Origin of the sequence: Blautia caccae, assembly GCF_040095955.1 — a bacterium.
Lineage (GTDB): Bacteria > Bacillota > Clostridia > Lachnospirales > Lachnospiraceae > Blautia > Blautia celeris.
The window spans coordinates 115,344-173,014 of sequence record NZ_JBBMFP010000009.1 but is presented as its reverse complement, the minus strand read 5'-3'; the positions used below and the strand labels follow the sequence as shown (position 1 = coordinate 173,014).

Here is a 57,671-nt window from a genome sequence, read left to right as displayed (position 1 = left end):
GGAGGATATGCAGCAGGCAGCCAAGAACCAAGAGAAACTGGTATCCCTTATACAGGAAGGGGAACAGGAGTATTATGTGACACAGACACCCTTCGGATATAACGGATGGACACTTTTATCTGCCATGAAGCGGGGGGAGGTGGATTCCTCCTATGCCTTTGTCAGAACTTATGCAGCGAGGCTCAATATTGCCTTCGCAGTCTCTTTTCTGCTTGGTTTTCTGCTGATCTTTTATCTCTTCAGAACAGAGCGGAAGGCTTTGCGGGCACAGACACAGAAGCTTCTGGAGGAGAAGGAAAAGCTGGAAGTCTCGGAGGAGAGATTCCGGCTTTTGGCCAGGGATTCCGATGTGCTGGTATTTGAACTCAACAATTTGGACCATACACTGGAGTTCAACGAAAATTTTGAGAAGATACTCGGCATAAAGCCGGATTACCAGTCATTTCTGGACGGGAAATGGGTGTATCCGGATGATGTCACCGCCTTTTCCAGGATACTGCCTCAGTTCAGCAGCAAAAAAGGGGTTATGACGCGGAACATTCGTTTCTGTAACTTTGCAGGCGTCTATATCTGGTTTTCAGTGCTCACCAGTATCTTTGCGGATGACAGAGGAAGAGTTGTGCGCATTCTGGGCAAAATGATGAACATAGATGAAAATATGAGGGAAAAAGAGGCACTCAGGCTGCGTGCCGAGACAGATTCCATGACAGGACTTTATAACAAAATGGCCACAGAGGAACTTGTCACCCATGCCCTCAGAAAATACAAAGGCAGTGTCTGTGCGCTCCTTATTGTGGATATGGACAACTTAAAACGTATCAATGACACGCTGGGGCATACCCAGGGGGACAGGGCGATCGTCCGCTTTGCGGATGCTCTGCAGAGGACATTCCGTTCCACGGATATTGTGGGCAGAATCGGCGGAGATGAATTTATGGTCTTTCTCATCAATGTGCAGAGCAGCCATCAGCTCATCCTCATCCTGGATGCCATTGTAAAGAAGTGGGATTCCCTCTATACAGGGGAAAAGGATGACTATCCGGTACACGGCAGCATCGGAGCTGTTATGACTAATGGCAGCGAGAATTTCCACGAGCTGTACCGCAGGGCGGATACGGCTCTCTACAAAGCAAAACGGAGCGGAAAGGGCGGATATGCCCTCTATGCCCCTGAAACAGAAGAGAAAGAATAATACAGGCGCCGCAGATTCACATCCTATCTGCGGCGCCTGTGTTTTAACTTTCCTGCTTTTTCCTGCTGTCAAAATAGATAAAATGGTCGACAGCATCCAGGATATCCCTGAAGTCCTCCCTGGGAGCCAGATCTATATAGCGTTTCAGAAGTTCCTGTTCCTTCTCTTTGTAAGGTCCGTAGAAGATGTCAAAGAGATTATGGCCCCGCATATAGATCTTAAATTCCTCCATATGGTTTTTCAGGTCTTCTTCTGTCTGTATCTCAAATCCGAGCTCCTCTGTCAGATGGCGCCCGCTCTTTATTTTATAGAGATAGGCTTTCCATTTTTCCAGGAGGATTCTGTAAAAATCTTCTTCCTTTTCCAGCACGCCGATCTGAACCATGACAGCGGGGTTGAGAAAATAGTTCTCAAAAGAATAGTATTTGAGGATCAGCACATTTTTCGGGGTGACTCTCGGGAGATGGTCCACATCCTCCAGATTCCTGGCCTCATAGTAGCGGCAGAGCTGTGCAGCCAGCTCTGTCCTGTTTTTGCCGTCTCCGTCGCGTATCATGAGGAACTGGTCACGGAGATAGATCTGGTTCATATATTTCAGGTTGGCATATGTCTTGATGTTGGTGCAGCTATTGGTGGTGATGATGGCGATTCTGGACAGTCTGCCGTCCGGGGCGGTGATCTCCGAGTAATATTTCCGGAGAAGCAGGGGGAGTCGGCTTTTATCCTGTTTGCCTTCCACAATGAAGACAAAGCTGACATTCATAAGGTCGCTGGCATTGAAACCCAGATCATCCAGTATCCGGTTCATATCAGTCCGCTCCCGTAAAATGGTATAATACTGTTCGTCCAGCACAACCTGCCGTATCTGGTGGCTGCTGAAGTTAAAGATCATGTCCGGCGAGTGGGTGGAGAACAGGATCTGATTCTTTTTGGACAGACGGTACAAAATTTCCCCGGCTTTTTTCTGCAGTTCCGGGTGAAGGAACGTCTCAGGGTCCTTGACCAGGATCACACTGGGAATCCTGTTGTTGTCCTGGGTGTAAGCCTCCAGAAGAGAGAGCATATAGATGCTGCGCATACCTTCTCCCATATGTTCCACCGGGGTGTATGTGCTGCGCTTGGTGTTGTAGGCTTCTGCCGTAACGGAGCACATTTCGTCGATGTTGCAGCGCATGGTGTAGCGAATCTCATCAAATCCGCCGTTTCTGTGGAAACTGGTATTGACACGCCTTGCAAAGTCCGTCAGATTCATCTGACAGAGTTTGTATTCCAGAAGCTTTGCGGTCTCAAAGGCGGTCAGATCCTCCGGGCGTTTCTGGTTGATCAGGCCGATGCACTGGAAACAGCGGCTGCAGTGCTTGCTGCTCTCGAACAGGCAGACATCAAGGCGCATTCTCTTTAACTGTTCATCCTCCTCAAAGGCCAGCAGATCTTTCTGAAGCTGCTCCAGCCGTCTGTCGGTTCCGATGTAGTAAATCTGGGGCAGTACCTGACGGATATATTTGTTGTGCTTTTCGCGGCCGTCGCTCAGGCGTTCCTGTCCCAGCACATTGACTGTGTAGGTAAAGGTCAGACTTCCGTTTTGGTAGGAGGGGAGCTTTTTGCAGAAATCCTCATACCAGGCAGTATATCTGCGGTACACGCTCACGCGTCCGTGGTGGTGCAGCATCTGCAGGTCTTCCCTGGAGATGGACAGAGTCATGGTAATCTCTATCCTCTGCTTTTTTTCATTAAAGTCACATTCACGTATCCGGTAAGAGCCGCTCACCGCCCGGACAGCATCCAGAACGGAGGTTTTTCCCGTATTGTTCTTCCCCACCAGAATCAGGGCGTTTTCAATGTTCCGAATCTCCATATCCCGTATGTATTTAAAATTCCTGATGTGAAGGCTGCTGATCTGCATAATAAAGTCTCCTTTTGGTTACTGTTCACGGCCAATGTCACGGGAGATGTTTTCCCCAAGGGGATGCTGCGCGATGCGAAGCAAAATCCCGAGTTAGCCAGCGCCAAAATGCAATTTATTGCATTTTGTGTGCGTCTGCCCGTCTCTCTATTGCTATAAATCCATTCTATCACGGGAGGAGGGGTTCTGAAAGAGGTTTTCTTTTATTTTCTTTACGCATTTGCCGGACTCTGCTAGAATAAAAAAGACAGATAGAGGAAAGCACGAGCATGCACAGGGATGAGCAAATGGAAAAGATATGGAGTAAAACGGCAGAGAGAGACTGCAGTCTGTCAGACTTTCTGCTTCACGATATGGAACTTACAAAGCGGCAGATAAAACAGGCAAAGTTCAGGAAGGACGGAATCCGGGTAAACAGTAACAGGGCGAGAGTTACCCATGAACTGAAAGCCGGGGATAAAGTGGAAGTAAAGTTGGAGGAGGCGCACACAGGCTCCTCCCAACTGGTGCCGGGAAAGGGAGTACCGGATATTTTGTATGAGGATGAGGATCTGCTCTGTGTGAACAAACCGGCAGGTCTTGTGGTGCACCCCTCCCATGGGCATTACGCGGATTCCCTTTCCAATATGCTGGCCTTTTATTTCCGGGAAAAAGGAGTGCAGGCCAGGGTCAGAAGCGTGGGGCGGCTTGACAAGGACACCTCAGGCATTGTGGTGTTTGCCTTAAACCAGGCGGCTGCAGGGAGACTGGCAAAGCAGAAACAGCAGGGGGCATTTGAAAAAAAGTATCTGGCCCTTGTGGAGGGCGTTCCCAAAATGGATGAGGGGATCATTACGGAGAAGATAGACAAAGCGGAGGGAGAACTGATGCGCATGTGTGTCTCCCCTCAGGGAAAGACCGCGGTGACCAGATACCGCGTTGTGGAAAAAATGAGGGACTGTGCTCTGGTACATCTCTGCCTTGCAACAGGGCGCACGCACCAGATCCGGGTGCATATGGCCTGGATAGGGCATCCCCTTTTGGGGGACCGTCTGTACGGAGGAAATACGGAGCACATGAAGCGGGCTGCCCTGCATGCCTTCCGGGTGACACTTATCCAGCCCTTTACCAAAGAGGAGATACGGATACAGGCTGCCTTTCCCGACGATATGCAGAAGTGCCTTGAGGCAAAGAGGAGTGAGATAAAATGAGTGTTACGGTGGAAGACCTGTTAAAGCTGCCCTCCCTTGGAGGTGCCAAAGTGGCAGCGGGGAAGTCAGGACTTAAAAAAGTGGTCACATCCATTTCTGTCCTGGAATACGCCAATCCCCAGATGCTGAATGATGACCTGTTCCCCGGCGATTTTTACGGCGGTGAGATTGCCATTACGGGATTTATCAACGCAAGGGAGGATGTCCCGCTGCAGCTTGCCACCATACGGAGGCTATATGAGGGCGGGGAAGTGGGGCTGATCTTATACTATGTGGGAATTTTCTTAAAGGACATTGCTCCTGAGGTTGCGGCCCTTGCGGACGAACTGGGCTTTGTCCTTATCTGTATGCCGAAAAACCGCATGGACCTGCGCTACAGTGAGGTGATCACAGAGGTTATGCATGCCATAATCAGTGAGCAGAAGCGGGATACCTATCTTGTGGGGGAGATGTTAGAGCGGTTCGGTTATCTTCCCGAGAGCCAGAGAACCGTGGAATCTGTGGTCAGGATGCTGAGTGACAGGCTGCGCTGTTCCCTCTTTTTAGTTGACAGCCGCTTCCGCCCTGTGAATCTGGCTGTGTGGCCTCAGGCGGGAGAATCCTCTATGGAGGAGCTGGAGCAGTTTTACGGCGGGGAGGCACCGGGCGCGTCAAAGGAGATGGAGCGGCTTCCCTCCGGGCGCTGGGTGTTCTGCGCGCCGGTGAAAGACGCTGACAATGCGGGGCTTACTCTTTTCCTTGTCCGTGAGGACAAAAAACTGCATGCCCAGCTCTGCCTGCAGGCCGCTGAGGCGGTAAGGCTGTTCATCGGTGTCTGGAGCAGAGGATACGGCAATGTGGGAACCGGAGAGCTTTTGAAAGCCATCTTAAATGATGAACCGGTGAAAATGCGCAGGCTTGCGGAAATATTCCGGATCGATGTGAAATCCATTCACCACATGCTCCTCCTTCTGCCCAGGAAAAAGAAGGAAGAGCGGAATCTGGAAAGGAAGGTGAGGCATGCAAGCACATTTCTGGAACAGTATTATGATATCTGCATAGCGGGCATCCATCAGGGAAAGGGCGTTGTCTTTACCGGACAGGAGCGCACCAGAATGGAGCAGGAACAGATTCTGGAGGTTTTCTATGAGGAGGGGGACAAAGAGATGCGCCTCATAAGCTGCCCCGGGCTTGAAAATACGGCACAGGTGCGCAGCGCTTTTCTTCTTTGCACAGAATACGCGGAGGAGGCGGGCTGCATCTTTCCCTGCCGCCATATTCTGACGGGGAGTGAGCTGGAGTTTGCAGGCGCCTGCAGGCAGATTCTGGACGCAGGGGAGAAAGCAATACTGGAGAAGACCGCCTGTCTGAAAGGGCTGGAAGAGCAGGACGAGGAGCTTTATAAGACACTGGAAACTTTTCTTCTGGATGCAGACAGCAATATTGCCCGCACGGCTGACCTGTTATATGTACATAAAAATACCATCAAATACCGGGTGGGAAAGCTCCACGAGTTCTTCCGCTTCAGAATACAGAAAATGCCGGAAGCGGGGCGTCTCTATGAGGCGGCAGCAGTTCTGCGCCTGCTCCGGGACTCTTCTTTGTCCAAAAGGACAAAAGAGAGCGGGGAAGTTTAACCCAATCCATAATTACAACGGCAGAAAAAGCGTTTATAATAGAAAAAAACAAAACGCGCGGCAGGAGATACCTGTGCCGCTGGATTGGAGATGGGATTTTGAGAAAAATAGGATTGGAAGAGATTGAGGATATCGCCATGGGTGCTGCCCTTTTAGGCGCGGGCGGCGGCGGAGACCCCTACATAGGAAAGCTGGTGGCTATGGGAGCGGTGAGGGAATGCGGCCCGGTCACACTGTTAGACCCCGGGGAGGTGCCGGATGACGCGCTGGTCGTGCCCATTGCCATGATGGGAGCCCCCACCATACTGGGAGAAAAGGGGATCGGCGGCAAAGAGTACCGGGTGCTCTATGATATGGTTTCCAAGTTTTTCGGAAAAGAAGTCTATGCTTTTATGCCCATTGAGGCAGGTGGGGTGAACAGTATGCTTCCCATCGCGGCCTCCGCCAGAATGGGGCTTCCCATGGTGGACGCGGACGGTATGGGACGGGCTTTTCCGGAACTGCAGATGGTGACATTTACCATGGGCGGCATGAGCGCCAGCCCTATGGCTCTCACAGATGAGAAAGGAAATTCCGCCATTTTCAATACGATCACCAACAAATGGACAGAAGAACTGGCCCGGTCCGTGACCATGAGCTGCGGCGGTTCTGTTTCTGTGGCCCTGTACTGTATGAGCGGCGCGGAGCTTAAAAAATATGCTGTGAAGCATATCGTCACCAGAAGCCAGAGGCTGGGGGAGGCGATCCGCTGCGTAAAAGATATGGAGCAGGGGAGTCCGGAGGAAAATTTCCTGCGGTTTTCAGAGGGCTTCAAACTCTTTAAAGGAAAGATCGGCGATGTGCTCCGGGAGACCAGGGGGGCATTCAACTTCGGAAAGGTGTGCCTGGAAGGGATTGGGGAATACAGAGGCAGACAGGCCTATGTGGAATTCCAGAATGAGAACCTGACAGCAGTGGTGGACGGGGAAATCCTGGCTACCGTGCCGGACCTTATCTGCCTTGTGGACACGGAAACTTTTGCTCCGGTCACCACAGATGCGCTGAAATACGGCAAGAGAGTCATGCTGGTGGGGCTGAAATGCTTTGAAATGTGGAGAAGCCAGGCCGGACTGGAGCTGGTGGGACCGCGGTATTTCGGCTGCGATACGGATTATATTCCACTGGAAGAACGCTGCAAAGGAGGACGCACAGATGTATAAGCTGGGAATAGATGTGGGCGGAACCAATACGGATGCGGTTCTGATCAATGAGGATTTACAGGTAAAGGCAGAAATCAAGCATCCCACTTCGGAGGATATCTACGACGGCATTGTGTGTGCCGTGCGTGAGATCTTACAGGTCTCCGGTGTGAATAAAGAAGAGATATCCATGGCTATGCTGGGAACTACCCAGTGTACCAATGCCATTGTGGAGAGAAAGCATCTGGCGCCTATCGGCATTCTGCGCATCGGAGCGCCGGCCACACTGGGGATTCCCCCTATGGTGGACTGGGCAGAGGATATCAGGGCCATTGCTAAGTCCGTGGCAGTCATAGGCGGCGGATTTGAGTATGACGGAAAGGAACTGGCTCCTTTTGATGAGGAGGCAGCAGCAGAATTTTTCCGAAAGATAAAGGGAAAAGTGGAGTCTGTAGCCATTTCCTGCGTGTTTTCCACTGTGCGCAATGACCATGAACTGCGGGCGGCGCAGATCTGCAGGGAGATCATGGGGCCTGATGTCCGCATTTCCATATCCAGCGAGATTGGTTCCATGGGTCTTATTGAGAGGGAAAATGCCACGATCTTAAACGCGGCGCTCTGCAGAGTGGCGGAGCGGTTTACCGATGGGTTTGCCAGAAGCCTGAAGGAGGAGGGCGTGACTGGCGCAGCACTCTATTTGTCCCAGAACGACGGTACCCTGATGACCATGGATTACGCCAAAAGGTATCCGATCCTCACAGTGGCCTGCGGACCCACCAACTCCATCCGTGGTGCCAGTTATTTGAGCCGGATCCAGAATGCGGTGGTGATCGATGTGGGCGGTACGACCACGGATTTAGGCGTTATCCAGAACGGATTTCCGCGGGAATCCAGTGTTGCCGTGACCATCGGAGGCGTGCGGACCAACTTCCGTATGCCGGATGTATTTTCCATCGGCCTTGGCGGCGGTTCTGTCGTACATGAGAAAGAGGACGGCACGGTGACGGTAGGGCCTGACAGTGTGGGGTACCGCATTACGGAAAAGGCCCTTGTGTTCGGCGGTGATGTGATGACAGCCACGGATATTGCCGTGCGGCTTGGAATGGCCGAGATCGGAGACAGGGAGAAGGTATCCCATATTGACCCGGATTTTGCGAAAAAAGCTATGGATGTCATCAAAGAAATGGTGGAGGAAGGCATTGATGCCATGAAGGTATCCAGTCAGGATGTGGAGGTCATCATGGTTGGCGGCGGCTCCATCATTCTTCCAAAGGAGCTGGAGGGAACCAGCCGCAGTGTAAACCCGGAACATGCCCAGACAGCCAATGCCATCGGCTCTGCCATCTCTAAAGTGAGCGGAACCTATGAAAAGCTTCTGGACTTTGATGTGGTTCCCAGAGAGGAGGCGCTTGCACAGGCCAGGAAAGAGGCCATAGCCATGGCTGTGGATGCGGGCGCCGTAAAGGAGACTGTGGAGATCATTGATGTGGAGGATGTCCCTCTTGCCTACTATCCGGGAAATACCAACCGGGTGAAAATAAAGGCGGCAGGAGATCTGGGTTAGAGCTTCTGTACCTGTGAGCATTCTTTCATAATGCGTATAAAACTGCGCAGCACCGGATTATTCTGGAGGGTTTTGTAATAAAGTCCAAAGGAGGCCGGTGCTGCATTTTTTACGGGAATATAACAGAGTTCCCCGCTTCTCATGAGAGGCATGTCCGGCAGAATGGTAAAGCCCAGGCCGGCCTTTACAAAAGCCAGAGCACACTCTATATTTTCACAGAAAAACATCTGGGAGGGAGGCCGTGTGCTGATGAGGCTTCCCTGCATTTCCGTGATCACGGGGGAGGATTTGTGAGGATCGCAGAGAACCAGGCGGCCTTCGTGCAGTTCATCCATGGAGACGGTATCTTTTTTGGCCAGGGCGTGGTCATCTGCTGTCACGCACACTACAGGCGCTTTGATCAGTTCCACATAAGTGCCTGTTTTTTTCTTTTCTTTATCCTCCCCGAAGCCCAGCATCACATCCAGGGTTTCCTCCTGCAGCAGGTTTCGCAGGGCCTGAGAGGGGACCATCTTAATGTCAGGATGCACCTGGGGATATGCCTTGGTCAGCCGCCGCAGCGCCTCCGGGAGCATAGTCAGTTCAAAAGAGCTGTGGCATCCTATGATAAAAGGCTGTATCTGATCTTCAAAATGTCCGGCAAGTCTGTTTTTGGCCTGGGCTGTCTTTGCCAGGATATCCCTGGCGTATCCGAGAAAAACCCATCCCGGGGACGTGAGCTCCACTGTCCTGGTGGTCCGCTTGAACAGTTTGACATCCAGTTCGGTTTCCAAAGAATTGATCTGATGGGTTACGGCGGGCTGTGTTATATGAAGCTGTTCGGCGGCTCTGGCAAAGTTCAGATTCTCCGCCACTGCCATATAGCATTCTAATTGTACGGTATTCATAAAATTCCTTTCTCTGCAGACATTTCCCGTGTTACAGACCGGACAGATGTGTCTGCGTGTACCGGTCCGGCGGGCTGTGCTTCTTATAATAAAAAGAATCCAGATATATTAATTAATATACTTTATTAATGATAACATTTTTCTAATTCACATACAAGGAAAAATGGTGTAAAACTAGTTTGTAAGGAAACAGTCAGCAAGCGAACTTGTTTCAGATAAGGAGACAAAATATGCAGAAGGTAAAGGACGAAAATGTGATGCGTCTGCTGAAAAAGCTGAATCTGACTATGGAGTCCATAGGTAATTCCATGATGGTCAGGCACGGGATGTCTGCGGCTCAGTGCAATGTGCTGTGCTACCTGACAGACCATGCGGACCAGGATATCTGCGCCAGGGATCTTCATATCTCCCTGGGGCTGTCAAAAGCCAGCGTGTCATCTCTCCTGAAAAAGCTGAAAAATGCCGGATACATAGGTTTTGTGCCGGACCCTGCGGATGAGAGACTGAAACATATCCGTCTTACAGAGAGGGCAGATGAACTGAAAGGAGAGATCGATCAGGGGTTTCGTGACCTGGAGGAATGTATGTACCGGGGTTTTACAGAGGGAGAAAAACAGCTTTTGACGGAACTGCTGGGACGAATGCTGAGTAATTTAAAGCAATAAGGAGGCTTACAACATGATCAAGACATTACTTGCGCAGGTGAAGCAGTATAAGAAGGCTTCCCTGCTGACACCGCTTTATGCCGCCCTGGAAGTGGTGATGGAGGTTCTGATACCATTTATCACAGCGGCAATCATTGATAAGGGGATTGAGGCCGGCAGCATTGCCAAGGTGTATCAGTACGGTGCACTCATGCTGGTGTTTGCCATGCTCAGTCTGCTCTTCGGAGTTCTGGCAGGTCGCTATGCGGCAAGCGCTTCCTCAGGTCTGGCCTGTAATCTGAGAGAAGCCATGTATGACAATATACAGACCTTTTCTTTTTCCAATATTGACAAATACAGTACAGCAGGTCTGGTCACCCGTATGACAACAGACGTGACTAATGTGCAGAACGCGTACCAGATGATCCTGAGAATCGCGGTGCGTGCTCCCTTTACCCTGATCTGCAGTATGTTCATGTGTTTTTTCATTAATGTAAGGCTGAGCCTGATCTTTGTGGTGGCTATTGTGATTCTGGCTGCAGTCCTTATCTTTGTCATGAGCAGGACAACAAAGATATTTGATGTGGTATTTAAAAAATACGATGCATTAAATGCCAGTGTACAGGAAAATGTCTCCGCGATCCGTGTGGTGAAAGCCTATGTGCGGGAAGAATATGAGAATGAAAAATTTACAAAAGCTGCAGACAATCTGTACCGTCTCTTTGTAAAAGCTGAGAAATTCCTTTCTCTGAATGGCCCGGTGATGATGTTTGTCATCTGTTTCTGTATCATTGCGCTTTCCTGGTTCGGAGCAAAATTCATTGTTGTGGGGGATCTGACAACAGGTGAGCTGACTTCCATGTTCAGTTATATTATGGGAATCCTCATGTCCCTTATGATGCTCTCCATGATATTCGTCATGGTGACTATGAGTGCGGCAAGCGGCAGACGTATCGCCGAAGTCCTGAATGATCAGGCGGATCTGGTCAATCCGGAGAATCCCGATCCTGTGATACCGGACGGAAGAATTGATTTTGACCATGTGAATTTTTCCTACAAACACGGCAGCGGCAAAGAGACACTGACAGACATTGACCTGCATATCAAAGCAGGGGAGACCGTGGGAATCATCGGCGGAACCGGATGCGGAAAATCAAGTCTTGTGAATCTCATAAGCCGTCTCTACGACGTGACGGGAGGGACTGTATCCGTAGGCGGCAAGGATGTGAGGAGCTATGACATGGAGGAGCTGAGAAATCAGGTGGCTGTGGTGCTTCAGAAAAATGTCCTCTTCTCAGGCACCATACTGGATAACCTGAGATGGGGAAATGAACAGGCCACTGAGGAGGAATGCGTGGAAGCATGCCGCCAGGCCTGTGCAGATGAATTTATTGAGCAGTTCCCTGACAAATACGAGACCTACATCGAACAGGGAGGGACCAACGTGTCCGGCGGCCAGAAACAGAGGCTCTGTATTGCCAGGGCGCTGCTGAAAAAACCAAAGGTACTGATCCTGGATGATTCCACCAGCGCCGTGGACACTGCCACAGACGCGAAGATCAGAGATGCTTTTGCCAAGGCAATTCCGGGAACCACCAAGCTGATCATTGCCCAGAGGATTTCCAGTGTGCAGGACGCGGACAGAATCCTGGTCCTGGATGACGGAAGGGTAAACGGATTCGATACACACGAGAATCTGCTGGCCAATAACAATATTTATAAGGAGATTTATGAGACACAGATCAAAGGCGGCGGAGACTTTGACCAGGCCGGAAAGAAGACAGGAGGTGCAGCATAATGGCAGAAAATGTAAAGGCAGTAAAAGGCCCGGGCATGAACGTCCGCGGTCCCAGACCCAAGGTGGACAATGCGGGAAAGATCCTGAAGCGGACGCTGGGATATATGATGAAAAATTATAAATGGCTTTTCGCTGTGGTAGTGGTCTGTATTGTAGCTACAGCGCTGGCTACCCTGAGCGGAACCCTGTTTATGCAGAAATTGATCGATGAATATATCATTCCCATGACCAAAGCATCGAATCCTGATTTCGGGCCGCTGAAAAAGGCGCTTCTTACGCTGATCGGGATCTACGCGGTGGGGGTGCTGTGTGCATTTGCCTACAACCGGATCATGGTATACATCAGCCAGGGTACTTTGAGACACCTGCGTGTGGATCTGTTTACACATATGGAGTCTCTGCCCATCAAGTTTTTTGATACCCATGCCCACGGGGATATTATGTCTGTCTATACCAATGACGTGGATACCCTCCGCCAGCTGATCAGCCAGAGTATTCCCCAGGTGGTCAACTCAGCGGTGACGATCGTGATCACATTTACCAGCATGATCGTGTTGGATATCCCCATGACCCTCTTGACACTGGTGATGGTCGGGATCATGATGGTCACCACGAAAAAGTTAAGCGGCAAATCCGGCAAATATTTCGGTGAGCAGCAGAGGAACCTGGGCCGGGTAAATGGTTATATTGAGGAAATGATGGAGGGCCAGAAGGTAGTAAAAGTATTCTGCCATGAGGAGAAGAGTGTAAAGGACTTCAGAAAGCTGAACGAGGAGCTTCGTGACAGTGCAGATAAGGCCAACACATTTGCCAATATCATGATGCCGGTGAACAGCAACCTGGGCAACATCAGCTATGTGCTCTGTGCCGTACTGGGCGCGGTCCTGGCCCTGAAGGGATTTACCGGGCTGACGCTTGGAACCCTGGTATCCTTCCTGTCACTGAATAAGAACTTTACACAGCCTGTCACACAGATCAGCCAGCAGATGAACAGCATCGTTATGGCCATGGCAGGCGCGGACCGTGTCTTCAGGCTTTTAGACGCAGAGCCGGAGGTGGATAACGGTTATGTGGAGCTGGTCAACGCAGAAGAACAGCCGGACGGCAGCCTTACAGAGAGCGAAAAGCGGACCGGTATATGGGCATGGAGGCATCCGCACAAGGCGGAGGGGACCGTGACCTATCAGAGGCTTGAGGGGGATGTCACCTTCAACGATGTGGATTTCGGATATAATGACGATAAGATCGTGCTGCACAATATCAAACTCTTTGCCACACCGGGACAGAAGATCGCATTTGTGGGAAGCACCGGTGCCGGTAAGACGACGATCACCAACCTGATCAACCGTTTCTATGATATACAGGATGGAAAGATAAGATATGACAATATCAATATCAATAAGATCAGAAAATCCGACCTGCGGCGTTCTCTCGGCATGGTGCTTCAGGATACCCACCTGTTCACAGGAACCGTGATGGAAAACATCCGCTATGGCCGCCTGAAGGCTTCGGATGAGGAGTGCAGGGCAGCGGCAAAACTGGCAAACGCAGATGGTTTCATCCGACGTCTGCCGGATGGATATGACACCATGCTCACCGGGGACGGCTCCAATTTAAGCCAGGGCCAGAGGCAGCTTCTGGCAATCGCGCGGGCCGCTGTGGCTGACCCGCCTGTGCTTATACTGGATGAGGCAACTTCCTCCATTGATACCAGGACGGAGACACTGGTGCAGCAGGGTATGGACCGGCTGATGAAAGGCAGAACTACCTTTGTCATCGCCCACAGGCTGTCAACGGTGCGGAATTCTGACTGTATTATGGTCCTGGAACAGGGAAGGATCATCGAGAGAGGAACCCATGACCAGCTCATGGAGGAGAAAGGGAAGTATTATCAGTTGTACACGGGGAATTTTGCGGAGGAGACGGCATAAAGAATAGATAGAAGGGGCAGCATTTGACGTATCTGTCTTTGCTGACAGCCGGATAGGGGATGTGCGGTGCACATCCCCTTTTGTAAGAAAGTCAGATAAGATGACTGCGGACTTCATCGAGCATTGTTGTCATCCGGCGAATATCATCCTCCTGTAACTGCAGTTCCAGGGCTTTGGCATTATCAAGAATCTGTTCCGGTTTCCGGGCGCCGCACAGGATGTTCAGGTTATTTATAGCAGAAGCGGTATAACGAATGACCAGGTTTGCCGGGGAACAGCCGTATTTTTCCGTAAGGGGCGTCCATTTCTCCATCATATCAAGAATGAGCTTTCTGTTTTCAGGTTTCCAGAAACGGTTTTTATTTCTCACATCCGTGGAAGAGAGCACTGTATCCATAGTCACCTTACCGGTCAGCAGTCCCTGTTCCAGAGGAGAGTAGGCCTGTATGGACACCTGGTTTTCTTCACATACAGGGACCAGTTCTGAGGCAATTCGGGTATCCACAATGCTGTATTTTTCCTGAATCACATCAAGCTGCCCAAAACGGCAGTATTGGCGGATGATATCCGCGTTTACATTGGAAGCTCCGATGGCACGGATTTTCCCTTCTTTTTTCAAATCCATCAGTACGCCTACGGTCTCTTCCAGAGGATAGAGGGCGAAGTCCGGAGACTGCCAGTGGGTGTAGTAGATATCAATATAATCTGTCTGCAGGCGGCGCAGGCTGTCCTCCAGATTTTTGCGGATGCCTTTGGGGGACAGGTCCCGGTATACCTTACGGCCTTCCATGACTTTGTGGAAACAGGGTGTTTCATAATCCCATTCCAGTCCGCATTTGGTAGAGAGCAGAACTTTGTCACGTTTTCCCTTCAGGGCTTTTCCCACAACCTCCTCGCTGTGGCCGATGCCGTAGACCGGAGCTGTATCAAACCAGAGAATCCCATGATCCATGGCCTCGGAAATGGTACGAATGGAGAGGGCATCATCGTTTTCACCCCACCAGGTACCGCCGCCGATGGCCCAGGTTCCCATGGCGATGTATGGAGAGCATATATCTGATTTTCCAATAGAGAGTGTCTTCATATTTTCCTTCTTTCCCGCTGTGTGAAGCAGCGTATTGTTATATCTGTGCATCGGGGAGCGTATTGCCGGGCACAGTGTAAACAGTAACGTTATTATAAAAATTTCCTGAAGTCCTGTCAATGGGTATGGCTTTTCCGGTGAAAGAAAAGTATAATGGAGATAGTCAGCTGCAGGGCTGTTTTACGGAAATCCTGCGTACAGGTGATAAAAAGTTTCAGTGATGATTGGGAGGAAAAAACATGTATAAAGCATTTAAAATGAAATTATATCCCGGCTTTGAGGAGGAATATGAGAGACGCCATAACGAACTCTGGCCTGAAATGAGAGAGATGATCCACACCCATGGAGGTAAGAATTACTCTATTTTTCTGGACCGTGAGACCCTTACCTTATTTGGGTACATAGAAATTGATAATGAAGAACTATGGGCAAAAGGGGCAGACACTGTGATCAATCGGAAATGGTGGGATTTTATGGCGGATATTATGGAGACAAATCCTGACAACAGCCCGGTTTCCGTGGACTTAAAACCTCTGTTCCATCTGGACTGATACAGCCTGCCGAAAGCGATTTTTTAAACACGCTCCGGAAGAAGCAGAAAATCCTGAAATCAGGGAATCATAAATGCGGAGGACACGCCAATGAATAACGATAAAGTATATCAGATGAGTTTTTCAAAGATTTATCCGCTTCTGGTCAATAAAGCACTGAAAAAAGGACGGCAGAAAGAAGAAGTGGATGAAATCATCTGCTGGCTCACAGGATACAGTCATGACGAAATCGATGCGATGACTGAGAATCCCATAACTTATGCCGCCTTTTTTGAAAATGCGCCGAATATGAATCCAAACAGAAAATTGATCAAAGGAACCGTATGCGGTATCAGAGTGGAGGAGATTGAGGAACCCCTTATGCAGGAAATCAGATACCTTGATAAACTGATCGATGAACTTGCAAGAGGAAAGGCAATGGATAAAATATTAAGAACATGAGGGGTTCTGCTGATTCCAAATGCCATACGGGAACTTTTAAGGTACAATTAGATATAATTTAAGGAGTTCCAGTACCCGCACATCAAATTTAACAAAAGGAGAAAACAGATCATGGCTTTTATCCAAATGAATTTATTATCACAAAATTTAATGCGTACAGTTCCGGTGAATGTGATCCTGCCGGTAGACAAGCAGCAGATGCCGGGAATGCCGGCCAGAGAGGAGAAACCATACAAAACGCTTTACCTGCTCCACGGAATCTTCGGAAACTATATGGATTGGGTGACAGGGACTAAGATCATGCGGTATGCGGAAGAGCACGATCTGGCGGTTGTCATGCCTTCAGGAGATAATTCTTTTTATGTGGATCACCCGGAAGCCATGAACAATTACGGGAAGTTTGTGGGAAAAGAGTTAGTGGAGTTGACCCGGAAAATGTTTCCTCTTTCAAGAAAAAAGGAAGATACCTTTATCGGCGGCCTGTCAATGGGCGGAGCCGGAGCTTTGCTAAACGGGCTGAAGTATCATGAGACATTCGGATATATTGTGTCTCTTTCCGGAGCGTTCCTGATAGAGGAGCTGCCCCACAGGACAAACGATACCGTAAATGTGCTTGAAAGAAGGGATTACGCGGAGAGCATCTGGGGAAATCTTGATCAAGTGGCTGAAAGTGAGAATAACCCCAAATATCTCGTCAGACGAATAAAAGAAGAGCATGCAGAATTTCCTGAAGTGTACATAGCATGCGGAGAACAGGACGGCCTGAGAGACGTTAATCTGGATATGTATCATTTTCTGAAAGAAAACGGGGTGAATGCAGTATATGAAAGCGGTGCAGGAGCTCATGAATGGGATTTCTGGGATACTTATATCAAACGTGCCATGGAATGGCTTCCCACAGAGAATACAGGGTTGGGAAGAAACAGCGGGAATGTCGGTATATAGCTGGCAGGACAGTATGGTGGTTCCTGCAAGAGCAACACCGGAACATTATGGTCTCAGGGATGTTGCCCATGATGAGTCGGAAGCAAGAGATTTGCTGCAGGGATAAGAAGATTTTTCTATTAAGAAGAAGCATGCCGGGAAATACCTGATGATACAGGAATCCTGACATGCTTCTGTTTTCGTTTGCGGACAGCCGTTCCTACTTATCTGTGAAATCCACATGCGTGCTGTAAAGGGCATGTTCCTCTAAATATTCCGCAAAAGTTTTCGTTTTCCGTTTTGTTTCGTAGTCCTCAGCCCAATAATACTGCACCAGCCCTGACCAGAATTGTTCGTTTTCAAAGAGAAAGATTGAGACCGTATCCGTATTCCGCTCATAAGTCTGGTATGTATTTCTTGTATTTTCTCCCTGGAAATCCAGGAAATCGCCGTTGGCGTCACAGATGACAAGAGCATAGTCGTATGCTTTCGTACCTTCCGGATGAACGTAAGTGGCAGTTATCTCGAAGGGCGTTTTAACAACCTCCTTAATGCCGACTCCTTTGTCATTCACGTCATTTAAAGTGACTGTCTGTATCTGTGCCGGGTCGATTTTAAGATCAAATTTGAAGTTCCAGTTACCCTTGTAAACTTTGGATTCCTGTCCGTCTAAGTGTCTGCAGATCCCTTCCTCCCCTGTCACGGGATCGATGTAGGTATCCTCGACCCAGCCACTGTAAATATAGCCGGATAAACTGCTGATATTCAGTTCATACTGGAAGGTTTCAGGCACCTCAGTATCCTGTTCCAGGCGGAAATTGGCAGCTCCGGTCTCTGCACGTATGATTCCTATAAAGGTATGCGCATCCTTATAATTCCCCTGTATCTGAAACGGTTCATAAGAACTTTTGGGACTGTCGAAACTGAAGGTGTCAATGCTGTCCATACGAAGTACATCATATCCGTCAATATAGTTTTCATCATATTTTGTAGCCATAAAGTCATCGGGAAATGCTTCTTCATTATAAATCTCCACAGCCAGGTAGACGGCCAGATTATTGCAGTATGTCTCAGTGACGGAGATGGTGATTCCATTGGATTCCTGTATATAAGGGGAGTCTGTCCGGCTGCCTTTATCCTCCGGCAGCAGAATATTGGCCTTGGAGCTGAAATTTCCTTTGTAGCTGACGTCCTTCTCGATTTGGGAGAACAAATGTCCGATGGCAGGCAGCTTACTGGCCATTACAGGATTTTTGAACCCCCATACAAGCAGAAGCGTAATGGCAGCGGCACAGGCACCGGCGGTGAGACAGACTTTGCAGAATACCTTTCGCCTGTGAATTTTCTTGACTTTCCGGAGACTGTTTTCAACAACCTGCCCCAGTTCTTCCGGTATTTTTATTCTGTTATCTTCATACATACAGGTAGTCCTCCTTCAGATATTGTCTGAGCTTTTCCTTAGCCCTGTGGGAATAAGCTTTTACGGAGCCTTCCGGGATGTCCAGGGCAAAGGCAATCTCACTTATTTTCAGGTTCTCAAAATACTGCAGGATAATGATCGTTTTGTAACGCGGCGGAAGAGCGTCCACTGCCTGGTATAAATCTATTTTTTCCTCCGGTGATATGCCCATATTCGGACTTTCTGTTATTGCCATACAGGCGTCTTCATAAACGGCGCATTCAGGGTTTTTTCTGTAATAGTCGTTTATGGCATTCAACAGGATTCTTGTCATCCAGGTTCGGAAGTATTTCGGTTCCCGCAGACGGCCTATGTTTTCGTAGCCTTTTATGATACATTCGGAAACCATGTCCAGCGCAGTCTGTTCATTTTTTACATGCAGAAAGGCGACACTGTATAAGTATTCCTGATATAGATGAACCAGCTCCCCATAGGCTTTTGTATCTCCGCGCATGGCTTTTTTCGCCATTTTTTCTTTGTCCACACATTTTCCTCCCACGTCAGTTTTCATTCATGCATGATGATTATACTGATTAGACTTTAATATAACATAAATGGTTACAATAAAAAAAGAAATATTGCTGTGCGAACGAATGTTTGGTAAGATAGTAATGATGAGTTAAGACGGTTCGTTTACGGAGGTACAGGTGATATGGAACAGATGACATTATTTGACGACAGAGGGCAGACGGCTCCCCTTGCAAGCCGCCTGAGGCCGGAGCGTCTGGAGGATTTTGTAGGGCAGGAGCATCTGCTAGGAAGAGGGAAGATGCTGCGTCAGCTCATAGAGCGGGACCAGATCTCTTCCATGATCTTCTGGGGGCCGCCCGGAGTGGGGAAAACCACGCTGGCCAGTATCATTGCGGGAAGGACAAAAGCTGATTTTATTAATTTCAGCGCGGTGACCAGCGGCATCAAAGAGATCAAAGATGTGATGAGCCATGCGGAGACCAGCCGGAGAATGGGAATCCGCACGGTTCTTTTTGTGGACGAGATCCACCGCTTTAACAAAGCCCAGCAGGATGCTTTTCTCCCGTATGTGGAGAAGGGCAGTATTACGCTCATCGGGGCCACCACGGAGAATCCTTCCTTTGAGATCAACGCGGCTCTTTTGTCACGGTGTAAGGTATTTGTGCTGAAGGCACTGGAGGAAAAGGATCTGGTGAAGCTTTTGGAACATGCCCTGGTAAACCCGGCAGGGTTTGGCGGGCAGAATGTCCGTATCACAGAGGAACAGCTTACGGCCATAGCTGCTTTTGCAAACGGAGATGCCAGAACTGCCCTCAACACCTTGGAGATGGCGGTCTTAAACGGGGAGATCACGGCAGAGGGCATTACCGTGACCCGAGAAGGGATGGAGCAGTGCATCAGCAGGAAATCCCTGCTGTATGACAAGACCGGGGAGGAGCATTATAACCTGATATCCGCCCTGCATAAATCCATGCGGAACAGTGACCCGGACGCGGCTATTTACTGGATGTGCCGGATGCTGGAGGGCGGGGAAAATCCTCTCTATATTGCCAGGAGGCTGATACGCTTTGCCAGTGAGGATGTGGGGATGGCGGACAGCAATGCCCTGCAGGTGGCAGTGGCAGCATACCAGGCCTGTCATTTTCTGGGAATGCCGGAGTGCGATGTGCATCTGACACATGCAGTTACATATCTTGCCATGGCGCCGAAATCCAATGCCCTGTATGCTGCCTGCGAGCACTGCAAGGAGGATGTGAAGAATAAAAGAGCAGAACCGGTTCCCCTCCAGCTGCGCAACGCGCCCACAAAGCTTATGAAGGAGCTGGACTACGGACAGGGATATGTCTATGCCCATGATACACAGGAGAAACTGAGCACCATGCAGTGTATGCCGGATTCTCTAAAGGACAGACGTTATTACCACCCCACAGAACAGGGGGAGGAAAAAATTGTCAGAGCGCGTTTGGAGTCTGTTCTGCAGTGGAAGAGAGAACATTCCGAAGAATAGAAGAAAAAACTGAAAAATCAAAAAGAAGCTTTGTAAAAATTAGGAAATTCGTTTATAATAGAAGTATAAAGTAACTGTCCCGTCAGATCTGCGCATTGACTGCGCTGACCGTGTATAAGAGCAGTTATGTATAGAAACCATGAATACAAGGAGGTAATTGTGTATGAAACATTATGAACTGATTCATGAGATTTATAATCTGTGTGACGGACATCCGGATTCCCAGATCAAAGAAGTGGATACCGATGATCTGGACACTTACATGAAGGGTTTGACCAGCAAAGTTTCCACCTGTGAGAAGACAGAGCGTGAGGACGGTTCCGTTGTGTACGAAGTTGTGACCAACGGCGTAAAAGAGAGGTATACCTTTACAGAGGCGTGAGAACAGGGGAGATGCGATTTTTCGCATCTCCTTTTCACACGGAGAATAAAGAGAAATACAGATGCGCATCCTTACAGATAGGAAAGAAAAAAGGAGGGCTTATGTGCGGCAGATATTATATTGATGATGATACCATCAGGGAAATGGAAAAATTGGTACGCCAGATTGATAAAAAACTGCTGGAAGAAAAGAGCCGGGATGTATTTCCCTCCCAGAGTGCACCTGTGGTCACGGGAAGAGAGGGAGAGCTGTGCGGGGAGGAGCTTATGTGGGGATTTCCCGGATTTGAAAAAAGCCGGGTGATCTTTAACGCAAGGCAGGAGACAGCACTGGAAAAGAGAACATTTCGCGACAGCCTTCTTCTTCGGAGATGCGTGATCCCGGCCAAAAATTTCTATGAGTGGGATAAAAAGAAAGAAAAGTACACATTTACAAGACCTGACGGCAGAATTTTATTTTTTGCCGGCATTTATAACCGGTATGGAGAGGAAGAACGGTTTGTGATTCTGACCACGCAGGCCAATGACTCCATGCGCCGGATTCATGACAGGATGCCCCTGATCCTGGAGGAACGGCAGGTTAAGGACTGGATCTTCAGCAGACAGAAGGCGGAAGACCTGCTTGGGCAGACACCGGTCATGCTTTATAATAGTACAGAATATGAGCAACAGACACTGGACCTGCAGTAGCGGGTCCTTTTTCCATGAATCACCTATTTAAAACAGAACATACGTTCTGATATAATTCTTACATGAATAGAATGTAATGAGGTGATGAAAATGGAGAAGGTCATTTTTCATGTGGATGTCAACAGTGCCTATCTGTCCTGGGAGGCGGTATACAGAAGGAAATACAGGGGAGAAGTTCTGGATCTGCGGGATATTCCTTCCGCGGTGGGAGGGGATGTAAACCAGAGGCATGGAATCATTCTGGCGAAATCCATGCCGGCAAAAGCATACGGAATCCGTACCGGTGACTCGATCTGGGAGGCCAGGCAGAAGTACGGCCCCCTTACCATTGTACCTCCCGATTACAGCCTCTATGACAGGAGTTCCCATGCCCTGCTGACTCTTTTGAGGGAATATTCCCCGGATGTGGAGCAGTATTCTATTGACGAGGCATACGTGGATATGAGCGGCACGCAAAAACTTTTCGGATCCCCGGAACAGGCGGCTGACCGTATCCGTGAAAGAATCCGGGAAGAGCTGGGATTTACCGTCAATATCGGTATCTCTGAGAACAAGCTGCTGGCAAAGATGGCTTCTGATTTCAGGAAGCCTGACAGGACGCACACCCTTTTTGCGCAGGAGATTCCGCTGAAGCTGTGGCCCCTTCCTGTAAGTGAGCTGTTTTTTGTGGGGAGGGCTTCGGCAAAAAAACTCTGTAATCTGGGTATCTATACCATAGGGGATCTGGCGCGGACTGATGTGGAGATACTGAAACGGCACATGAAGAAGCAGGGGGAGCTTATCTGGAATTTTGCCAACGGAAGAGACTTTTCCCTGGTGGAGGCTGTGCCGCCGCCCAACAAGGGATATGGAAATTCCACCACCATTCCGGTGGATGTGACATCTGCGTCTCAGGCATCCCTGGTGCTTCTGGCTCTGGCGGAAACGGTGGGAGCCAGACTTAGAAAGGACGGAAAGAAGGCAGAAGTGCTGTCTGTGAGTATCAAGGATTATCTTTTTCAGACTGCCTCTCATCAGTGCCGGCTTCCGGCTCCCACGAACATTACAGAGGAGCTGCACCGCCATGCCTGCAGTCTCTTTCTGGAACTCTGGGACGGGCTTCCCATCCGGCATCTGGGCATACACACAGGCAGGATACAGGATGAAAATGCCATGCGGCAGATGGAACTTTTTGACACAAGGGATTACGGGAAACTGGAGCGGCTGGACCGGGCCGTGGACACCATACGGAGGCGGTATGGTATGGATGCGGTAAAGCGGGCTGTGTTCCTGGAATCCCCCATTGACCATATGAGCGGCGGGATGTCCAGGGAGAAACGTTACCGCTGTGAACACTGAGAGGAGAGAGAATTATGGCATTCGGCACAGATATCCATATGGAGAAAGCGGATGCAGGCAGTATCCGGGGAGAACAAAAGAGCATTGCCGTGGGCTGCTGGTTTACCAGCAAAGGGGATACCAGCCTGCAGCTTTTAAAATACCAGGATGAGGAAGGACAGATCCACACGGTCCGCAGCATCCGGGTCCTTTGCAGGGAGGAAAAACACTACAATGGCATTCCCACACTGGAATATGTCTGTAAAATAGAAGAAGAGGGATATGAGACAGAGATAAAACTCATCTTTTTTCTGGAGGAACACCGCTGGGCAATGATAAAGAATGCCCCGTCTGCTCAGCCGGCAGACGGGGTGATTTGTACCGAAGATCAGGAGATATGCAGATGAAAATACTGTTCCAGCACAGGGAGGAATTCCTCCTCCGTTATCTGCCGGACGGTCTTTTCACCGTTTTCCGAACAGGTGAAAATGTCTCCCATCAGGGACACACTTCCTCCCGGCGTCCGCAGATTCACCATGCGCAGACGCGGAAAGACAGAATGTTCGTGGGTGGAGGCAAAGGCGTTCAAAGCCACAAAATCCACCGGTTCACAGGGAACAGGGGAAAAGCTCATGACAGTGGAAAACGTATCTTTGGAGCAGTAGGAAAGCTTCCACCAGAAAGCATCTGTCTGGTCAAGACGGAAGGTCTGGCCCTTGATGCATTCCTTTAAGCCGTCCACAAGGGGCATGGAGGCAGCGGGCATGGGACCGCCGTATCCCACGTCACAGAAATGCTGCTGTCCGTCTATCCGCACAAGGTTGATCCGGTGGGAAATCGGGGGGATGAACTCGTCATCGCAGTCCCGGATGATCCTGGCCATACAGGGTGTGACTTCATACCCACAGGCAGTGAGCAGGGAGGCAAAAAGTGCATTCAGTTCATAGCAGTATCCGCCCCGTTTTTTCAACACGATCTTTTCATACAGAGAGGAGATGGACAGGGATGCGGTTCTCTTGAATTCACACACATCCAGATCCTCGAAGGGGACATGGAGCTGGTGGGCGTAGATGAGCCGGTCCAGATTCTCCTTGTCAGCCGCCGGCACAGCGGTAAGTCCCAGACGTTTCAGATAGGGTTTTGTCTGGGGAATGGGTTCATACAATTCTTCGTACATAGTAATAAATCCTTTTCTCTTTTTGTATTTACGTACCGCTGCCGCAGGCTTTTGACAGCGGAAAATCCATAAAACAAGTATAGCATATACAGGGGAATTATGATACTATTTTGGTGACAGTAAAATGAAAAAAATGCCTGTTTTCCAGAGAAAAGAGGCGATAAAGGAGCCGGCAGAGAAATGGAAAAAAACGAAATTCTGATGATACACGGAAAAGACTACAAAGAGATGACAAAGCGCCTTTTAAGAGAGGCAGAACTGGACACACGGATACCTGACAGAAGATGCCGCATCGGCATTAAGCCCAATCTGGTATCCCCCACAGAGGCTTCCTACGGGGCTACCACACACCCGGAGATCATTGCCGGGATCCTGGAATATCTGCAGGAGAGAAACTATGAAAACCTGGTGATCCTGGAGGGCTCCTGGGTGGGAGACCGGACTGCGGAGGCTTTTCAGGTGTGCGGATATGACAGTCTGGCAAAGCAATACGGGGTAGAACTTGTGGATACCCAGAAGGACAGCACCACATCCTGTGACTGTGCGGGAATGCAGCTGCAGATCTGTGACAGTGCCCTGGCCCTTGATTTTCTGATCAATGTGCCTGTGCTGAAGGGACACTGCCAGACAAAGGTCACCTGTGCCCTGAAAAACATGAAGGGGCTGATACCCAATAAAGAGAAGAGACATTTTCACGCCATGGGGCTGCACAAGCCGATTGCTCATCTGAACACAGTATTGCGCCAGGATTTCATTGTGGTGGACAACATCTGCGGGGACCTGGACTTTGAGGACGGGGGCAATCCGGTGGTGATGGACAGGATTTTAGCGGCAGCCGACCCGGTGCTCTGTGACACCTATGTATGCCATCTTCTGAATTATGAAACAGAGGAGGTGCCATATATAAAAATAGCGGAGAAGCTGGGAGTGGGAAGCGCTGATTTTTCAAAAGCCGTGCTTCGCGCCTGCAATGAACAGGAGCATTCCGTTCATGTGCCTGTCAAGAGAAAAATCGTGGAGCTTCAGGACGCTGTGGAGGAGGTGGAATCCTGCAGTGCCTGTTATGGATATCTGATCCCTGCTCTGGACCAACTGAAGGAGGAAGGGCTTTTCAAAGAGCTGAAGACAAAGATCTGCATCGGACAGGGATTTCAGAAAAAATCCGGGGAGCTTGGAATCGGTAATTGTACCAGATGCTTCCGGCACTCCCTGAAGGGATGTCCGCCAACGGAGAATCAGATCTATGAATTTTTAAAAGATTATATTGAAAAACAGGAATAAAAGGAAGGGCGCCTTTGCAGCGGGAACTGCAGGGCGCCCTTTTAAAGGGTATTAACCAAAAACCACTTTGCTGTATTTATCTATTTCCTCGGTCACTGTCTCATAGACACCGGGGAAGGTACTCATGGGAAGTCCCTGAGAAGTGTTGGGGATGAAATACAATCTGCCGTTTTCCTCGCAGGCACGCCGTACTTCTTTTGCGATCACTTCTCTTGTCCAGCCTTCATAATCCACTTTTGCACTGTCTATGCCGCCCATAAAAGAAAGTTTCCCGCCGTATTTTGCGATCAGATCCGGGATATTGTTGGAGCACATGACTCCCTGCCATACATCAATACCCATCTCAACCATGTAGGGAACCAGGGTTGCCGCATAGGAATCAGAGTGATGTATGATCACTTCCACACCCATGGATTTGTACATCCCGTAAATCTTCTTATAGGACGGAAGGTAGAATTCCTCAAACATTTCCGGTGAGATGAAGGTGGAAGTCTGGCTTCCCCAGTCGTCGTGGTGGAACAGGGCATCCGGTTTTAAATGCGTACAGATTTCCTCCGCAAGGGACAGCTCGTATTCCGTCAGATAGTCGATCAGCTCGTGCATGTATTCAGGCTCCTCATAGAAGTTGATGAGGGTGTTCTGAATCTCACCCAGGTGGTGGCACTGTTCAAAAAGCCCCGGCGCCACGAAGGGGGTAGCAAAATATTCTTTCCGGTCCACCTCTTCCGCCTGTTTGATAAACGGCTCCCACTCCGCCTCCGAATATTTGGTGGCGGGGGCATGGACATAATCTCTCCAGTGGGTAATATCCTTGATGACAATGGTTTCCGGCTTGTGTACCGGGAAAGGTCCCGGTGTTCCGGCCGGCCATGAATTTACGATTCCCCAGTCATTCACCACATATAGATCCCCGGGGCCGGGCATTGGGCTGTGCATCATAACGGGATTGTAAAGTATCCGGAAAGCTTCATATTGGTTGACAAAACGGTCAGGTCTGCCGCCCCGGATGGTTTCCAGGAAATTTTCTCTTTTCGTCAGCATATAGTTTCCTCCTGTAAAGGGGTGCTTTTACTGCTCAGCCTGTTTTGGGAAAGGGTTGTAGATCAAAAATACAACGCCCAGTACCGCAATGATCACAGTTTCCACCAGCAGCGGAGAGTAAATATTTTCACCGCAGATCGCTTTCAGCAGAGACAGCCAGAAGCTGCTGAGGAAGCCGCCCAGGTTCATAAGTGCCATGACAATGGAAGTTCCGATCGCCACTGTGGAAGGTGGGGTACGCATACCAACCAGTGTGAAGGCTGCAGGCATGATCACGGAGAATGCGAATCCGATCAAAATAGTACCTGCTGACATGACCACCATGGTTTTGCCTATGTAAATGCAGTAAGCGCCGATTGCCCAGAGGAAGAAGGCAATGGGAAGACAGAAACGTTTCATTATCTTGAAGATCGTACCGAACAGGAAACCTGCCACACATCCGGCAACTGTGTAAAGGGACAGAGCTGTTGCAGCCATGGTCGCACCGCCGGCACCCTTCATTTCAAACATCAGGGACATGTTCAGCATAACAGGGTAGTTCAATACATTAAACAGCAGAAACAAAATGGCAATGGCGTATACAAAAGGTGATATTTTGTCTTTTGCTGCCGGTTTGCCGCCGGTTTCCTGCTGTACAGGAGCTTTTTCGGGTTCCGGCAGGAAGATCAGACATACGATGGAGATGACGCCCAGAAGATGTCCGAAGAAGGTGGTCTTCCAGCCGATATCAGCCAGAGCGCCGCCAAGCATCTGGAGAATAATACCGCCGCCGTTCATAAGCAGTGTGCCGTATCCCAGGTAAGCTGCCTGTTTCTGGCCTTCATACAGACCGATGATCAGTGCGTTTCCAAGAGGAGCCATGAGGCCCAGGCCGATACCTACCAGTGCGCGTGTCACCAGGATAAAGGCAAAGGAACCGCCCACGATGGCGGGAAGTGTGCCGGATACAGTGAAAATAATACAGCCGGTCAGGGCCAGGGTGCGGTATTTTACCTTTTTCCCTGCCACAGTACCTGCCCATAGAGTGGCAAATACCACGAAGAGGGTGGGAAGGGTGGATATCAGGGAAAAGTTGTTGTCAGGAAAAGCTGCTGCCAGTTTCGCCATAGCAGGCGTCACAACAGTAAATCCCATGGATACAAAATATAGAGATAGTATGGCTATGGTCTCTTTCAGACCAACCTTATTTTTCGTAGTGCTCATACAAAAGCCTCCTTTTTCTTTTCATTCTCTCTTTTTATGCTGCGGTCAGTTGGTTTCGCATTTTCCGGAAATAACAGCAAAATCAGTGTTCTGCATATATTGTTTGAATGTTCTGCAGAATTACCGAACAACTACTATACTTAGATTATAAGAAAAAGGAGATATAAAAACTACAGTTGGGAAATACGAAATTTTATGGAAAAACAGGTGATTATTCGTACTGCATAAGAAAAATGGCAGAGATGTGCAGAAAACTAAAAAAATTGCAGAAGTCTGTACACGTCTAGGGAACAGACTCCTGCGATGACAGCCGGCAGATGTGCGGCATTAAATACAGCCGAAAAGTTTCAGGATACGGATGGAGAGCTTCATATAATCACGGGTATAACCTTCCTCCAGATTGCAGCTAAGCTCCTCCGTTATTTTTTTGATTCGGTACACCAGTGTATTCCTGTGGACAAACAGTTCTTCGGAAGTGTGAAGAAGAGAGCGCTCATTGTTCAGATAAGCCGCCATGGTGCGCACCCGTTCTGTGGGCTGATTCAGATCCAGTCGGTGAAACCGGATGATGTCCGGATGGCAGGCCGCCAGAAGGACATCAGGGGCACTGTTTTTGATTATGTAGTCAATAGCCCTGGGATAAAAATCATAGTAATGTTTGTCCGGCAGCTTTTCCTCCAGGGCAAAAAGTGCCTGTTTGTAGTGATATTGAATGTCTTTTAGAAAACAGGACGGAAGGCTGATGCCGGCTCGCATATGGTTATGGCGCACAAGGCGGCTCAGGCGGTGTTTTAAAGTGTCAGAGGTCTCCCGTTTTTCATTATAGAGAAGCACCACGCTGCCATCCAGGCAGAAGATCTCACAGTGGGGCAGCTGCTGGGATATCATGTGGGCAGCCAGAAGAAGCACCTGTTCCTCCAGAACCCCGTTCTCCCCGTGAAACACCCAGAGGCCGTAGGTATCCTCTGTGGACCAGTCATTGACTTCCAACTGCCGTCCAAGCTCTCTGTCACTGACGGAAATCCCCTTGATCAGATCTCGGAATACACTGTAATGGTCACCATCCGGAGGCGCGGCAGGCCCTGCTTTTCCCATGGAAACAGCAAGAAGCCGTGTGATATGGTCCAGAAGCTGGCAGTCCCCGGTATTGAGCTTTCGGTTTCGTTCCACCAAGGTGATCCGTCCGCACTGGGCACGGTCATAATAGATAAATGATGAGAGGCAGTCAGAGAGTGCTTTCCTGTCAAAATGATATTTGGTGGCTCCCACATTAAAAAAGTTCTGGTCCGTGCAGTCACGTCTCATAAAACGGATGCTGTCAATGGAGCTGCAGCCGTATTCCATCAGGTGTGCCCACTCCTCGTCCACATAAACCTCTTTATACTGCTGGCTGTATGCAAGAACATTGCAGTTGGCGTCCAGCAGAACCATGGGATTGTGGAAACAGTGCCAGCTTTCATCCAGGATCTTCTGGTAATCCCCCTGTTCCGCGGCTGAGACGATGGCGGCATCCCAGTCCTCATAAAAATCAAAGATGCCCTGAATGATTTCAAAGGCTTCGTCAAATTGTATATCTTTCAGTCTGATGGTGTCGTTTTCCCATTGGCAGATAACGTCGTTTCCGCTGGGAAACACATAAACGCAGTTGGTGGCATAGGCACGCCGGGCACTCTTTAAAACAGCAGGCGAACCATCGCTGATCTGGAACTCAGGATTCAGCGGTTTGAGCCTGTTGGCTATCATCCACATACTCAGTTTCATAATAAAAATCCCCCTGTTCTGCATAAGCAGGTTATGCTGATATGCAGCTTTATATCAAAGTATAATACAATCTGCAGAAAAAGTCGAGAGGTGTCGGCAGAGAAAGCGGCAAAAAACCCGCCGGAGAAGGAAAATCCGGCGGGTCAAAGTGTCAGGTGAAATGGGAGACGAACCTGGTATGGGTCACGCTCTCCATTCCGTCCAGAATGATTTCGTATGCTTTTTTGGCATCCTCTTTTGTTGCCTCTTCTGTATCGCCCATAGGATATTTAAGTCCCAGATTCTCGTACTTGATTTTCCCCATGGAGTGATAAGGAAGAACCTCCACGGCCTTCAGATTCTTAAGGGTACCGAGAAATTTTCCAAGGGAACGGAGGGATTCCCGGTCACAGGTAATGCCGGGAACCGCCACATGGCGGACCCAGAGGGGAATCCGGTGCGCGTCCAGATATCCGGCGAACTGAAGGATATCTTTGTTGGAATGCCCAGTCAGGTTTTTGTGGGTTTCATCGTGGATATGCTTAATGTCCAGCATGACCAGATTCGTGGACTTTAGGAGCCGGTCTAACTTCCCAAGGTACTTTGAACTGCCGCCCCGGAAGGTAACACCGGAGGTGTCCAGGCAGGTGTGGATACCCTGTGCCTTTGCCTTTTCAAACAGCTCTGTCAGGAAGGAAAGCTGTAGAAGCGGCTCTCCCCCTGTGGCGGTAAGACCGCCCGTGGAATAGAAGGCACGGTTCCGGTTCACGGAGGCTATGATCTCCTCTGTGTCCATGAGCCGACCCTCCCCGGGGTTCCAGGTATCAGGATTGTGGCAGTACAGGCAGCGCATGGGACAGCCCTGGAAAAATACCACATAGCGGACTCCCGGGCCGTCCACGGTTCCGAAGCTTTCCAGAGAGTGGATATATCCTTTCATGTGGACACCTGCCTTTCCTTTATATATTCTGATGGAAGGTTCTGGAGATCACTTCATCCTGCTGTTCTTTGGTCAGCTTGATAAAGTTTACAGCATAACCGGATACACGGATGGTGAGCTGCGGATACTTTTCCGGGTGTTTCTGTGCGTCCAGAAGTGTGTCCCTGTTGAATACATTTACGTTCAGGTGATGCCCGCCTTTTGCCGCATATCCATCCAAAAGTGCCACCAGATTTTTCTCTGCATTTCCGTTTTTGCCCAGGGCATCCGGTACGATGGAGAAGGTATTGGAGATACCGTCCTGGGCATCCATGAACGGCATTTTGGCAACCGTGGCCATGGATGCGACCGCGCCGTTGGTATCACGTCCGTGCATGGGATTGGCACCCGGGGCGAAGGCTTCTCCGGCTTTTCTGCCGTCCGGGGTGGAGCCGGTGTTTTTGCCGTAGGACACATTGGAGGTGATCGTCAGGATGGATGTGGTGGGGACACCTCCGCGGTACGTATGGTTGCCTTTGATATACTGCATAAAGGTATGAAGCACCTCCTGGGCAATCTCATCTGCCCGGTCATCATCGTTTCCGTATTTGGGGAAATCTCCTTCGATCTCAAAATCAACAGCGATTCCCTGTTCGTTGCGGACCGGCTTTACTCTGGCATACTTAATGGCGGAGAGAGAGTCCGCCACAACGGAAAATCCGGCGATTCCAGTGGCGAACCAGCGGCGTACTTCCTTGTCATGGAGCGCCATCTGCAGGCGTTCATAGCTGTATTTGTCATGCATGTAATGGATGATGTTCAGAGCGTTCACATAGACACCTGCCAGCCATTTCATCATGTCTCTGTATTTTTCCATCACCTCGTCATAATCCAGATATTCAGATGTGACAGGGCGGAATTTTGGGCCTACCTGCTGTCCGGAAACCTCATCTACACCGCCGTTGATGGCATAGAGCAGACATTTTGCCAGGTTGGCACGGGCACCGAAGAACTGCATCTCTTTGCCAATGCGCATGGAGGATACACAGCAGGCAATGCCGTAGTCATCCCCGTGTACCGGGCGCATGATATCATCATTTTCATACTGGATGGCAGAGTGGCGGATGGAGATTTCGGCGCAGTATTCCTTGAAGCTTTCCGGAAGCCCGGAGGACCACAAAACAGTCAGGTTCGGTTCCGGAGCAGCACCCAGGTTGTCCAGGGTATGAAGGTAACGGAAGGACATTTTTGTCACCAGAGGACGGCCGTCCAGTCCCATGCCGCCGATGGATTCTGTCACCCAGGTAGGGTCTCCCGCGAAGATCTGGTTATAGTCAGGGGTGCGGGCAAAGCAGACAAGGCGGAGCTTCATGATAAACTGGTCAATGATCTCCTGAATCTGGGATTCCGTGAAGGTCCCTTCTCTTAAATCCCTCTCTGCGTAGATATCAAGGAACGTGGAAGTGCGGCCAAGGCTCATGGCTGCCCCGTTCTGTTCCTTCACGGCTGCCAGGTAGGCAAAGTAAAGTGCCTGTGTGGCCTCCAGAATATTCTCAGCGGGTTTGGAAATGTCGCAGCCGTAAATGCGGGCCAGTTCCTTTAACATTTTCAGCGCGCGGATCTGTTCGGAGAGTTCTTCGCGCTCACGGATAACATCGGAATACATAATGCTGCGTGTGGTGGCTTTTTCTTCCTCTTTCTCCTCGATCAGGCGGTCCACACCGTAGAGGGCAGCCCTTCTGTAGTCGCCGATGATACGCCCTCTGCCGTAGGCATCCGGTAGTCCTGTGATAATATGATTGGAACGGCAGGCACGCATTTCAGGGGTGTAGGCATCAAACACACCGGCATTGTGCGTCTTTCTGTGAGTGGTGAAATACTCCACAACCTCAGGGTCCACATGGTAGCCATTGTCCTCGCAGGCTTTGACTGCCATACGGATACCGCCGTATGGCTGCATGGAGCGTTTCAGCGGCTTGTCTGTCTGCAGGCCCACGATCTTTTCCTTGTCTTTATCCAGGTATCCGGGGCCATGGGAAGTGATGGTGGAGACGGTTTTGGTGTCCATATCCAGAACCCCGCCCTTTTCCCGCTCCTCTTTCATAAGGGCAAGAACCTGCTGCCACAGGTCTTTGGTGTCCTCTGTGGCCTCTTTAAGGAACTTTCCGTCTCCCTTATATGGTGTATAATTCTGCTGGATAAAATCCCGCACATTGATCTCTTTTTCCCAGGCACCGCCTGTAAAGCTTTTCCATTCTGTTCTCATAAAGTATTTACCTCCTGCTGTAATCATGAATCAAAGCTGACAAAAATATGTGCAGCAGCCTCGAAGAAAAAGGTTACCAGATATTTCCAAATTGTATATTGTATACAAAATGTAACCTATGCTATATAAATAGCACAGCCAATAGTCTGTTGTCAATCTGGATTAAAAAAGTATTGAATAAAATACAAAGAGAGAAGGCAAAGAAGGTTTTTTGTAGTTGAAAGCGTGAAAGTATAATGATAAACTAGAACCATAAAAAGGAGGCATTACACATATGTTATTTATAGAGTATCCAAAATGCAGCACCTGCCAGAAGGCAAAGAAATGGCTTATAGAGAAGGGGATAGAGTTTGAGGACCGCCATATTATAGAAGAGAATCCCACCAGGGAGGAGCTGGAGACCTGGTATCACGCAAGCGGTCTGCCCCTGAAACGTTTTTTTAATACCAGCGGTATGAAATACAAGGAGCTGAAACTGAAAGATAAGCTGCCGGAAATGAGCGAGGAGCAGCAGCTTGACCTGCTTGCCACGGATGGTATGCTGGTGAAGCGTCCGGTGCTGGTGGGAGAATCTTTTGTTGTCACGGGGTTTAAGGAAAAAGAGTGGATGGAAAAGCTCGGTCTGTAAAAAAGAGGTGCGGAAATGGCAATTGAAAAAGTAAAGGAGTATTTCAGAGGTTTTGGCATGGAGGAGCGGATCATGGAATTTTCCCAGTCCTCAGCTACCGTGGAGCTGGCGGCAAAGGCTGCCGGATGCGAACCGGAACGCATTGCCAAAACCCTGTCCTTTTTGGTTGACGGCAGGACGGTCCTTGTGGTGATGGCAGGGGACGCCAGGGTGGACAACAAAAAGTTCAAGGATTATTTTCATACAAAGGCCAAAATGCTTTCTCCCGATGAGGTGGAAACAAGGACAGGACATGCAGTGGGCGGAGTATGCCCCTTCGGGATTCCGGCTGATGTACAGGTGTTTTTAGATATTTCCCTGAAGAGATTTAAGACAGTATTTCCGGCCTGCGGAAGTGCCAGCAGCGCCATAGAGCTGACACCGGGCGAGTTGGAAAAATACGCCGGCAGCCGGGAATGGATCGATGTATGCCGGGGATGGCAGCCGGAAAAGCCGTTTGTGCCGGAAAAGCCGTTTGTGCCGGAAAAGCCGTTTGTGCCGGAAAAGCCGTTTGTGCCGGAAAAGCCGTCTGAGTCAGAAACGCCGTCAGTGCCGGAAATGCCATCTGTGCCAGATACGCCGTCAGTGCCGGAACCGTCAAAAAAGTATCTGTCCCGTATGCCGGGGGGCTTTTTTATCTATGAGGCTGATGGCGACGAGAAGATCACCTATGTCAATGAGAACGTATTAAAACTTTTCCGATGCAGGGATATGGAGGCTTTCCAGGCACTTACAGGCGGTTCCTTCCGGGGAATGGTGCATCCCGGGGATCTGGAACGGGTGGAGAGCGAGATCATGGCGCAGATCGCGTCAGACACATACGATTATGTGGAATACAGAATCTGCTGCCAGGACGGAACGGTTTTGTGGGTGGAGGACTACGGACGTCTGGTGGAGGAGGAGAACGGAAAGTATTACTTTTACGTCTTTCTCGTGGACGCTACAGAAAAAATCAGGCTGCGGAAGCTGGTGAACCGCAGGGATCATCTGCAGAGGGTACTCACCACGCTGGCAAATGATGTGGATTTTGACATACACTGCAAAGACTGTACCATTGATGTCTATGGCTGCTTTGAGCAGCGCTTCGGAAGAACGCCCAGGAAGAAGGATTTCATTCCTTTTATGTGTGAAAACTGTGAGAAAAAGGGAGAGGTGAAGCTCTTTGTGCACAGTTATCCCATGGAGGAACAGAGCTTTGACAAGGAAGAGCAGGATGTGGTCATGGTGGACGGGGAAGGCAATAACCTGTGGACCAGATGCCAGATCGCACATTTTAAGGGGAAGGACGGCGGCTTTGACAGAAAAATCGGCAGAATGCTGGACACCCATGAGCAGACCATGCGGGAGATTTACTATCGACAGGGAGCGGAAAAGGACTGTCTGACCGGTATTTACAACCGCAGGTCAGGGGAGCGGCTTATCAAACGGCGGCTGAAAAGTATGGAACAGACCACCTCCTGTATGATGATCATGCTGGATGTGGACGGATTTAAAATGCTTAATGACACCTACGGGCATCCCTTTGGCGACAACATTCTTCTGCAGGTAGCCTGTGCCCTGCAGTCCACTTTCCGGAAAAATGATATCTGTGCCCGTATCGGCGGAGATGAATTTATGGTATTTTTGGAGGATGTCAGGGATAAGGGCGTCTGTCTGAAACGGCTGCAGCAGCTTGTCACATACACGCTGCAGGACGAGAGCGTGGAGCAGTACAATGTGACCCTGTCCGCAGGTGTATCTTACCAGACCGGCAGTAAGCTTTCCTATGAGGAGATGTACCGGCGTGCCGATGAGGCCTTGTATGAGGCAAAGCGGGCAGGAAAACGCTCCTTCAGGGTATACAGTGAAAATGACGCTTGACAGGGCGTACTGCATAATATAGAATGAAATCTGCAGAGTATTCTGCTTAAAAGATGAAAAAGAAAAGAGGGATAGGATGATTCAGTAGTTTATGATTCGGAGCATGGAAGACAGAGCATTACCTGCACAGCAGGTCTGTTTTCGTTGCCGGAGAGTAGACTGACTGGAGAATGGTATCCCTATGATGATATCTTCAGCGAACCCGGTATGGGTGCGCGTATTTAAGAGTCTGTTTTTCCGGTGGAGAAGCAGGCTCTTTTTATATCAGGAAAGAAGGTATGCATAATGCTGCAGATTAAGAATCTGACTGTTACACATAAAAAAGATATGAGAACCCTGGTGGAGGATTTTTCTTTTGTACTGAACAAGGGGGACAGGGCAGTCATGATCGGTGAGGAGGGAAACGGAAAATCCACCCTATTAAAGCTTATCTATGACCCGGCTCTGGTGGACTCCTACGCAGAGTATACAGGGGAGATTGTCAAAAACCACATAAAGGCAGGGTATCTGCCCCAGGAGCTGGAAGAGCGGAACCGGGAGAAAAGCATCTGGGAGTTTTTCACGGAAGAATCAGACTTTTATAATATGTCCCCCAAAGAGCTTTCAAAGATAAGCAGGGAGCTTGGAATACCGGCGGATATTTACTATTCCCAGCAGAAGATGGGAGAGCTCTCCGGCGGAGAGAAAATCAAGCTGCAGATGGCGGGAATCCTCATGGGAAATCCCCATATCCTTCTGCTGGATGAGCCGTCCAATGACATTGATATCAGGACTTTGGAGTGGATGGAACAGTTTATGAACAGCAGTCATATTCCCATCCTCTATATCTCCCATGATGAGACATTGATCGAGCGCACAGCCAATGTCATCATTCATCTGGAGCAGATCAACAGAAAGACAAAGCCCAGGTACACGGTGGCAAAGATGGACTACAAAACGTATATGGAAAACAGGGCAAGAGGGCTCACCAATCAGGAACGCATCGCAAGAAAAGAGCGGGAGGAAGCTGAAAAACAGGAGGAACGGTTCCGCAGGATCCAGCAGAAAGTGGAGAGTGACCAGAGAAATATCAGCCGGCAGAATCCTCACGGAGGCAAGCTTTTGAAAAAGAAAATGCATGCGGTAAAAGCCATGGAACGCCGGTATCAGAGGGAGGCGGAGGACAGGACGGAGATACCCGAGACAGAGGATGCTATTTTTATCCGTTTTCAAAAGGGCACCTCCATTCCAAACGGTAAGACAGTGCTGGAGTATTCTCTCGACAGACTCGCGGTTGGAGACAGGCTGCTCTCAACACAGATTCATCTGACTGTAAAAGGACCGGAAAAAATCTGCATTACCGGGGCAAACGGTACGGGAAAGACAACACTGCTTAAAAAAATTGCTGCAACCATGGAGGGGCGTACCGATATCCGGGCCGCTTATATGCCGCAGAACTATGAGGAAAAAATGGACGGCAGCAGGACGCCGCCGGAATTTCTTGAGAAGACGGGTGACAAAGAAGAAATCAGCAGGATACGCACCTATCTGGGCAGTATGAAATACACGGCGGATGAGATGGACCACTGCATCTCCCAGCTTTCCGGCGGACAGAAGGCAAAGCTGTTCTTTCTGAAAATGAGCCTGGACGGCAGCAATGTGCTCCTTCTGGATGAGCCGACCAGAAACTTTTCACCGCTCTCCGGGCCGGTCATCCGAAAACTGCTGGCTGATTTTGAGGGGGCAGTCATCAGTATCTCCCATGACAGGAAATATATGGAGGAGGTGTGCGATACCATCTATGAACTCACAGACAGAGGGCTGGAGAAGAAATGAGGATAGACAGGGAGTATTTGACAGATACAGGCAGGTGTGGTATTCTTATAGTCAGTTAATTCATCAGGGGAGTCTGTAGCGGCAGGCTGAGAGGAAGTAATCAACTTCGACCCTTTAACCTGATATGGGTAATGCCAGCGTAGGGAGAGAAGGACGATTCCGGGAGACGTGTTGGCGTCTCCCTTTTTGTGTTCGGCGGCCCTGTCAGGATGCAGAGAGGAGAACAGAAATGCTGGGAGAAATACTGGAAAATGTCAGAGAAAGATCGCCTCTGATTCAGAACATCACCAATTATGTAACTGCAAATGACTGCGCCAATATTACATTGGCCTGCGGCGCTTCCCCGACGATGTCGGACGGGGAGGAGGAAGCAGAGGAAATGGGGCGTCTCTGCGACGGCTTAAATATCAATATGGGAACTCTCCATCCGCGCTCTGTAAAAGCCATGCTTCTGGCCGGAAAAAGTGCTGCGGGTTTTGGCCGCCCCATTGTGCTTGACCCTGTGGGAGCCGGCGCATCCACATACCGCCGGGAGACAGCAGAAGAGCTGCTCAGGGAGATTCCATTTACTGCCATCCGGGGAAATATATCTGAGATCAAGACCATTTCCGGAGGCAGAAGCAGCTCCAAAGGTGTGGATGCCGACGCAGCGGATGCTGTGACAGAGGAGAATCTGGAAAAGACCATAGCGCTGGCCAGAGACTTTTCAGGAAGGACAGGAGCTGTGATCGCCATAAGCGGCGCAGTGGATATTGTGACAGATACAAAAAACACATACATAATCAGAAACGGGCATCCCGTCATGGCAAAGATCACTGGCTGCGGATGTATGTTAAGCTCCCTCACCGCAGCCTATCTGGCTGCCAATCCTGACAGAAAGCTGGAGGCCGTGGCTGCTGCTGTCATCACCATGGGCCTGTGCGGGGAGAAGGCATATGAGAAAATGGCAGAGGAGAACAGCGGCAACGCAGGCTGCAGGAATCACCTGATCGATGAAGTATATAAACTGACCGGCCGGGAGCTGGAGAGAGGAGCAAAATATGAATTGCGTTGAGAAGAGAGAGTTGGTGAGGCGTGCCCTGCTTTTGTATGCCATTACGGACCGGTCCTGGGTGGGGGAAATGACACTTTACGAACAGGTTAAGGCGTCCCTGGACGGAGGTATCACGCTTCTGCAGCTCAGGGAAAAGGATATGCCGGATGATGAGTTCCTGCGCGAGGCAAAGGACATGAAGGCGCTGGCGGCCAGCTACCGCGTGCCCTTTATTATCAATGACAATGTGGGTATTGCGCTGGCTGTGGACGCGGACGGGGTACATGTGGGACAAAGCGATATGGAGGCGGGAAGCGCCAGGGAAAAACTGGGCCCTGACAAGATCATAGGCGTCTCTGCAAGAACCGTGGAGCAGGCTTTGCAGGCTGAAAAAATGGGCGCGGATTATCTGGGAGTCGGCGCGGTATTTTCTACCTCTACAAAAGAGGATGCAGATGTGATATCCCGGGAAACACTGCAGGAAATCTGCCGGGCTGTATCCATTCCCGTTGTGGCTATCGGAGGGATCAAGAAAGAGAATTTGATGCAGCTTGCCGGAAGCGGTGCCGCCGGAGTGTCTGTCATATCCGGTATCTACGGACAGCCGGATATCAGAAAAGCCTGTGAGGAGCTGCTGGCTCTGGCGAAGGAGATGACAGAAAAATGAGAGAAATAAAAGGGGCTGTCTTCGATGCGGACGGTACGCTGTTCGACTCTATGGGGCTGTGGGACCGGGCAGGGGAAATCTATCTGAGGCGGAAAGGAATCAGACCCGGGGAGGATACGAAGGAGCAGCTGGAGACCATGACCATGGAGGAATCCGCAGAGTATTTCCGCAGCAGTTACGGGATCCGCCTGGAACGCGATGAGATCATTGACGAATTCAACAGGATGATATATGACTGTTATGAAAAAGTGATTCGGATAAAACCGGGCGTTCTGCAGGTACTGGAGGATTTAAAGAGCCGTAATGTCAGAATGTGCATTGCCACATCTACGGACAGACCTCTGATCGAGGCAGCTCTTAAAAATAATGGGATTGATGGATATTTTACCGGCCTTCTCACCTGTACAGAGGCCGGAGCAGGCAAAAGAAATCCGCGCATTTATGAGCTGGCGATGGGGATTTTAGGTACAAAAAAAGAAGAAACTCTGGTGTTTGAAGATGCATATTTTGCCGCAGAGACAGCAAAAAAATCCGGGTTTACAGTGGCAGTTATACGCGATTTTTATTCGGAAAAGGACAGAGAAAAACTGTTGAAACTGGCAGATATTTATCTTGAAAGCTGGGAAGAATGGGGGAAAAACAGATGAAAAAGGTATTGACGATCGCCGGTTCGGACTGCAGCGGAGGAGCCGGGATACAGGCGGATATTAAGACAATAACCGTTCACAAAATGTACGCCATGAGTGTGATCACAGCTCTCACGGCACAGAATACAACAGGCGTATACGGTATCCGGGAAACAGATGCGGAGTTTGTGGCAAAACAGATGGACTGTGTTTTTACGGATATTCGTCCGGATGCAGTAAAAATCGGTATGATACCCAATGAAAAGATTATCCGTGTGATTGCAGAAAAGCTGAGAACATACCAGGTACAGGATGTAGTTTTAGACCCGGTCATGATTTCCACAAGCGGCAGCAGACTCATGTCCAAAGATGCGCAGGAAGCTCTGAAAGAAGAGCTTTTTCCTCTGGCAGCAGTGGTGACACCAAATCTTATGGAGGCGGAGGCACTCTGCGGATTTTCTGTCAGTACACCGTGTGAGATGGAGCGGGCAGCAGAAAAAATAGCGTGTTACGGTTCCGGCGCTGTCCTTTTAAAAGGCGGACATCTGGCAGATGGAGCTGATGACCTGCTGTATGAGAAAGGAAAATACATCTGGTTCTCTTCAAAGAGGATAGAAAATCCAAATACACACGGAACAGGATGTACACTTTCCTCGGCTATTGCCTGCAATCTTGCCGCCGGATACGCTCTGGAAAGAGCAATTAAGAACGCAAAAAATTATCTGACCGGTGCGCTGCAGGATGGACTTGATCTGGGTGCGGGCAGCGGTCCTTTGAACCACATGTACAGATTACCGCCTTTTGCAAATGGCTATCCATTCCGGTAATAGGTAATCTTTTCTGCAGCAATGTATACTAAAAAGAACATAAAAGTTCTATTCCTTTTATTGACAATTCTTAAAAAAATGCTTTATACTAAAAGTGTTATATGACTGGCGGAAGTGGAATGAACCACAGGGAGTATAACGTTGATTTAGCCGACCGTCTGGGCAGAAGCTGTCTGGATAGGACCGGCTTTTTTTAATGAGTCCGGTCACATTACAGTACAGTTTCCGACACAATTATTGTCTTAGAAGGAGGACTTGCAAAGATGAATAACTTCAAACAATGGGATGGATTTAAAGGTAGAATCTGGAAGGAAGAAGTCAACACACGTGACTTTATCCAGCACAACTACGCGCCGTATGAAGGAAACCAGGACTTCCTGGAAGGACCCACAGAAGCTACGGAAAAACTCTGGTCTGCACTTTCAAAACTGCAGAAAGAGGAACGTGCAAAAGGCGGCGTTCTGGATATGGATACGGAAATCGTATCCTCACTGACTTCCCATGGGCCGGGCTATATCAGTGAAGAATTAAAAGACCTGGAAAAGGTAGTGGGGCTGCAGACCGACAAACCGCTGAAAAGGGCATTTATGCCTTACGGTGGTATCAAAATGGCGGAAGATTCCTGCACATCCAATGGCTACACACCGGCTCCGGAACTTCATAAAATCTTTACAGAATATCACAAAACGCATAATCAGGGTGTTTTCGATGCGTACACACCGGAGATGAAAAAAGCCCGTCATAACAAGATTATCACAGGACTTCCGGATACCTACGGCCGCGGCCGTATTGTAGGTGACTACAGAAGAGTGGCACTTTACGGTATTGATTTCCTGATGGAAAAGAAAAAAGAAGATTACGATAACTGCGGCTGCGGTATCATGACAGATGAGATCATCCGTCAGAGAGAGGAGATCACCATGCAGTACCGCGCTCTGGCCGATATGAAGAAAATGGCTCAAAGCTATGGATACGATATCTCCAAACCGGCCGAGAATGCCAAAGAAGCAGTCCAGTGGCTGTATTTCGGCTATCTGGCAGCCATCAAGACACAGAACGGCGCTGCCATGAGCGTGGGCCGTGTGGGAACCTTCCTGGATATCTATATTCAGAGGGATCTGGAAAATGGCATGCTGACAGAGAAAGAGGCACAGGAACTGGTTGACCATTTTATCATGAAACTGAGAATGGTTAAATTTGCCCGCGTTCCTTCTTACAACCAGCTCTTCTCCGGCGACCCAGTCTGGGCTACCGTGGAGGTGGCAGGTATGGGACAGGACGGCCGTTCCATGGTGACTAAGACGGACTACAGAATCCTTCACACACTGGAGAATATGGGACCTGCGCCGGAACCGAACCTGACGGTCCTCTACTCATCCAGGCTGCCTGAAAACTTCAAGAAATATGCTGCTTATATCTCTGTGGAGACCAGTTCCATCCAGTATGAGAATGATGATGTGATGCGCCCTGTATGGGGAGATGATTACTCCATCTGCTGCTGTGTATCTGCTACACAGACAGGAAAAGAGATGCAGTTCTTCGGTGCCCGGGCAAACCTGGCAAAATGCCTCTTATACGCTGTCAACGGCGGTTTGGATGAGAAGTCAAGAGTGCAGGTTGGACCGGAATACAAACCGATCACCTCCGAATATCTGGAATATGATGAGCTGATCCGTAAATATGAGATCATGATGGACTGGCTGGCAGGACTGTATGTAAATACTCTGAACCTGATCCAGTACATGCATGACAAGTATTACTATGAAGCAGCGGAGATGGCACTGATCGATACCGATGTCCGCAGAACCTTTGCAACAGGAATCGCAGGATTTTCCCATGTGGTGGATTCCCTTTCTGCTGTAAAGTATGCCAAGGTGAAGGTGATACGCGATGAGGAAGGCGTGGCTGTGGATTTCGAGACAGAAGGAGACTTTCCGCGCTACGGAAATGATGATGACCGGGCGGATGATATTGCAGTCTGGCTGCTTCACACATTCCTTGAGAAGCTGAAAAAATACCCCACCTACCGCAATTCCGAGCCTACAACCTCAATCCTGACCATCACATCCAATGTGGTTTACGGCAAGGCCACAGGCGCTCTTCCGGACGGCAGAAAAGCAGGAGAACCCCTTTCACCGGGAGCTAATCCAAGCTACGGTGCTGAGAAAAACGGTCTTCTGGCTTCCTTAAACTCTGTTGCCAAGCTCCCGTATGAGTGGGCACTTGACGGAATTTCCAACACACAGACCATCAATCCGGGTGCCATCGGACATTCCGAGGAGGAGAGGATCAACAATCTGGTCCACATACTGGACGGATACTTTGACCAGGGCGCACACCACTTAAATGTAAATGTGTTTGGCATAGAGAAGCTGGTGGATGCCATGGAACATCCGGAAAAAGAGGAATACGCTAACTTTACCATCCGTGTATCCGGCTATGCGGTGAAATTCATTGACCTGACACGCGAGCAGCAGCTTGATGTGATTGCCCGCTCCGCACATGAGCGCATTTAGTTTGAGAAAAGGCTCCATCCATTCCATAGAAAGCTTCGGTTCCGTGGATGGACCGGGTGTCCGGTTTGTGATCTTTTTGCAGGGGTGCAAAATGCGCTGCCAGTTCTGCCACAATCCGGATACCTGGAGCACCAGTTCCATGGATATGATGTCAGCAGATGAGCTTTTAGGGCAGGCACTGCGCTATAAAGCATACTGGGGAGACAAGGGCGGAATCACTGTCAGCGGCGGGGAACCGCTGCTGCAGATGGATTTCCTGCTGGAGCTTTTTACCAAGGCAAAGGAGAATGGCGTGCATACGGTTCTGGATACATCCGGGAATCCGTTTTCCAGGCACGAGCCGTTTTTCCATAAATTCAACCGCCTTATGGAAGTCACGGATTTACTGCTTCTTGACATAAAAGAGATCGACAGCGAAAAGCATAAGATTCTGACAGGATGCAGCAACGAAAATATCCTGGATATGGCCGGATATCTGGCAGAGATCCGGAAGCCTGTATGGATTCGCCATGTTCTTGTGCCGGAGCGGAACGATTATGACGAAGACCTGATACAACTGGACGCGTTTGTTAAAAGCCTGGGCAATGTACAGCGTTTTGAGGTACTGCCGTATCACACACTGGGGATTTTCAAATGGCAGGATATGCGTATTCCCTACCCCCTGCAGGGAATCGAACCGCCCACAAAAGAGCGGGTGGAGAATGCAAACAGACTGCTTCATACAAGTGAATATACAGGTTATCAAAACGCATAAAAAGAGCGGCAGCGGAAAGACACGGGATTTCTGCTGCCGCTGCCTGTTTTTAGGTATATCTGTAAAATATAGTAATCCGGCGTTGAGTTTGTCCCGGTTTTATGCTATGATTAGAAACTGGCACAGTGATGAACTCTGATGCGGAAGGGAGCTGTATGAATGGTACTTGACGTGATCTTGGATGCTTTGCTGGATACGGCGAAGCTGATTCCTTTCCTTTTCCTGACTTATCTGGTCATGGAATACCTGGAACATAAGACAAAAAATAAATCGAAACAGATTATGCGAAAGTCGGGACATTTTGGTCCCCTTATAGGCGGCATTGTGGGGGCGTTTCCCCAGTGCGGATTTTCCGCTGCCGCTGCCAGTCTTTACTCCGGCGGGGTTATATCCGCAGGAACACTGCTGGCTATCTTTCTCTCCACTTCAGATGAGATGCTGCCCATCTTTATCTCCGAATCCGTGGCTGCAAGCACAATCCTGCGTATTCTGGGACTGAAGATCGTACTGGGAGCTGTCTCGGGATTTGCCATTGACATATTATGGCGGTTCGGCGGCAGGAAGAGAAGAGAGCGGGAAGAATACAGACATATACACAGGGACCACCATGAAAAAGAGATCCATGATCTGTGTGAATCCGAACACTGCCACTGTGAGAACGGCAGCATCATCAAATCTGCTTTTCTCCACACCCTGCAGATCACGGTTTTCATATTCCTGGTTTCCCTGGGAATCGGTTTCTGCGTGGAGCTGGTGGGCAGCCATAATATCGGTTACTTTATCAGCAGCAAACCCATGATTGGTGTGTTACTGGCTGCACTGGTGGGCCTTATTCCCAACTGCGCCTCCTCTGTGGTCATCACACAGCTCTACCTGACAGGAATCCTGGGAGCAGGACAGATGATGGCAGGGCTTCTGGTGGGAGCCGGAGTGGGCGTTCTGGTGCTTTGCAGAACGAATAAAGGAATGAAAGAGAATCTGGGACTCATTGGAATCCTTTATGGGACAGGTGTGTTCTGGGGGATTCTCATAGAGATGCTGGGAATTGTATTATAATGAAAAAGGCGAGCAGTAAAAAAGCTGACATTTCTGTATGAGATGCCAGCTTTTTTTGTGTCCATAAGATTTCCTATATCACCTGTATCCGGAAGGCAGTGGTCTGAGGCGGAATACTGGCCGTCTGGAAATTGGCATGGTTGATCCTGACCATCTGCCCGGGGCGGAGCGCCCGAAGGCTGATGGGATTTCCAAACCGGTTCAGAATAACAGTATCGTCCGTGACCGTGAACCGGATCTGGCTGTTGATATCATTGGGATTTCCCGTAAAGAGGAACCTGTTTCTCAGGTCAATGGAAGCAATCCGTCCATCCGTGGTATTGGTCTGCGGACGGGGATTTCTCCTGACAAGAAGGAGAAACGCATTGGCCTGGGGCGGGATACTTCGCGTCATCCGTGAGGAAAATACGGCATTTATCCACATACCCTGCCGAAGCTGACAGGCGTCAACACGCTGTCCGAACATATTCAGAATCACAGTGTTTCTGCCTATATTCAGACGTAAGGTCTGTATGGAAGTGGTCTGATTTGCCTCGGGAACGGCATAGGAAATAAGGATATGACCGATCGAATTATTAAAACAGAATACCTCTTCAATCAATGCATTATCTATGCGCATAATATTGCCCTGCTGAATGATTGTACCGCGGGGGTCATTGTTCATAATATGTGTACCTGAACATTATTTGTTGGTTTATTATATGCAGATCGTTTGATATTGTTATTGCATAAAAGTTTGAATAGGGGATAAATACGGATAGGAGAGTTTTGGAAAATAAGAATTTTGTCAGCAGAAAATTTATATATAAATGAATCGTGAAATTCAGATAATTTAGGTTGAGCCAGCAAGGAATACAAAATAAACCCCGCCGACTTAGCTGTAACATCAATCATAGCTCTGACTAATTGATATACAGATTACGAATACCTGCTGTTGTGTATCACAGCCAGGTATTCATAAGACAGTGCAGTGATATTCTGGTTTAAGCAGCACACACATTTACGGCCTGCATACCGCGGTTTCCTCTGGTCAAATCATAAGTCACGGCCTGGCCGTCCTCAAGAGATTTGTAACCGTCACAATTAATTCCTGAGAAATGTACGAACACATCAGATCCGTCATCCCCTGTAATAAATCCGAAACCTTTTTCTGAGTTAAACCATTTTACTGTACCTTTATTCATGAAAGATACCTCCTAATTTTTATATGCATTTTACAAAACAAAAAACGCATATAACAGTAAATCATGAATAAAAGAATGACTTACGGATATATGCGAAATCAAGGCTTTATCAAAACACTTGTTACAGATTAACATAGAAAATGGGGAATGTCAAGCAAAAAATGAAATGTCTTTACCAATATTTTCGTCATGTGTTTATACCATGTGGTTTCAGGCGCCGCTGTTCACAATGCTGTGTATCGCAGCTTGTGAACAGTTATGCCGCTGCGATACACAGCGGAGAAGACTCTTTATGTGAAAGTCTGGATGTGATAATCCAGAAATCTTTCCGCCATAGTATAATCTCTTTTTTTTATGGCATTTAGAATCATTTCATGTTCCTGATAAATAGAATCTACCTTTGCACTGTCTTTTCCGTCAGACGTAAGCCTCTGTATGATGGTTTCCAGATGATTGACGGCAAGAGCAGAGATGGCATTAAAAATGGAAATAAAAAAAGGATTTCCGGATAAACAAACGATAGCCTTATGAAAATCAATATCTTTTAAAGTCCTTTCATGGACAGAGGATGAATCGGCATAGGCAGATAATTTTTCATCCAGAGAAAGGATTTCCTCTTCGGAAGAAGAAGCGATCACGCTTTTGACTGCCCCAAGTTCTATCCATTTACGAAATTCCATGAATTCATCAAGAGCTCCATCATTCAATATGAGCATAATAGAAAGTACATCTGTCAGGGAACTTTCCGCGTTATTTACAATATAATTTCCCTCCCCATGGCGTTTCTCTACAATCCCGATCATTTCCATTGCCCGAAGGGCTTCACGGACAGATGTTCTGCTCAGATGAAAGAGAGTGGTCATATTTCGTTCAGAGGGAAGTTTATCCCCGCATTTTAATTCACCGTTTGCAAGCATTTTCTGTAATTCACTGATAATTATCTGATAACCTTTCGGTTCTGATTCTTTTTCCATTTGTTTTCCTCCGACCATTTAACGTAAGATGGCATGAAATACCATTTACCTAATAAAATATCATTTTATAAGAAAAAAATCAATGGTGTTGTGGGAGAGATTGTAAATAATATACAAAAAATGCGTGCCAAAAATCTGCATATTTTACAAATAGAGAAAATGATATCTGAAAATTATTGACAACTGGTCGTACCAGTGTATAATGTACTTAATAACTGGTATGACCAGTTCGCGCGCGGGGCTGGTGAACGGAAGGAGGTATTCCTTTGAGTGGTTTGGATATCGGTATTATTGTTTTTTATATGGCAGGTATGCTCTTTATAGGTATATATTCCGGTAAAAAACAGCAGGATTCAGATGATTATTTTGTGGCAGGCAGAAAAGCAGGTGTGTTTTCCATTACATGTCTGTGGCTTTCTTCCTGGATAGGAGGTGCTTCTATTGTGGGGACTGCCGAGAGAGCGTATTCCATGGGGATAACGGCAGTCTGGTATGTGGTTGTCATTGCAGTCAGTCTTGTGATTTTTGCGTTTACGTTTACAGGAACCATAAAAAGGCTGAGTACAAAATTGAACTTACTGACATATCCGGATTTTATTGAAAGCAGATACGATTCCAAAACGAGAATGGTGGCAACCATCTGTACAATTCTGGGTATGATCGGGTTTGTGGCGAGTCAGTTTCTGGCAGGAGGGAGTACATTAAGTGCGCTGACAGGATGGGACTCAAAGGTTTCATTGATTGTAGTTGCAGCAGTGATCACATTTTATACTGCTTTCGGGGGTCTCCTTGCGGTCACCTACACGGATTGGGTACAGACCGTAATCTTACTTCTGGGTATTGTGATCCTCGGGGTTCCGCTCAGCATTATGCATATGGACGGCGGTATATCAGCGATTCAGTCATTGCCGGATTCCTATATGAATCTCGGAGCATGGGGGTGGCCAAGTATCATCGCACTGGGATTAACGACCTTGTTTTCCTTCTATACAAATATGGATGGATATACCCGGTGTATAGCGGCAAAAGATGTGAAGACATCCAGAAGAGGCTCTCTGCTGGCTGCTGCGGGAATTTTCATCATTGCGGTGTCAGCCACCTTTTTAGGACTTAGTACAAAGGTTATTATGCCTGATCTGCCGGATAGCAGAAATGCGCTGTCTTATTTGATCATCCATATATTTCCCCAGGGACTGCGGGGAATTGTAGTGGTGGGAATTATAGCTGCCATAATGTCTTCAGCAGATATTTTAATGCTGACAGCATCTACAAATCTAACGAAGGATATCTATCAAAGATATATCAACCGGGATGTGACGGATAAAAAAATAAGACATTTAAGTACGTGCTGTTCCTTTGGAATAGGATTTGTGGCATTACTTTTTGCAATGTACCGGCAGGATATTATTGATGTTTTGTTTATTGCACTGACGATTAATTCTGCCGGATTATTTCTTCCAACCGTTCTCGGAGTGTGCTGGAAGAAAGCGAACAGCAGCGCAGCCTTTTATTCGGCGGCCTGTTCTTTGGCAGTCGTACTATTTTGGTTTTTGGGCAATGCCCTGAAGTGGGGAAAAATTTTTGAGACAGACAGTTTCTGGCCCGGGCTTGCGGTGTCAGCGCTGCTCTTTTTCCCGATCAGTATTTGGGGCAGACAGACGCCGGAAGAGAAAGCAAAACTGAAAGTATTTCAATCAGCAGGAAAACAAGGAGGTAAAGAAGAATGAAAGTTGTATTTACAGTATTTCCAGAAACAAAAGACAGAGATTTACAGACAGAGATCAACTGCCTGCCCCCGGATGCGGAAATATTGAGGGCAGTGTATGAACCGGAACATTTAGATGCTTATTATGAGATTTTAAGCCAGGCAGATGCAGTGATTTCAGACTTTGCGCCTATCAGAAAAGAAGCAATTGACAGAATGCAGAAATGTAAAATTATTGCACTGGAAACGACAGGCTTTAACTTTGTGGACGTAGAGTATGCAAAAAGCAGGGGAATCGCTGTGACCAATGTATCAGGCTACTGTACACAGGAAGTGGCTGACCACACTTTGGCTCTGATTCTTTCTCTGGAGCGTCGTTTCCCTTATCTGAGAAGGAGAATTGAGGAAGACTACGCATGGGAAATGGAAACTATTCAGAAAATGGGAGTGCACAGAATCGAGGGGCAAACGCTGGGAATCATCGGATTTGGCAAAATCGGTAAAGCGGTTGCGCAAAGAGCCCGGAGTTTCGGAATGAAGATCGTGGCCTATGATCCATATGTGTCAAAAGAGGTTATGGACAATATGAATGTGAACCGGGCAGAGCTGGATGAACTGCTGGAAATTTCGGATATCATCAGTGTACATATGAACCTGACAGAAGATAATGAGGGGCTTTTGAACATGGATATGTTCCGTAAGATGAAAAAACAGCCGTTTCTCATCAATGTAGCCAGGGGCGGAGCTGTCGTAGAGGCAGATTTGGTACAGGCCCTGGATTTGGGGCTGGTAAAAGGTGCAGCGCTTGATGTTCTGGAAAGTGAAACCCCGGATTTAACTAAGAATCCGCTTCTGCACAGGGACAATGTGATTTTAACACCGCATACAGCCTTTTATTCGGATGAGGCATACCGGATCTCACTGGAAATCGGAGCGTACAATGCGAGATATTACTGTGAAGGGAAAATGGGCCAGGTGCAGAATTTACTGTAGACAGAGGAGGAAATTATGGAGAAAGTAATACTTCATCTTCACCGCTGCAAAGCCTGCGGAAGATGCATAGAGGAATGTCCCAAAGGGGCAGTCAGCAGATCTGGAAAAACAAATAAAAAAGGGTATGAAGTCGTGGAAGTCAATCAGGAACTGTGCGTAGCCTGTGCCACATGTTACACGGTATGTCCGGACTATGTATTTGAAATCTGTTCCGGGAAAGTACAGTGAGAAGAGGAGGGACAAAAGTCTATGGAAAAGGTATTGATGAAGGGAAATGAAGCGCTGGCTGAAGCTATAATCCGCAGCGGGTGCCGTTTTTACAGCGGCTATCCCATTACGCCCCAGAATGAGATACTGGAATATTTAAGCCAGCGGATGCCGGAGGCAGGAGGAACCTTTATACAGTCCGAATCAGAACTGGCAGCCATTAATATGGTATTAGGAGCAGCAGCGGCAGGCGCCAGAGCCATGACTTCTTCTTCCGGCCCCGGTTTTTCACTGATGCAGGAAGGGCTTTCCTATCTGATCGCAGGTGATATTCCGGCTGTGATCGTGGATGTAGCCAGATTTGGAAGCGGTATCGGAGAAATCAGCCAGGGACAGTGCGATTATAAGCTGGTAACAAGAGGAAACGGACACGGAGATTCCCATCTTCTGGTATTAGCCCCGGCATCTGTTCAGGAGAGTGTGGATCTGATGATGCAGGCATTTCCTCTGGCTGAGAAATACAGACACCCTGTTATCATTCTTTCAGACGCGGCAATCGGGCAGATGGTAGAACCTGTGTGTCTGCCGCCGCAGGAAGAGGTAGATATTGACAGAGATGACTGGACTGTAAAAGGATGCAAAGGCCGGCAGGAATCAAAGAAAATCACAAATGTTTTCTATTATATGGATGATTACAACACATTTCTGAGAGAGAAATATGAGGAAATGAAAAAGAATGAGCAGAGATGGGAGAGTATTCTCACTGAGGACGCAGAGCTGATTCTCGTAGCATACGGAATCAGTGCCAGAGTCTGTAAGGAAGCTGTCTCAAAAGCAAGAAAACAGGGAATCCGTCTGGGTCTCATCCGCCCTATTTCTATTTTTCCGTACCCTGTGGACGCATTTGCTGATTTGGGAGAAAATTGCAGAGCGTTTATGACAGTGGAGATGAGTATTACCGGTCAGATGGCAGAGGATGTAAAGCTGTCTGTGCAGTGCCGATACCCTGTATATACATACGGGACAGGAATAAAAGTGCCGAGAAGTATGGACATTGTTGAAAAAGCGGTACAGATATTAGAAGGAAAGATGGAGAGGGAGGTGTTTTAAATGATGGTAAAGGCGCCGGAAAGAATAACATATACGGACGGACATTCTTTTTGCCCGGGATGCGGCCATGGAATTGCCATCCGTTTGATCGGGGAAGTGCTCCAGGAGTTAGGGCGGGAGGAAGAAGCAATCGCCGTACTGGATGTAGCCTGCGGAGGGATGCCCATTGATATCTGGAGATATGACACAATAGAGGCAGCACATGGAAGACCGGTTCCCACAGCAGTGGGAGTCAAGTTTACCAGGCCCCAAAATCCCGTCATTGCCTATCTGGGAGACGGTGCTGCTTATTCTATTGGAATTGCCGAGACAATCCATTCTGCAAGAAGAAATGACAATATTACTGTAATTGTCCTAAATAACTGTGTGTTTGGAATGACCGGAGGCCAGATGTCTCCCACCTCACTTCAGGGACAGGTAACCAGTTCTTCCGTACATGGAAAAAGTATGGAAGAAGGAGGAGGCACACTGGATGTGGTTTCACTTCTCAATAAAATGGATATCGCCTATCTGGCCAGGGCTTCCTTTTGTGATGCGGCGAATATCAGAAAGGCAAAGAAGTATATAAAAAGGGCTTTGGAAAAGCAAATGCAGGGAGCAGGATACAGCCTTGTGGAACTGCTTTCTCCCTGCCCCACAAACTGGGCAATGGAACCGGTGAAAGCAGCGAAATATATCAAAGATACGATTATGCCCGTATTTCCTGTTGGAGAATTTATTGGGAAGGAGGATGCCAGCTTATGAATAAGGAAATAATTTGTGCCGGATTTGGAGGACAGGGTGTATTGACCGCTGGGTTGATCCTCGCAGAAGCGGGCTTCCGGAAGGGGCAGAATCTTACATGGTATCCCTCCTATGGCTCTGAGATGCGTGGCGGGACAGCCAATTGCAATGTAAAGCTGTCGGATGAAGAGATTGGAAGTCCTTACTGCAATGAACTGGACATTCTGCTTGCCATGAATGCCCCTTCCGTGGAACGGTTTGAGCATATGATAAAGCCTGGAGGAATTTTGCTGTATAACAGAGATATGGTGGAGGCAGACAAAATTACACGGCAGGATATCACGACCCTTTCCGTACCGGCAAATGAATTATCTGCCGGTGCAGAGAATTCCAAAGGTGCCAATCTGGTTATGCTGGGAGTTCTGGAAAAGGCCACAGGGATGTTCGGAAAAGAGGAGCTTGCCGCTGCGATCGCCGCCTATTTCGACAAAAAGGGCAAAGGAAAATATCTGTCGGCCAATATAGCGGCTTTTGATGCAGGATACAGACTGTATTCATAGAAAGCGGGGGAAGAAATGGAACTGAATAAGCTGCTGCGCCCACAGAAAATAGTGATTGTGGGAGCCACGGAGAGAGAAACGATGGCAGGTTTCGCGTCGAGAATGTTTCTGGAACAATGCAGGGAACGGATGGAAGATCTGTATCTTGTGAGCTTGAAAAATGACAGGGTATTCGGCGTTCCCTGCTACCGGAAGATATCGGATATTCCGGGGAAAATAGACCTTGCTGTCATCTGTACACCGAAAACTACAGTACCGGCATTATTGGAAGAAGCTGCTGAACAAGGAGCAAAAGGCGCAGTTGTTTTTGCGAGCGGCTACGGTGAGACAAAGCTGCCGGAAGATGTCAGGATGGAGGAGGAATTGACAGCAAAGGCAAAAGATTTGGATATTGCTGTTATGGGGCCAAACTGCGCGGGATTTTTAAATTTCGTGGACCGGGTGTTTGCCTTTGGTTTTCTGTTCCAGGCCAGGGAGAGTGCAGGAAAAATCGGCCTGGTATCTCAGAGCGGTCAAGTCTGCATGGGGCTGATGGAGAGCGCCAAGGGGAGCTTTTCCTATGTGATATCCGCAGGAAACAGTAAAATTGTGACTATGGAGGACTATCTGGAGTTCCTGGTGGAGGATGAGAATACAGAAGTTGTAGCTGCTTATATGGAAGGAATAAAAAAGCCGGAAAAGTTCGCGCAGGTACTGCACAGAACAGTGGAAAAGAGAAAACCGGTTGTTATCCTAAAAGCGGGACGCTCCCAGAAAGGCAGCAGAGCTGCCGCCTCACACACCGGAAATCTCAGTGGATGTGATAAGCATACAGATGCGCTGTTTAAGAAGTTTGGAGTTATCCGGGTGGAGGATTTGGAGGAACTTCTTTCTGTCTGTGCTGCAATTGTAACGCTCCCAAAACTGCCGGAAAAAAACAGTCTGGCATTTGTAAATATATCAGGAGGGGAGACAACAATCTCAGCGGACGCAGGTTCCCTGTACGGTCTGGAACTTCCTGATTTTTCTAAGGAGACCACAGAACGGCTGAAAAAGGTTCTGCCACCCTTTGCCACAGCGCAGAATCCCATGGATTTAACCGGTGGAAGTGATGGGAATACCTTTGAACAGGTGGCAGAAATCGTGATGGAAGATTCCCAGGTGGAGATGCTGGTAACCTCTCTGCAGATAACAGAGAAAATTAGTGATATCACAATTTACGATTACCTGGAAGGTCTGATCCGTTACTGCATTCGACATCCGGAAAAGCCGGCCGCTGTAGTTCCGCTCATTGAATCCGGAAGAGAGAAAGAGGTTCTTGAAAAACTCAAAGCTGCCGGTGTTCCCATACTGCCGCCGCCGCATTACGGATACCGGGTCATACGGCATTTGATGGATTACACTGCATTTTTAAAAACTGCTGAAAACCGTACCGGTACAATTGCCGCACTGCAGAACAAACAGGAGGAAGACAGAATCGCACTGTCCGAGCATCAGTCAAAGCAGATTTTTATAGATTATGGGATTCCATGTCCGAAAGAAAAACTGACGGTTACCTGGAAAGAAGCGGCGGCCTGCGCGGCAGAAATGGGCAAAAAGGTGGTCTTGAAAATCGAATCCAATGATATCCTGCACAAGTCAGAAATAGGCGGAGTACGTGTTGGGATTCAGGGAGAACAAGAGATAAAAAATGCCTATCAAGGTATCATGGAACGTGCAGAACAAGAGCGCCCGGATGCAAAAATCAATGGCATACTGGTTCAGGAGATGCTGGAAGAAGGTCTGGAAATGATAATCGGTGTTACCTGTGACCCCAATCTGGGACCAATGATCCTTCTGGGAATGGGCGGTATCTTTACAGAGATTTTCCAGGATGCAGTCCTGTATCCTGCCCCCATAAATCACTGGGAAGCAGAAGAGATGATAAGTTCCCTGAAGAGCAGCAGGCTGCTTGCGGGATACCGGGGACAGCCTCCTCTTGACATAAAAGCTTTGGCAGACTGCCTGGTATCTGTGAGCCGTCTGGCAGAAGATTACAGGGAAAAACTGGTGGAGATGGATATCAATCCGGTTTTTGTATATCCGGAGGGAAAAGGAGTAAAAGCTGCGGATGGATTAATGGTGTTATGCCGGAAACCCTAAAAGGGAGGTTTATGTATGAAGAAAAAAGGTCTTGGGGGATGGGTAACTGGGGCATTGATGATTGCAGGCATCTGCTATGCGGCGTCTTATTCGTTGCCCTATATCAAAGGGATTTTTTACGATCCCATGATGAAGGCAACCGGTGCTACAAACACACAGCTTGGACTGATCATGTCAGTGTATGGATTTGGAAATGTGATATTTAACCTCATAGGAGGCTTTGTCACAGATAAACTGGATTATAAAAAATGTATTATTGTATCGCTGCTTGGAACCACGGCTCTCAGTGTATGGCTGGCATTGGCACCGTCAGTGATCAATATGTATATTATATGGGGATTGTTTGGTGTTACTACATTTTTTGTGTTTAACCCATCTATTTTTAAACTGCCCCGTATGATAGTGCCGGAGCATCTGGTTGGTGAATCGGTTGGCATGTTTTCTTTTGCACAGTCAATCGGCTATATGGTTATCAACTTTACTTCTTTATATGTATATAATCTCGCAGAAAAATCTGTGGGACAGGTCCCTGCATTTTCAACAGTTGTGTGGGTTTATGCGGGATTTACATTTGTATCCGCCCTGGGATGTATTTTCATATTCAGGAAGGTAGAGGATGTGAATACGGAAGGAGATGAGAATGAGAAGTTTACGTTCTCCCAGCTGGCATTGGTTATGAAGGAACCTGGGCTTTGGATGATGATCATATGCGGGTTCTGTATGTTTTCAACCATGGCTACCACGTCTTATTTTGTACCGTATTTTAATGATGTGTTTGGCGTTGCGGTGACATTTTCCGGAGTGCTGGGAGTGCTGAATCTATACGGAGGAAGGTTGTTCAGCCCTATTCTGGGCAAGATTGCAACGAAGACGAAATATGTCTCCAGAATGGTAATATTCGGAACTTCCGCGCTGATTGTATTTCTTATATGTATTCTTCTTTTTTCTGCAAAAGTTCCGTTGGGGGTTCTGGTGGCAGTGTCTCTTATTACCGGAATCGTGTGTACCTTATTTACCAATATTTGTCTGGCACTGCCTCCGGAAACAAATGTTGCCAGACAGGCCAGCGGTACGGCAATGGGTTTATACGCGGCTCTTGCTTACTCACCGGATTTGTTCCAGCATTCCCTGTTTGGGTTCTGGCTGGATCACTATGGAAACAGAGGATATGTGTTTATGTTTATATATACAATCATTCTGCTGGCTGTCGGAGGAACAAGTGCGGCTGTACTTTACAGAAGGAGTAAGAAGGCACGGTTATTTGAGGAAAACTGAATAAAATATTGTTGAGGAGTCAGGATTGGAACACAGAGCGTCATTTGGAAAGAGAAAATGGCGCTCTTTTTTTGTTGACTCAGTATAAAGGAGCTTGTAAATAGATGGAAAAATAGGTATACTACATACGGGCAGAGCCGTCTCTGCCACATATCGCGCCATATACGTGTTTTAGTTTTAAAATAAAAGGAGTGTGCCAATATGCCAGTATTTGATTTCAGCAACAGTTCAGACGACAAAAAGAGTAATGAGTTCCATTGTACATACACGGTATTTCGTTCCAATGAGAACGCTGCTTCACCCCAAAAGCCCATCCTGCTTCTGGACAATCATAAACGGGAATGGAAACATCATTCCTGTGGTGTCTTTGCAGATCAGGATAAGCAGACGGTATTTGAGTTCAAAGAGGAAGACGGTACGGTGCCGGCAGATATTCTCAAAGTAGACGCCCGCTTTGTAAGCCTCCTTCACTGGCTGGGTGAGAACCGCATTAATGTGCGCCTGTCCGGCAAGAACATGGAAGACGGGTATGCAGTCTACAAGATTCGGGAAATTGCTTTCGGAGGAGGGACAAAGCTCTCCGCAGAGGATGGATTTCTTCAGTTCATGATTGAAAGATTACTGGCAGGCGGTGCACCTGCAGAGGAGATTGAGGACGAGGACCAGGAGGAAACCGGTGACAGCATGAAGCTCACCAGCCTGCAGAGCATAACGGATTTTATGACCTGTGCGGGTAAGACTCTGCCTGATAATATACGCCTCTGGGCCAGAAGAAACCTTGCTGTCGCACGCTCCCATGAAGTCTCCCCGGAGGAGCGCAGACATGCGCAGCGTGCACTTTCCATTATGATGAATATTCAATGGAAAAACAATTATTTTGAAGCCATTGACCCTCAGGAAGCGCGCAGAATTCTGGATGAAGAGCTCTACGGCATGGAAAGGGTGAAGCAGCGGATCATGGAAACGATCATACAGATCAACCGCACACATACCCTCCCTGCATACGGCATTCTGCTGGTGGGCCCTGCGGGCACGGGAAAATCCCAGATCGCCTATGCGGTTGCCCGCATTTTAAAACTGCCGTGGACCACCTTGGATATGAGTTCCATCAACGACCCGGAACAGCTCACCGGAAGCTCCCGTATCTATGCAAATGCAAAACCGGGAATCATTATGGAGGCATTTTCCATGGCGGGAGAATCCAACCTTGTCTTCATTATCAACGAGCTGGATAAAGCGTCTTCCGGAAAGGGGAATGGAAATCCGGCGGATGTGCTTCTGACCCTTCTCGACAATCTGGGCTTTACAGATAACTATATTGAGTGTATGGTTCCAACGGTCGGCGTGTATCCCATAGCTACAGCCAATGATAAGGAGCAGATCAGCGCACCGCTCATGTCAAGGTTTGCTGTCATTGATATTCCGGATTACACGGCGGAGGAAAAGAAAATCATATTTTCAAAATTTGCCCTGCCAAAAGTCCTGAAACGTATGGGCCTGCAGGAAAAGGAATGTGTTGTGACTGCAGAGGCTGTTGACGCAGTCATAGAAAAATATGCAGATACGACAGGTATCCGTGACCTGGAACAGGCGGCAGAGCACATGGCGGCCAATGCGCTGTATCAGATAGAAGTGGACCGTGTGGCAAAAGTAGTTTTTGATGGGGAGATGGTGAGACATCTGCTGGCATAATAAAGTTTTGCTTAAGAGCGAACAGAAGGGTACCATGTGTTTCATATCTTATGCCGGTGATATCTGTTATGAATTAATATGCTTTAAAAGCGCTTGCTGGAAATAGCAGGCGCTTTTTTAAAAAGGAGAGCTGACACAAATCTGTCAGATGTTAATTTTGTTTTACTCGTCAATTCTTTACCTAAACTCTTTTTAAAAACCTCCTCGTAAAAAAGACGACCCACAAAAAGCAGGTCAGCAGACCAAACAAAAAGGAAAAGAGACTTGCCCCGTCCATCAGCAATTTTCCAATCCAGAAAGACGGAAGAAATGCCATTATGAAATGATACGGAGCAGGTATGAACCATATTAAAATAAGCCCTGCAAAGCTAATCCCCATCAGTTTTGAAAGCGCAAGACCTTCAACGCGGTTTCCGGCAATGGAGACCACCATCATGGCTAAAAAGATACCGGTAAAACTGCTGATAACCGAACTCGACAGAAGGATTTTAAAAGAAAAGGATGAAAGTTTGAACACTGCAGCAACTGTCATGGTAATAAAAAACGCCCATATCATGGGAAGTCCGATACGTGCAAATAAATAGGAACGGCCCTCTGCAGGCGTGATCTGATAAAAGGCACTTAACCCCTCATCTCTCTCTTCTAAAAGCAAAAATGCAGATATCATTGCGACAAACATAGGTGTCAGACAAATCAGCATACCGTCCATCAGACCATACCAGGGCGTTATGGAAAAGGCGAATTCTTTAATCAGTATGGTATTGATATATGGAATAGCAAACTTAAAAAATATTCCGGCTAAAAACGGTGCCGGAATCAGAACGAGCAGCATGCCGTCTTTTGCTATCTGTCTTAATCCGATTTTAAAAAGTTTCCCTGTATGTTTCATGTGCCTCCGCCTCCTTCTGATTCCAAAGCAGCTCCAATCCGTTTGTCAGCCAAAAACAATGC

52 protein-coding genes, 1 pseudogene and 2 riboswitches (2 of these 55 cut by a window edge) are annotated in these 57,671 nt (G+C 48.4%); of the genes and pseudogenes, 37 read left to right on the top strand and 16 right to left on the bottom strand.

From position 1 onward, the window contains the following. On the top strand, positions 1-1,192 hold the 3' portion of the coding sequence (locus tag WMO65_RS12065) for a sensor domain-containing diguanylate cyclase (protein WP_103733032.1). Its footprint begins 710 nt before the window's first position; the window shows 1,192 of its 1,902 coding nt (coding positions 711-1,902); the start codon falls outside the window, past its left edge; its stop codon occupies positions 1,190-1,192. Positions 1,193-1,235: 43 nt separating this feature from the next. Here WMO65_RS12065 and WMO65_RS12060 read toward each other — a convergent pair whose 3' ends face one another. Then, positions 1,236-3,095 carry an ATP-dependent nuclease gene (locus tag WMO65_RS12060; protein WP_033140509.1) on the bottom strand — a complete coding sequence of 620 codons (1,860 nt, stop codon included), beginning with the start codon at positions 3,093-3,095 and terminating at the stop codon, positions 1,236-1,238. Positions 3,096-3,382: 287 nt separating this feature from the next. On the opposite strand from WMO65_RS12060, the gene WMO65_RS12055 reads away from it, so the two are divergent. The 4 genes from WMO65_RS12055 (at position 3,383) to WMO65_RS12040 (ending at position 8,643) form a co-directional block, all read left to right on the top strand. Beyond that, complete coding sequence (locus WMO65_RS12055; protein ID WP_187370526.1) at positions 3,383-4,285, top strand: RluA family pseudouridine synthase; 903 nt, start codon at positions 3,383-3,385, stop codon at positions 4,283-4,285. Continuing rightward, the gene (locus WMO65_RS12050) at positions 4,282-5,901 is read left to right on the top strand and encodes a PucR family transcriptional regulator (RefSeq protein ID WP_148391585.1); all 1,620 of its coding nucleotides are present in this window, start codon (positions 4,282-4,284) and stop codon (positions 5,899-5,901) included. The genes WMO65_RS12055 and WMO65_RS12050 overlap by 4 nt, the downstream gene beginning before the upstream one ends. Positions 5,902-5,999: 98 nt before the next feature. Continuing rightward, positions 6,000-7,100 (top strand): S-methyl thiohydantoin desulfurase family protein, encoded by a 1,101-nt coding sequence (locus tag WMO65_RS12045; protein ID WP_148391584.1) that lies wholly within the window; start codon positions 6,000-6,002, stop codon positions 7,098-7,100. Beyond that, positions 7,093-8,643 (top strand): hydantoinase/oxoprolinase N-terminal domain-containing protein, encoded by a 1,551-nt coding sequence (locus WMO65_RS12040; protein ID WP_148391583.1) that lies wholly within the window; start codon positions 7,093-7,095, stop codon positions 8,641-8,643. Before WMO65_RS12045 ends, WMO65_RS12040 begins: the two co-directional genes overlap by 8 nt. On the opposite strand, the gene WMO65_RS12035 is transcribed toward WMO65_RS12040, so the two are convergent. Then, on the bottom strand, positions 8,640-9,530 hold the full coding sequence (locus tag WMO65_RS12035) for a LysR family transcriptional regulator (protein ID WP_033140619.1): 891 nt from the start codon (positions 9,528-9,530) through the stop codon (positions 8,640-8,642). The genes WMO65_RS12040 and WMO65_RS12035 overlap by 4 nt on opposite strands. Positions 9,531-9,760: 230 nt before the next feature. Between WMO65_RS12035 and WMO65_RS12030 the strand changes: the two genes are divergently transcribed. The 3 genes from WMO65_RS12030 to WMO65_RS12020 are packed head-to-tail and all read left to right on the top strand — an operon-like array spanning position 9,761 to position 13,903. Further along, on the top strand, positions 9,761-10,195 hold the full coding sequence (locus WMO65_RS12030) for a MarR family winged helix-turn-helix transcriptional regulator (RefSeq protein WP_148391582.1): 435 nt from the start codon (positions 9,761-9,763) through the stop codon (positions 10,193-10,195). A 13-nt stretch (positions 10,196-10,208) separates the two neighbouring features. Next, positions 10,209-11,972 carry an ABC transporter ATP-binding protein gene (locus WMO65_RS12025; protein ID WP_148391581.1) on the top strand — a complete coding sequence of 588 codons (1,764 nt, stop codon included), beginning with the start codon at positions 10,209-10,211 and terminating at the stop codon, positions 11,970-11,972. Beyond that, positions 11,972-13,903 carry an ABC transporter ATP-binding protein gene (locus WMO65_RS12020; protein ID WP_081960236.1) on the top strand — a complete coding sequence of 644 codons (1,932 nt, stop codon included), beginning with the start codon at positions 11,972-11,974 and terminating at the stop codon, positions 13,901-13,903. The genes WMO65_RS12025 and WMO65_RS12020 overlap by 1 nt, the downstream gene beginning before the upstream one ends. 91 nt (positions 13,904-13,994) lie before the next feature. Here the strand turns inward: WMO65_RS12020 and WMO65_RS12015 are convergent, their stop codons facing one another. Further along, complete coding sequence (locus tag WMO65_RS12015; RefSeq protein WP_148391580.1) at positions 13,995-14,987, bottom strand: aldo/keto reductase; 993 nt, start codon at positions 14,985-14,987, stop codon at positions 13,995-13,997. A gap of 239 nt (positions 14,988-15,226) precedes the next feature. Here WMO65_RS12015 and rhaM point away from each other — a divergent pair, with 239 nt between their 5' ends. The 3 genes from rhaM (at position 15,227) to WMO65_RS12000 (ending at position 16,924) form a co-directional block, all read left to right on the top strand. Then, entirely contained in the window at positions 15,227-15,538 is a 312-nt protein-coding gene (rhaM, locus tag WMO65_RS12010; RefSeq protein WP_033140504.1) for an L-rhamnose mutarotase, read from the top strand. 90 nt (positions 15,539-15,628) lie between these two features. Beyond that, positions 15,629-15,979: a DUF2200 domain-containing protein gene (locus tag WMO65_RS12005; RefSeq protein ID WP_148391579.1), complete on the top strand. Its 351-nt coding sequence runs from the start codon at positions 15,629-15,631 to the stop codon at positions 15,977-15,979. A 111-nt stretch (positions 15,980-16,090) separates the two neighbouring features. Beyond that, entirely contained in the window at positions 16,091-16,924 is an 834-nt protein-coding gene (locus WMO65_RS12000) for an alpha/beta hydrolase (RefSeq protein WP_148391578.1), read from the top strand. Between the two features lie 199 nt (positions 16,925-17,123). Here the strand turns inward: WMO65_RS12000 and WMO65_RS11995 are convergent, their stop codons facing one another. Then, positions 17,124-18,323 (bottom strand): DUF4179 domain-containing protein, encoded by a 1,200-nt coding sequence (locus WMO65_RS11995; protein ID WP_103731690.1) that lies wholly within the window; start codon positions 18,321-18,323, stop codon positions 17,124-17,126. Then, complete coding sequence (locus WMO65_RS11990) at positions 18,316-18,846, bottom strand: sigma-70 family RNA polymerase sigma factor (protein ID WP_148391577.1); 531 nt, start codon at positions 18,844-18,846, stop codon at positions 18,316-18,318. The genes WMO65_RS11995 and WMO65_RS11990 overlap by 8 nt, the downstream gene beginning before the upstream one ends. A gap of 168 nt (positions 18,847-19,014) precedes the next feature. Between WMO65_RS11990 and WMO65_RS11985 the strand changes: the two genes are divergently transcribed. The 5 genes from WMO65_RS11985 (at position 19,015) to WMO65_RS11965 (ending at position 23,135) form a co-directional block, all read left to right on the top strand. Then, positions 19,015-20,340 carry a replication-associated recombination protein A gene (locus WMO65_RS11985; RefSeq protein ID WP_148391576.1) on the top strand — a complete coding sequence of 442 codons (1,326 nt, stop codon included), beginning with the start codon at positions 19,015-19,017 and terminating at the stop codon, positions 20,338-20,340. A 163-nt stretch (positions 20,341-20,503) separates the two neighbouring features. Further along, a complete protein-coding gene (locus WMO65_RS11980) occupies positions 20,504-20,722 on the top strand; it encodes a hypothetical protein (protein ID WP_033140498.1) in 219 nt (72 codons plus the stop codon). Between the two features lie 101 nt (positions 20,723-20,823). Then, entirely contained in the window at positions 20,824-21,411 is a 588-nt protein-coding gene (locus WMO65_RS11975; protein ID WP_033140616.1) for an SOS response-associated peptidase, read from the top strand. Between the two features lie 90 nt (positions 21,412-21,501). After that, a complete protein-coding gene (locus WMO65_RS11970) occupies positions 21,502-22,749 on the top strand; it encodes a Y-family DNA polymerase (protein WP_330641548.1) in 1,248 nt (415 codons plus the stop codon). Positions 22,750-22,763: 14 nt separating this feature from the next. Next, entirely contained in the window at positions 22,764-23,135 is a 372-nt protein-coding gene (locus WMO65_RS11965; RefSeq protein WP_052099265.1) for a hypothetical protein, read from the top strand. Here the strand turns inward: WMO65_RS11965 and WMO65_RS11960 are convergent. Then, on the bottom strand, positions 23,117-23,905 hold the full coding sequence (locus WMO65_RS11960; protein WP_148391574.1) for an arylamine N-acetyltransferase family protein: 789 nt from the start codon (positions 23,903-23,905) through the stop codon (positions 23,117-23,119). The genes WMO65_RS11965 and WMO65_RS11960 overlap by 19 nt on opposite strands. A 180-nt stretch (positions 23,906-24,085) precedes the next feature. Here WMO65_RS11960 and WMO65_RS11955 point away from each other — a divergent pair, with 180 nt between their 5' ends. Next, positions 24,086-25,186, top strand: coding sequence for a DUF362 domain-containing protein (locus WMO65_RS11955; protein ID WP_033140496.1), 1,101 nt, complete (start codon positions 24,086-24,088; stop codon positions 25,184-25,186). Between the two features lie 51 nt (positions 25,187-25,237). On the opposite strand, the gene WMO65_RS11950 is transcribed toward WMO65_RS11955, so the two are convergent. The 5 genes from WMO65_RS11950 to pflB (WMO65_RS11930) all read right to left on the bottom strand — a co-directional run bounded on the left by WMO65_RS11950 (position 25,238) and on the right by pflB (WMO65_RS11930) (position 32,355). Next, positions 25,238-26,227, bottom strand: a complete 990-nt coding sequence (locus WMO65_RS11950; protein ID WP_033140495.1) for a uroporphyrinogen decarboxylase family protein — start codon at positions 26,225-26,227, stop codon at positions 25,238-25,240. A gap of 27 nt (positions 26,228-26,254) precedes the next feature. Further along, complete coding sequence (locus WMO65_RS11945; RefSeq protein WP_052099259.1) at positions 26,255-27,430, bottom strand: MFS transporter; 1,176 nt, start codon at positions 27,428-27,430, stop codon at positions 26,255-26,257. A gap of 327 nt (positions 27,431-27,757) precedes the next feature. Beyond that, on the bottom strand, positions 27,758-29,191 hold the full coding sequence (locus tag WMO65_RS11940; protein ID WP_187370525.1) for a PucR family transcriptional regulator: 1,434 nt from the start codon (positions 29,189-29,191) through the stop codon (positions 27,758-27,760). A gap of 151 nt (positions 29,192-29,342) precedes the next feature. Next, complete coding sequence (gene pflA / locus WMO65_RS11935; RefSeq protein WP_148391572.1) at positions 29,343-30,110, bottom strand: pyruvate formate-lyase-activating protein; 768 nt, start codon at positions 30,108-30,110, stop codon at positions 29,343-29,345. A gap of 19 nt (positions 30,111-30,129) precedes the next feature. Beyond that, the gene (gene pflB / locus WMO65_RS11930) at positions 30,130-32,355 is read right to left on the bottom strand and encodes a formate C-acetyltransferase (protein WP_103730926.1); all 2,226 of its coding nucleotides are present in this window, start codon (positions 32,353-32,355) and stop codon (positions 30,130-30,132) included. A 274-nt stretch (positions 32,356-32,629) separates the two neighbouring features. Here pflB (WMO65_RS11930) and WMO65_RS11925 point away from each other — a divergent pair, with 274 nt between their 5' ends. The 11 genes and pseudogenes from WMO65_RS11925 (at position 32,630) to WMO65_RS11875 (ending at position 44,176) form a co-directional block, all read left to right on the top strand. Beyond that, the gene (locus tag WMO65_RS11925) at positions 32,630-32,983 is read left to right on the top strand and encodes an arsenate reductase family protein (protein WP_033140491.1); all 354 of its coding nucleotides are present in this window, start codon (positions 32,630-32,632) and stop codon (positions 32,981-32,983) included. A 15-nt stretch (positions 32,984-32,998) separates the two neighbouring features. Further along, positions 32,999-33,463 (top strand): annotated as a pseudogene (locus WMO65_RS11920) (YbaK/EbsC family protein); the annotation flags it as partial. Positions 33,464-33,580: 117 nt separating this feature from the next. Further along, positions 33,581-34,882, top strand: coding sequence for a sensor domain-containing diguanylate cyclase (locus tag WMO65_RS11915; protein ID WP_306799871.1), 1,302 nt, complete (start codon positions 33,581-33,583; stop codon positions 34,880-34,882). Between the two features lie 285 nt (positions 34,883-35,167). Further along, positions 35,168-36,697: an ATP-binding cassette domain-containing protein gene (locus WMO65_RS11910; RefSeq protein ID WP_148391570.1), complete on the top strand. Its 1,530-nt coding sequence runs from the start codon at positions 35,168-35,170 to the stop codon at positions 36,695-36,697. A gap of 55 nt (positions 36,698-36,752) precedes the next feature. Beyond that, positions 36,753-36,860: riboswitch (TPP riboswitch) on the top strand. 66 nt (positions 36,861-36,926) lie between these two features. Beyond that, on the top strand, positions 36,927-37,751 hold the full coding sequence (gene thiM, locus WMO65_RS11905) for a hydroxyethylthiazole kinase (protein ID WP_148391569.1): 825 nt from the start codon (positions 36,927-36,929) through the stop codon (positions 37,749-37,751). Further along, a complete protein-coding gene (thiE, locus tag WMO65_RS11900; RefSeq protein ID WP_148391568.1) occupies positions 37,738-38,397 on the top strand; it encodes a thiamine phosphate synthase in 660 nt (219 codons plus the stop codon). Before thiM ends, thiE begins: the two co-directional genes overlap by 14 nt. Beyond that, complete coding sequence (locus WMO65_RS11895) at positions 38,394-39,044, top strand: HAD family hydrolase (protein WP_054351115.1); 651 nt, start codon at positions 38,394-38,396, stop codon at positions 39,042-39,044. The genes thiE and WMO65_RS11895 overlap by 4 nt, the downstream gene beginning before the upstream one ends. Beyond that, positions 39,041-39,850 (top strand): bifunctional hydroxymethylpyrimidine kinase/phosphomethylpyrimidine kinase, encoded by an 810-nt coding sequence (gene thiD, locus WMO65_RS11890; protein WP_033140611.1) that lies wholly within the window; start codon positions 39,041-39,043, stop codon positions 39,848-39,850. Before WMO65_RS11895 ends, thiD begins: the two co-directional genes overlap by 4 nt. Positions 39,851-39,941: 91 nt before the next feature. After that, a riboswitch (ZMP/ZTP riboswitch) is annotated at positions 39,942-40,021 on the top strand. A 92-nt stretch (positions 40,022-40,113) separates the two neighbouring features. Beyond that, positions 40,114-42,366: a formate C-acetyltransferase gene (pflB, locus tag WMO65_RS11885; RefSeq protein ID WP_033140486.1), complete on the top strand. Its 2,253-nt coding sequence runs from the start codon at positions 40,114-40,116 to the stop codon at positions 42,364-42,366. Further along, the gene (gene pflA, locus WMO65_RS11880) at positions 42,353-43,120 is read left to right on the top strand and encodes a pyruvate formate-lyase-activating protein (RefSeq protein ID WP_148391567.1); all 768 of its coding nucleotides are present in this window, start codon (positions 42,353-42,355) and stop codon (positions 43,118-43,120) included. The genes pflB (WMO65_RS11885) and pflA (WMO65_RS11880) overlap by 14 nt, the downstream gene beginning before the upstream one ends. 159 nt (positions 43,121-43,279) lie before the next feature. Next, positions 43,280-44,176: a putative manganese transporter gene (locus WMO65_RS11875; protein ID WP_148391566.1), complete on the top strand. Its 897-nt coding sequence runs from the start codon at positions 43,280-43,282 to the stop codon at positions 44,174-44,176. Between the two features lie 73 nt (positions 44,177-44,249). Here the strand turns inward: WMO65_RS11875 and WMO65_RS11870 are convergent, their stop codons facing one another. The 3 genes from WMO65_RS11870 to WMO65_RS11860 form a co-directional block, all read right to left on the bottom strand. Then, positions 44,250-44,840 (bottom strand): hypothetical protein, encoded by a 591-nt coding sequence (locus WMO65_RS11870; protein ID WP_033140483.1) that lies wholly within the window; start codon positions 44,838-44,840, stop codon positions 44,250-44,252. Between the two features lie 319 nt (positions 44,841-45,159). Then, positions 45,160-45,360 (bottom strand): cold-shock protein, encoded by a 201-nt coding sequence (locus tag WMO65_RS11865; protein ID WP_148391565.1) that lies wholly within the window; start codon positions 45,358-45,360, stop codon positions 45,160-45,162. 290 nt (positions 45,361-45,650) lie between these two features. Further along, the gene (locus tag WMO65_RS11860) at positions 45,651-46,334 is read right to left on the bottom strand and encodes a FadR/GntR family transcriptional regulator (protein WP_187370524.1); all 684 of its coding nucleotides are present in this window, start codon (positions 46,332-46,334) and stop codon (positions 45,651-45,653) included. A gap of 266 nt (positions 46,335-46,600) precedes the next feature. Here WMO65_RS11860 and WMO65_RS11855 point away from each other — a divergent pair, with 266 nt between their 5' ends. From WMO65_RS11855 to WMO65_RS11815, 9 genes are all read left to right on the top strand, one after another. Continuing rightward, positions 46,601-48,061, top strand: a complete 1,461-nt coding sequence (locus tag WMO65_RS11855; RefSeq protein WP_148391563.1) for a sodium:solute symporter family protein — start codon at positions 46,601-46,603, stop codon at positions 48,059-48,061. Beyond that, positions 48,058-49,032 (top strand): C-terminal binding protein, encoded by a 975-nt coding sequence (locus tag WMO65_RS11850; RefSeq protein WP_148391562.1) that lies wholly within the window; start codon positions 48,058-48,060, stop codon positions 49,030-49,032. The genes WMO65_RS11855 and WMO65_RS11850 overlap by 4 nt, the downstream gene beginning before the upstream one ends. 15 nt (positions 49,033-49,047) lie before the next feature. Further along, positions 49,048-49,260, top strand: a complete 213-nt coding sequence (locus tag WMO65_RS11845) for a 4Fe-4S dicluster domain-containing protein (protein WP_054351121.1) — start codon at positions 49,048-49,050, stop codon at positions 49,258-49,260. Positions 49,261-49,281: 21 nt separating this feature from the next. Then, positions 49,282-50,349: a 3-methyl-2-oxobutanoate dehydrogenase subunit VorB gene (gene vorB, locus WMO65_RS11840; protein WP_148391561.1), complete on the top strand. Its 1,068-nt coding sequence runs from the start codon at positions 49,282-49,284 to the stop codon at positions 50,347-50,349. Further along, on the top strand, positions 50,350-51,093 hold the full coding sequence (locus WMO65_RS11835; RefSeq protein ID WP_148391560.1) for a thiamine pyrophosphate-dependent enzyme: 744 nt from the start codon (positions 50,350-50,352) through the stop codon (positions 51,091-51,093). Continuing rightward, positions 51,090-51,632, top strand: a complete 543-nt coding sequence (locus WMO65_RS11830) for a 2-oxoacid:ferredoxin oxidoreductase subunit gamma family protein (protein WP_033140475.1) — start codon at positions 51,090-51,092, stop codon at positions 51,630-51,632. The genes WMO65_RS11835 and WMO65_RS11830 overlap by 4 nt, the downstream gene beginning before the upstream one ends. A 15-nt stretch (positions 51,633-51,647) precedes the next feature. Further along, positions 51,648-53,753, top strand: a complete 2,106-nt coding sequence (locus WMO65_RS11825) for an acetate--CoA ligase family protein (RefSeq protein ID WP_148391559.1) — start codon at positions 51,648-51,650, stop codon at positions 53,751-53,753. A 15-nt stretch (positions 53,754-53,768) separates the two neighbouring features. Next, a complete protein-coding gene (locus tag WMO65_RS11820; protein WP_033140473.1) occupies positions 53,769-55,028 on the top strand; it encodes an MFS transporter in 1,260 nt (419 codons plus the stop codon). Between the two features lie 201 nt (positions 55,029-55,229). Then, positions 55,230-56,720, top strand: a complete 1,491-nt coding sequence (locus WMO65_RS11815; protein WP_148391558.1) for an AAA family ATPase — start codon at positions 55,230-55,232, stop codon at positions 56,718-56,720. Positions 56,721-56,901: 181 nt separating this feature from the next. Here WMO65_RS11815 and WMO65_RS11810 read toward each other — a convergent pair whose 3' ends face one another. Together WMO65_RS11810 and WMO65_RS11805 are read right to left on the bottom strand one after the other, a co-directional pair. Continuing rightward, a complete protein-coding gene (locus tag WMO65_RS11810; protein ID WP_148391557.1) occupies positions 56,902-57,609 on the bottom strand; it encodes an Rv2686c family ABC transporter permease subunit in 708 nt (235 codons plus the stop codon). Continuing rightward, on the bottom strand, positions 57,606-57,671 hold the end of the coding sequence (locus WMO65_RS11805) for a fluoroquinolone export ABC transporter permease subunit (protein ID WP_148391556.1). 636 nt of this gene lie beyond the right edge of the window; only the last 66 of its 702 coding nucleotides appear in the window; its start codon lies beyond the right edge, outside the window — the gene reads right to left on this strand; its stop codon occupies positions 57,606-57,608. The genes WMO65_RS11810 and WMO65_RS11805 overlap by 4 nt, the downstream gene beginning before the upstream one ends.

What these genes read in the sequence shown, in the direction of transcription:
- WMO65_RS12060 (WP_033140509.1), bottom strand. Translation starts at nt 3,095, where the DNA reads ATGCAGATCAGCAGCCTTCACATCAGGAATTTTAAATACATACGGGAT.
- WMO65_RS12055 (WP_187370526.1), top strand. Translation starts at nt 3,383, where the DNA reads ATGGAAAAGATATGGAGTAAAACGGCAGAGAGAGACTGCAGTCTGTCA.
- WMO65_RS12050 (WP_148391585.1), top strand. Translation starts at nt 4,282, where the DNA reads ATGAGTGTTACGGTGGAAGACCTGTTAAAGCTGCCCTCCCTTGGAGGT.
- WMO65_RS12040 (WP_148391583.1), top strand. Translation starts at nt 7,093, where the DNA reads ATGTATAAGCTGGGAATAGATGTGGGCGGAACCAATACGGATGCGGTT.
- WMO65_RS12035 (WP_033140619.1), bottom strand. Translation starts at nt 9,530, where the DNA reads ATGAATACCGTACAATTAGAATGCTATATGGCAGTGGCGGAGAATCTG.
- WMO65_RS12030 (WP_148391582.1), top strand. Translation starts at nt 9,761, where the DNA reads ATGCAGAAGGTAAAGGACGAAAATGTGATGCGTCTGCTGAAAAAGCTG.
- WMO65_RS12025 (WP_148391581.1), top strand. Translation starts at nt 10,209, where the DNA reads ATGATCAAGACATTACTTGCGCAGGTGAAGCAGTATAAGAAGGCTTCC.
- WMO65_RS12020 (WP_081960236.1), top strand. Translation starts at nt 11,972, where the DNA reads ATGGCAGAAAATGTAAAGGCAGTAAAAGGCCCGGGCATGAACGTCCGC.
- WMO65_RS12015 (WP_148391580.1), bottom strand. Translation starts at nt 14,987, where the DNA reads ATGAAGACACTCTCTATTGGAAAATCAGATATATGCTCTCCATACATC.
- rhaM (WP_033140504.1), top strand. Translation starts at nt 15,227, where the DNA reads ATGTATAAAGCATTTAAAATGAAATTATATCCCGGCTTTGAGGAGGAA.
- WMO65_RS12005 (WP_148391579.1), top strand. Translation starts at nt 15,629, where the DNA reads ATGAATAACGATAAAGTATATCAGATGAGTTTTTCAAAGATTTATCCG.
- WMO65_RS12000 (WP_148391578.1), top strand. Translation starts at nt 16,091, where the DNA reads ATGGCTTTTATCCAAATGAATTTATTATCACAAAATTTAATGCGTACA.
- WMO65_RS11995 (WP_103731690.1), bottom strand. Translation starts at nt 18,323, where the DNA reads ATGTATGAAGATAACAGAATAAAAATACCGGAAGAACTGGGGCAGGTT.
- WMO65_RS11985 (WP_148391576.1), top strand. Translation starts at nt 19,015, where the DNA reads ATGGAACAGATGACATTATTTGACGACAGAGGGCAGACGGCTCCCCTT.
- WMO65_RS11980 (WP_033140498.1), top strand. Translation starts at nt 20,504, where the DNA reads ATGAAACATTATGAACTGATTCATGAGATTTATAATCTGTGTGACGGA.
- WMO65_RS11975 (WP_033140616.1), top strand. Translation starts at nt 20,824, where the DNA reads ATGTGCGGCAGATATTATATTGATGATGATACCATCAGGGAAATGGAA.
- WMO65_RS11970 (WP_330641548.1), top strand. Translation starts at nt 21,502, where the DNA reads ATGGAGAAGGTCATTTTTCATGTGGATGTCAACAGTGCCTATCTGTCC.
- WMO65_RS11965 (WP_052099265.1), top strand. Translation starts at nt 22,764, where the DNA reads ATGGCATTCGGCACAGATATCCATATGGAGAAAGCGGATGCAGGCAGT.
- WMO65_RS11960 (WP_148391574.1), bottom strand. Translation starts at nt 23,905, where the DNA reads ATGTACGAAGAATTGTATGAACCCATTCCCCAGACAAAACCCTATCTG.
- WMO65_RS11955 (WP_033140496.1), top strand. Translation starts at nt 24,086, where the DNA reads ATGGAAAAAAACGAAATTCTGATGATACACGGAAAAGACTACAAAGAG.
- WMO65_RS11950 (WP_033140495.1), bottom strand. Translation starts at nt 26,227, where the DNA reads ATGCTGACGAAAAGAGAAAATTTCCTGGAAACCATCCGGGGCGGCAGA.
- WMO65_RS11945 (WP_052099259.1), bottom strand. Translation starts at nt 27,430, where the DNA reads ATGAGCACTACGAAAAATAAGGTTGGTCTGAAAGAGACCATAGCCATA.
- WMO65_RS11940 (WP_187370525.1), bottom strand. Translation starts at nt 29,191, where the DNA reads ATGAAACTGAGTATGTGGATGATAGCCAACAGGCTCAAACCGCTGAAT.
- pflA (WP_148391572.1), bottom strand. Translation starts at nt 30,110, where the DNA reads ATGAAAGGATATATCCACTCTCTGGAAAGCTTCGGAACCGTGGACGGC.
- pflB (WP_103730926.1), bottom strand. Translation starts at nt 32,355, where the DNA reads ATGAGAACAGAATGGAAAAGCTTTACAGGCGGTGCCTGGGAAAAAGAG.
- WMO65_RS11925 (WP_033140491.1), top strand. Translation starts at nt 32,630, where the DNA reads ATGTTATTTATAGAGTATCCAAAATGCAGCACCTGCCAGAAGGCAAAG.
- WMO65_RS11915 (WP_306799871.1), top strand. Translation starts at nt 33,581, where the DNA reads ATGCCATCTGTGCCAGATACGCCGTCAGTGCCGGAACCGTCAAAAAAG.
- WMO65_RS11910 (WP_148391570.1), top strand. Translation starts at nt 35,168, where the DNA reads ATGCTGCAGATTAAGAATCTGACTGTTACACATAAAAAAGATATGAGA.
- thiM (WP_148391569.1), top strand. Translation starts at nt 36,927, where the DNA reads ATGCTGGGAGAAATACTGGAAAATGTCAGAGAAAGATCGCCTCTGATT.
- thiE (WP_148391568.1), top strand. Translation starts at nt 37,738, where the DNA reads ATGAATTGCGTTGAGAAGAGAGAGTTGGTGAGGCGTGCCCTGCTTTTG.
- WMO65_RS11895 (WP_054351115.1), top strand. Translation starts at nt 38,394, where the DNA reads ATGAGAGAAATAAAAGGGGCTGTCTTCGATGCGGACGGTACGCTGTTC.
- thiD (WP_033140611.1), top strand. Translation starts at nt 39,041, where the DNA reads ATGAAAAAGGTATTGACGATCGCCGGTTCGGACTGCAGCGGAGGAGCC.
- pflB (WP_033140486.1), top strand. Translation starts at nt 40,114, where the DNA reads ATGAATAACTTCAAACAATGGGATGGATTTAAAGGTAGAATCTGGAAG.
- pflA (WP_148391567.1), top strand. Translation starts at nt 42,353, where the DNA reads ATGAGCGCATTTAGTTTGAGAAAAGGCTCCATCCATTCCATAGAAAGC.
- WMO65_RS11875 (WP_148391566.1), top strand. Translation starts at nt 43,280, where the DNA reads ATGGTACTTGACGTGATCTTGGATGCTTTGCTGGATACGGCGAAGCTG.
- WMO65_RS11870 (WP_033140483.1), bottom strand. Translation starts at nt 44,840, where the DNA reads ATGAACAATGACCCCCGCGGTACAATCATTCAGCAGGGCAATATTATG.
- WMO65_RS11865 (WP_148391565.1), bottom strand. Translation starts at nt 45,360, where the DNA reads ATGAATAAAGGTACAGTAAAATGGTTTAACTCAGAAAAAGGTTTCGGA.
- WMO65_RS11860 (WP_187370524.1), bottom strand. Translation starts at nt 46,334, where the DNA reads ATGGAAAAAGAATCAGAACCGAAAGGTTATCAGATAATTATCAGTGAA.
- WMO65_RS11850 (WP_148391562.1), top strand. Translation starts at nt 48,058, where the DNA reads ATGAAAGTTGTATTTACAGTATTTCCAGAAACAAAAGACAGAGATTTA.
- WMO65_RS11845 (WP_054351121.1), top strand. Translation starts at nt 49,048, where the DNA reads ATGGAGAAAGTAATACTTCATCTTCACCGCTGCAAAGCCTGCGGAAGA.
- vorB (WP_148391561.1), top strand. Translation starts at nt 49,282, where the DNA reads ATGGAAAAGGTATTGATGAAGGGAAATGAAGCGCTGGCTGAAGCTATA.
- WMO65_RS11835 (WP_148391560.1), top strand. Translation starts at nt 50,350, where the DNA reads ATGATGGTAAAGGCGCCGGAAAGAATAACATATACGGACGGACATTCT.
- WMO65_RS11830 (WP_033140475.1), top strand. Translation starts at nt 51,090, where the DNA reads ATGAATAAGGAAATAATTTGTGCCGGATTTGGAGGACAGGGTGTATTG.
- WMO65_RS11825 (WP_148391559.1), top strand. Translation starts at nt 51,648, where the DNA reads ATGGAACTGAATAAGCTGCTGCGCCCACAGAAAATAGTGATTGTGGGA.
- WMO65_RS11820 (WP_033140473.1), top strand. Translation starts at nt 53,769, where the DNA reads ATGAAGAAAAAAGGTCTTGGGGGATGGGTAACTGGGGCATTGATGATT.
- WMO65_RS11815 (WP_148391558.1), top strand. Translation starts at nt 55,230, where the DNA reads ATGCCAGTATTTGATTTCAGCAACAGTTCAGACGACAAAAAGAGTAAT.
- WMO65_RS11810 (WP_148391557.1), bottom strand. Translation starts at nt 57,609, where the DNA reads ATGAAACATACAGGGAAACTTTTTAAAATCGGATTAAGACAGATAGCA.